Origin of the sequence: Parabacteroides sp. PF5-6 (genome assembly GCF_029504695.1) — a bacterium.
Classification (GTDB): Bacteria; Bacteroidota; Bacteroidia; order Bacteroidales; family Tannerellaceae; genus QVMG01.
In genome coordinates, this window is record NZ_JAQFIN010000013.1 from 57672 (window position 1) to 100129 (window position 42458).

36 protein-coding genes and 1 tRNA gene (1 of these 37 only partly in view) are annotated in these 42458 nt (G+C 49.6%); 15 read left to right on the forward strand and 22 right to left on the reverse strand.

Annotation, left to right across the window (positions count from 1 at the left end; translation table 11 throughout):
* Together M2133_RS13235 and M2133_RS13240 are read right to left on the reverse strand one after the other, a co-directional pair.
* On the reverse strand, window positions 1-284 hold the 5' end (the start) of the coding sequence (locus tag M2133_RS13235) for a S41 family peptidase (RefSeq protein WP_277466656.1). It extends 1168 nt beyond the left edge of the window; the window shows 284 of its 1452 coding nt (coding positions 1-284); the start codon lies at window positions 282-284; its stop codon lies off the left edge, out of view.
* 3 nt (window positions 285-287) lie between these two features.
* Window positions 288-2093, reverse strand: a complete 1806-nt coding sequence (locus M2133_RS13240; protein ID WP_277466657.1) for a Na/Pi cotransporter family protein — start codon at window positions 2091-2093, stop codon at window positions 288-290.
* An 82-nt stretch (window positions 2094-2175) separates the two neighbouring features.
* Here M2133_RS13240 and M2133_RS13245 point away from each other — a divergent pair, with 82 nt between their 5' ends.
* Together M2133_RS13245 and M2133_RS13250 are read left to right on the forward strand one after the other, a co-directional pair.
* A complete protein-coding gene (locus M2133_RS13245) occupies window positions 2176-3843 on the forward strand; it encodes a nucleoside kinase (protein WP_277466658.1) in 1668 nt (555 codons plus the stop codon).
* Window positions 3844-3853: 10 nt separating this feature from the next.
* On the forward strand, window positions 3854-4735 hold the full coding sequence (locus M2133_RS13250; protein WP_277466659.1) for a DMT family transporter: 882 nt from the start codon (window positions 3854-3856) through the stop codon (window positions 4733-4735).
* Window positions 4736-4748: 13 nt separating this feature from the next.
* Here M2133_RS13250 and M2133_RS13255 read toward each other — a convergent pair whose 3' ends face one another.
* The 3 genes from M2133_RS13255 to M2133_RS13265 form a co-directional block, all read right to left on the reverse strand.
* A complete protein-coding gene (locus M2133_RS13255) occupies window positions 4749-7076 on the reverse strand; it encodes a GH92 family glycosyl hydrolase (RefSeq protein WP_277466692.1) in 2328 nt (775 codons plus the stop codon).
* A 69-nt stretch (window positions 7077-7145) separates the two neighbouring features.
* Window positions 7146-7706, reverse strand: coding sequence for a crossover junction endodeoxyribonuclease RuvC (gene ruvC / locus M2133_RS13260; protein ID WP_277466660.1), 561 nt, complete (start codon window positions 7704-7706; stop codon window positions 7146-7148).
* Entirely contained in the window at window positions 7703-8020 is a 318-nt protein-coding gene (locus M2133_RS13265; RefSeq protein WP_277466661.1) for a DUF4286 family protein, read from the reverse strand. Before M2133_RS13265 ends, ruvC begins: the two co-directional genes overlap by 4 nt.
* Window positions 8021-8101: 81 nt before the next feature.
* On the opposite strand from M2133_RS13265, the gene M2133_RS13270 reads away from it, so the two are divergent.
* From M2133_RS13270 to M2133_RS13280, 3 genes are all read left to right on the forward strand, one after another.
* Window positions 8102-8175, forward strand: a tRNA-Ala gene (locus M2133_RS13270).
* A gap of 353 nt (window positions 8176-8528) precedes the next feature.
* Window positions 8529-8918 carry a hypothetical protein gene (locus M2133_RS13275; protein WP_277466662.1) on the forward strand — a complete coding sequence of 130 codons (390 nt, stop codon included), beginning with the start codon at window positions 8529-8531 and terminating at the stop codon, window positions 8916-8918.
* Between the two features lie 2 nt (window positions 8919-8920).
* On the forward strand, window positions 8921-9289 hold the full coding sequence (locus M2133_RS13280) for a type II toxin-antitoxin system HicA family toxin (protein WP_277466663.1): 369 nt from the start codon (window positions 8921-8923) through the stop codon (window positions 9287-9289).
* Window positions 9290-9806: 517 nt separating this feature from the next.
* Here the strand turns inward: M2133_RS13280 and M2133_RS13285 are convergent.
* Window positions 9807-10508 carry a hypothetical protein gene (locus M2133_RS13285; RefSeq protein ID WP_277466664.1) on the reverse strand — a complete coding sequence of 234 codons (702 nt, stop codon included), beginning with the start codon at window positions 10506-10508 and terminating at the stop codon, window positions 9807-9809.
* Between the two features lie 285 nt (window positions 10509-10793).
* On the opposite strand from M2133_RS13285, the gene M2133_RS13290 reads away from it, so the two are divergent.
* The 3 genes from M2133_RS13290 (at window position 10794) to uvrA (ending at window position 15389) form a co-directional block, all read left to right on the forward strand.
* On the forward strand, window positions 10794-11966 hold the full coding sequence (locus M2133_RS13290; protein WP_277466665.1) for an RtcB family protein: 1173 nt from the start codon (window positions 10794-10796) through the stop codon (window positions 11964-11966).
* 103 nt (window positions 11967-12069) lie between these two features.
* Window positions 12070-12324, forward strand: a complete 255-nt coding sequence (locus M2133_RS13295; RefSeq protein ID WP_277466666.1) for a hypothetical protein — start codon at window positions 12070-12072, stop codon at window positions 12322-12324.
* A 275-nt stretch (window positions 12325-12599) separates the two neighbouring features.
* Window positions 12600-15389 (forward strand): excinuclease ABC subunit UvrA, encoded by a 2790-nt coding sequence (gene uvrA / locus M2133_RS13300; RefSeq protein ID WP_277466667.1) that lies wholly within the window; start codon window positions 12600-12602, stop codon window positions 15387-15389.
* A gap of 75 nt (window positions 15390-15464) precedes the next feature.
* On the opposite strand, the gene M2133_RS13305 is transcribed toward uvrA, so the two are convergent.
* The 10 genes from M2133_RS13305 to M2133_RS13350 form a co-directional block, all read right to left on the reverse strand.
* Window positions 15465-16763 (reverse strand): peptidoglycan DD-metalloendopeptidase family protein, encoded by a 1299-nt coding sequence (locus M2133_RS13305; RefSeq protein ID WP_277466668.1) that lies wholly within the window; start codon window positions 16761-16763, stop codon window positions 15465-15467.
* Window positions 16756-17607, reverse strand: a complete 852-nt coding sequence (locus M2133_RS13310; RefSeq protein ID WP_277466669.1) for a DUF4292 domain-containing protein — start codon at window positions 17605-17607, stop codon at window positions 16756-16758. Before M2133_RS13310 ends, M2133_RS13305 begins: the two co-directional genes overlap by 8 nt.
* Window positions 17608-17646: 39 nt before the next feature.
* Entirely contained in the window at window positions 17647-19392 is a 1746-nt protein-coding gene (locus tag M2133_RS13315; RefSeq protein ID WP_277466670.1) for a tetratricopeptide repeat protein, read from the reverse strand.
* Window positions 19393-19410: 18 nt separating this feature from the next.
* On the reverse strand, window positions 19411-19845 hold the full coding sequence (dut, locus tag M2133_RS13320) for a dUTP diphosphatase (RefSeq protein WP_277466671.1): 435 nt from the start codon (window positions 19843-19845) through the stop codon (window positions 19411-19413).
* A 137-nt stretch (window positions 19846-19982) separates the two neighbouring features.
* Window positions 19983-21818, reverse strand: a complete 1836-nt coding sequence (locus M2133_RS13325; protein WP_277466672.1) for a 4-hydroxy-3-methylbut-2-en-1-yl diphosphate synthase — start codon at window positions 21816-21818, stop codon at window positions 19983-19985.
* A 69-nt stretch (window positions 21819-21887) separates the two neighbouring features.
* Window positions 21888-22394 carry a 5-(carboxyamino)imidazole ribonucleotide mutase gene (gene purE / locus M2133_RS13330; RefSeq protein WP_277466673.1) on the reverse strand — a complete coding sequence of 169 codons (507 nt, stop codon included), beginning with the start codon at window positions 22392-22394 and terminating at the stop codon, window positions 21888-21890.
* Window positions 22395-22449: 55 nt separating this feature from the next.
* On the reverse strand, window positions 22450-22830 hold the full coding sequence (gene gcvH / locus M2133_RS13335; protein WP_277466674.1) for a glycine cleavage system protein GcvH: 381 nt from the start codon (window positions 22828-22830) through the stop codon (window positions 22450-22452).
* Between the two features lie 16 nt (window positions 22831-22846).
* The gene (locus M2133_RS13340) at window positions 22847-23467 is read right to left on the reverse strand and encodes a hypothetical protein (protein WP_277466675.1); all 621 of its coding nucleotides are present in this window, start codon (window positions 23465-23467) and stop codon (window positions 22847-22849) included.
* 12 nt (window positions 23468-23479) lie between these two features.
* Complete coding sequence (gene rpoN / locus M2133_RS13345; RefSeq protein WP_277466676.1) at window positions 23480-24928, reverse strand: RNA polymerase factor sigma-54; 1449 nt, start codon at window positions 24926-24928, stop codon at window positions 23480-23482.
* Window positions 24929-25012: 84 nt separating this feature from the next.
* Window positions 25013-26821 carry a long-chain fatty acid--CoA ligase gene (locus tag M2133_RS13350; protein WP_277466677.1) on the reverse strand — a complete coding sequence of 603 codons (1809 nt, stop codon included), beginning with the start codon at window positions 26819-26821 and terminating at the stop codon, window positions 25013-25015.
* Window positions 26822-27278: 457 nt separating this feature from the next.
* On the opposite strand from M2133_RS13350, the gene M2133_RS13355 reads away from it, so the two are divergent.
* Both M2133_RS13355 and M2133_RS13360 read left to right on the forward strand, forming a co-directional pair.
* A complete protein-coding gene (locus tag M2133_RS13355; protein WP_277466678.1) occupies window positions 27279-27605 on the forward strand; it encodes a PadR family transcriptional regulator in 327 nt (108 codons plus the stop codon).
* Window positions 27606-27617: 12 nt separating this feature from the next.
* Window positions 27618-28754, forward strand: coding sequence for a PspC domain-containing protein (locus M2133_RS13360; RefSeq protein WP_277466679.1), 1137 nt, complete (start codon window positions 27618-27620; stop codon window positions 28752-28754).
* A gap of 217 nt (window positions 28755-28971) precedes the next feature.
* Here M2133_RS13360 and M2133_RS13365 read toward each other — a convergent pair whose 3' ends face one another.
* The 3 genes from M2133_RS13365 to M2133_RS13375 all read right to left on the reverse strand — a co-directional run bounded on the left by M2133_RS13365 (window position 28972) and on the right by M2133_RS13375 (window position 31210).
* The gene (locus M2133_RS13365; protein WP_277466680.1) at window positions 28972-29367 is read right to left on the reverse strand and encodes an HIT family protein; all 396 of its coding nucleotides are present in this window, start codon (window positions 29365-29367) and stop codon (window positions 28972-28974) included.
* A gap of 19 nt (window positions 29368-29386) precedes the next feature.
* Window positions 29387-29857, reverse strand: coding sequence for a transcription elongation factor GreA (greA, locus tag M2133_RS13370; RefSeq protein WP_277466681.1), 471 nt, complete (start codon window positions 29855-29857; stop codon window positions 29387-29389).
* A gap of 195 nt (window positions 29858-30052) precedes the next feature.
* Window positions 30053-31210, reverse strand: coding sequence for a TlpA disulfide reductase family protein (locus M2133_RS13375; RefSeq protein ID WP_277466682.1), 1158 nt, complete (start codon window positions 31208-31210; stop codon window positions 30053-30055).
* A gap of 173 nt (window positions 31211-31383) precedes the next feature.
* Between M2133_RS13375 and pnp the strand changes: the two genes are divergently transcribed.
* Entirely contained in the window at window positions 31384-33630 is a 2247-nt protein-coding gene (gene pnp, locus M2133_RS13380) for a polyribonucleotide nucleotidyltransferase (RefSeq protein WP_277466683.1), read from the forward strand.
* Window positions 33631-33737: 107 nt separating this feature from the next.
* On the opposite strand, the gene M2133_RS13385 is transcribed toward pnp, so the two are convergent.
* The 3 genes from M2133_RS13385 to rnr form a co-directional block, all read right to left on the reverse strand.
* On the reverse strand, window positions 33738-34100 hold the full coding sequence (locus M2133_RS13385; RefSeq protein ID WP_277466684.1) for a helix-turn-helix domain-containing protein: 363 nt from the start codon (window positions 34098-34100) through the stop codon (window positions 33738-33740).
* 29 nt (window positions 34101-34129) lie between these two features.
* Window positions 34130-34429, reverse strand: coding sequence for a type II toxin-antitoxin system HigB family toxin (locus M2133_RS13390; RefSeq protein WP_277466685.1), 300 nt, complete (start codon window positions 34427-34429; stop codon window positions 34130-34132).
* Between the two features lie 88 nt (window positions 34430-34517).
* Window positions 34518-36713 (reverse strand): ribonuclease R, encoded by a 2196-nt coding sequence (gene rnr / locus M2133_RS13395; RefSeq protein ID WP_277466686.1) that lies wholly within the window; start codon window positions 36711-36713, stop codon window positions 34518-34520.
* A gap of 424 nt (window positions 36714-37137) precedes the next feature.
* Between rnr and M2133_RS13400 the strand changes: the two genes are divergently transcribed.
* The 4 genes from M2133_RS13400 (at window position 37138) to M2133_RS13415 (ending at window position 42284) form a co-directional block, all read left to right on the forward strand.
* Window positions 37138-38277, forward strand: coding sequence for a hypothetical protein (locus tag M2133_RS13400; protein ID WP_277466687.1), 1140 nt, complete (start codon window positions 37138-37140; stop codon window positions 38275-38277).
* 77 nt (window positions 38278-38354) lie between these two features.
* Entirely contained in the window at window positions 38355-40217 is a 1863-nt protein-coding gene (locus M2133_RS13405) for a DNA topoisomerase IV subunit B (protein WP_277466688.1), read from the forward strand.
* A complete protein-coding gene (gene coaD, locus M2133_RS13410) occupies window positions 40214-40672 on the forward strand; it encodes a pantetheine-phosphate adenylyltransferase (protein ID WP_277466689.1) in 459 nt (152 codons plus the stop codon). The genes M2133_RS13405 and coaD overlap by 4 nt, the downstream gene beginning before the upstream one ends.
* A gap of 19 nt (window positions 40673-40691) precedes the next feature.
* Window positions 40692-42284, forward strand: coding sequence for a S41 family peptidase (locus M2133_RS13415; RefSeq protein ID WP_277466690.1), 1593 nt, complete (start codon window positions 40692-40694; stop codon window positions 42282-42284).
* The last annotated feature ends 174 nt before the right edge of the window (window positions 42285-42458 follow it).

Sequence of the window (42458 nt, forward strand, 5' to 3'; positions counted from 1 at the left end):
TGATAGAGATGCTTTCCCTTTTCATCGGTCTTCCCATCTTTATCCGACAGCATATTTTCGAAAATATCTTTGGGGTTTAATTCCAGATCCAGGTCTTCTTTATCCGGTATTTCATCATACCACAGATAATGATCTTTCATGGTTTTCTGGATCCAGGTATTGGCCTTTTTGTTTTCCGAATCGGTAGACGGACCATCGGGTCCATCATCCTTGTCGTCACTACAGCCGACAAATAATGCCGTGCCCAAAAGAGCGACGATCAAATAATACGCATAGACTTTCATAATTTATATCTTTTTCTCTATTACCGCCTGCACTACATTCAGGATATAATCGCCCAGTTTCTCAAACTCCGCGATAATATCCATATAATAAACACCATCCTGGTAGTCATACTTCTTTTCATGCACGTCTTCCAGGTTGTTGAGCTTCAACTGATTCCGGTAGTTGTTGATCTCATTCTCCAGGTTGTACGACGGGTTGATCTCGTCGTGTGTCGGCTCTTGCATATTCAGTACCACATTCATCCGGCGCAGGGCTTTCTCCACTAACCGGAGCATGGTCTCGATATTCTTATTCTGTTCGTCGGTGAATGACGACTTGCCTTCGTTGCGCCGCTTGATCGAGCGTGCCAGGTTATAACAGGAGTCCGCGATACTCTCGATCTCCGTCACCGTACGCAGCATCACCCGGATATCTTCTTTCCCTTCCGAGCTCAGGCGGCCTTCCGATACGTAGGTAAGGTATTTGGCAATCTCCACCTCCATCCGGTCGCTTATGCTTTCGTATTTCTCTACCCGGCTGTAGATATTCAGGAATTCGTCTTCACTCTTCTCGCCGATCAGTTCTTTCACCATCTCCAGCATGCGGGCGGTACGTTCGCCATAGACGGCAATTTCTTTATGGGCCTGCATCAGGGAGAGCTCCGAGGTGGACAGCATACCCGAAGAGATATATTTGAGTTGGAACTCTTCTTCTTCACTCTCGCTCTTCGGTTTGATAATCGCCGAGCAGACTTTTACGTAAAGCTTAACAAACCATACCATGATGCAGACATTGGCAATGTTGAACACCGTATGGAAAAGCGAAAGTCCGTAAGAGACGGAGACCTGTAACGACATCAACTGCTTTTGCAGATCGATCAGGTGGGGATCCGTCAAGGTCCCTCCGGAGGTGATGGCCGCGATGGTCTCCTGATCCAATGTATTGAGGAACTTCATCATCGCCTGTGGGTCACCGGGTCCATAATTCGTTACGATCCAGGAGATCGCGTTGGTAAACGGCTGGAAGATCGCCAAGACCCAGAGTACGCCAAAGACATTGAACATCATGTGTGCGATAGCCGCCCTTTTGGCCGAGATATTACCCGAGAGCGCCGCGATATTCGCCGTAACGGTCGTCCCGATATTCTCACCCAGGATCATGGCAGCCGCCATATCGAAAGGGATCCAGCCTTTGGTACACATCACCAGGGTAATGGCAACGGTCGCACTCGACGATTGCAATATAATGGTCAGGATCGTTCCCAATCCCAGGAAAAGCAAGATCGAAAGGTATCCCATCTGGGTATAACCTTGCAGGAACGAGAGGATATCCGGACTACTCTGCAGGTCGGGCACCGATTCTTTCAGGTAGGCCAGCCCCATAAACAGGAACGCGAAACCCAATAGGAATTCACCCAAAGACTTGCGTTTGCTCTTATTGGAAAAGATCAACGGAAGGCAAATCCCGATCAACGGAAGGGCAAACAGGCTGATATCGATCTTAAACCCGAACAGGGAGATCAGCCAGGCGGTAACCGTGGTTCCCACGTTGGCTCCCATAATCACACTGATGGACTGCGCCAGGGAGAGCAAACCGGCATTGACGAAACTGACCACCATCACGGTTGTGGCGGTGGAAGACTGGATTAACGCTGTGATTAAGATACCTGTAAATACACCGGTTACACGGTTGGTAGTCATTACCGAGAGGATCGACCGGAGCTTGTCGCCTGCTAATTTCTGCAACCCCTCGCTCATCACTTTCATCCCATACAGGAACATTCCCAATGCCCCTACCAGGGTCAGAAAGTCAAAAAAAGAGTAGTTCATTAAAAATAGTTTTTCCGGATTGTATATCCGATTAATATTCTTTACTTTGGGGGGCGAAATTACAAATAAAAGGTGATATTATATGTCTGATACAATTACTATTTTCTGTAAAAACAACAACCGATACGCCGAAGTTCCAGTGGGTTCATCTTTAATCGATATTTTTCAATTGGTAGGGGCTCCTCTATCTTATACGCCGATGAACGCACAAGTCAACAACAAGACAGAAGGTCTTACCTACCGCTGCTGGCATTCGAAGGATGTCGAATTTATCGATTACACCAAATCGTCGGGTCTGCGCACCTATGTGCGTTCCCTCTGCCATATCCTCTCCAAAGCGGTATACGAAGTGCTTCCCAATGCAATGATGTATCTGGAACATCCGATATCGAAAGGCTATTATTGCGTGATCCACAACGGAAAGACACTCAATCAAGAGACGATCGACCAAATCAAAGTGAAAATGCAAGAGATCATTGATGCCGATCTGCCTTTTATCCACCGCTCCATACGCACGCCCGACGCCACAGTCTTGTTCCGCGAAAGAGGCTTGGAAGACAAAGCGCGACTGATCGAAACCGCCGGTATGCCTTATACTTCCTACTTCGAACTGGATGGTCATATCAACTATTTCTACGGTTGCCTGACGCCCTCCACCCGCTATGTCAATCTTTTCGACCTGGTGCCCTACGAGAACGGTATCTTATTACGGGTTCCCCAAAGGGATAATCCCCTGGAATTGGAAGAGGTGATCCCACAGCCTAAGATGTTTGAGGCTTACAAAGAACATCTCACCCTCCAGCGCACCGTTGGCATCGACAATGTCGGCGACCTGAACCACGCCATCGAGAACGGCCATACGCGCGAAACGATCATGGTATCCGAAGCCATGCAAGAAAAACAGGTGGCCCATATCGCCGTGAAGATCGCCCGCGGCTACCAGAACGGTGTGCGCATCGTACTGATCTCCGGACCTTCCTCTTCGGGCAAGACGACGTTCAGCAAACGGTTGGGCATCCAACTGATCACCAACCTCATCCACCCGGTCAGCATCTCGCTCGACGATTATTTCCTCGACCGCGAAGATACACCGCGGGATGAGAACGGCGAATACGACTTCGAATCCTTATACGCCCTCGACCTCCCCTATTTCAATAGCGACCTGAAGAAACTACTGAACGGGGAAGAGATCGATCTGCCTTCTTTCAATTTCGAAACGGGTTGCCGCCAATACAAAGGGAAGAAGCTTAGACTGCAGGAGAACTCCATCCTGATCGTCGAAGGCATCCATGCGCTTAATCCGGAACTGACGGCCTTTATCGAAGACAGTTATAAATACCGGGTGTATGTATCCGCCCTGACTTCGATCTCGCTCGACGATCACAACTGGATCCCGACCACCGACAACCGCCTGTTGCGCCGTATCGTGCGCGATTACCGGTTCCGGGGTTACTCGGCACAGGAAACGATCTCGCGCTGGCCCAGTGTGCGCCGGGGCGAAGACAAATGGATCTTCCCCTACCAGGAGAATGCCGATGCGATGTTCAACAGCGCCATGCTTTATGAGTTAGCCGCTTTGCGTAAATTCGCCGAGCCGATCCTGTCGGAAGTCAGACAAACGGATCCGAGCAATGCGGAAGCCTACCGGTTATTGCGTTTCCTGCGTTACTTCAGCTATATCCACGAATCGGATCTGCCGGGCACCTCCCTGCTCCGGGAATTCCTCGGCGGCGGCACATTCAAGTATTAAAGAAAGAGCGATGAGAAGCACCTTCCTGAAGCTTCACCTGTCCATCCTACTGGCGGGGTTTACCGGATTGTTCGGTAAACTCATCGCCTTGAATGAGGGGCTGTTGGTCTGCTACCGGATGCTTTTCGCCGCCCTTATCCTTTTCCTGATCTTATGGATCCGGGGCAAGCTCACGCGCGTATCCCGGAAGGAACTGGCAAAGATCGCCGGGACCGGCTGCCTGTTGGCACTCCACTGGGTGTTCTTCTACGGGAGTATCAAACAAGCCAATATCTCTATCGGTGTGATCTGCTTTTCTTTAGTCAGCTTCTTTACTGCCTGGCTGGAACCGTTGATCTATCGGCGACGCATCTCCGCGATGGAATTGTTCTTCAGCCTGATCACCGTCTGCGGTATCCTGTTGATCTTCCAACTGGATACCCGCTACCGTACCGGCATTCTATTGGGCATCATCTCTTCTGCCCTGGCCGCCCTGTTCACGATCGTCAACAAAAAGGTAGGCGTCCGACATGCTTCCACCACGATGCTTCTGTACGAGATGGCCGGAGGCTGCCTTCTCCTGGTCTGCCTGATGCCTCTTTACCTGCACTTTTTCCCGGTGGAATCGGTATTTCCGGATGCGACCGACTTCTTTTGGCTACTCGCCCTGGCCTTTTTCTGTACGATCGGTTTGTATCTTCTCCAGATCGAAGTGCTCCAGACCATCTCCGCCTTTACCGTCAACCTGAGTTACAACCTGGAACCGGTCTACAGCATCATCCTCGCCATGTTGTTCTTCGGCGAAGCCAAAGAGCTCACCTTTGCCTTTTACGTCGGTTTGGGACTGATCATCCTCTCCGTCCTATTCCAGACATTCTACTCCCTCCGCTCCCAACAATCAGTCAGAAGCTGATGGCTTTTATCTTTCAATGCGCGGCAGTCAGGGAATAGGGTTTATCTTCTTTGCCAAATATTCTTTTCTTATTCGGAGAAGCCGACATTTCGAAGGTCAGGACACCACCGTCTTTGATGTCGTCGTAAGTGATATACGCTTTGTTGTATGGCTTGCCGTTCAGCTGAACCGCTTTCACATAGCGGCGGTTGTCGCTCACCTTGTCGGCCACGATCTCCAGGTATTTGCCTTCGCCCACTTTGACTTTCATATACGGGAAATAGGGGGCGCCGAAGATATACTGATCGGAGCCGGGGCAGACGGGATAGAAGCCCATCGCCGTAAAGATATACCAGGCCGACATCTGTCCGCAGTCGTCATTCCCACAGAGACCGTCGATAGCCGTTTGATACATGCGGTTCATGATCTCGCGTACCCAGTACTGCGTGCGCCAGGGTTGCGAAGTCCAGGCATACAGGTAGGCGATATGGTGGCTGGGTTCATTGCCGTGTACATAGTTACCCATAATGCCTTCGCGCGTCACATCTTCCGTATGCTCAAAGAATTCATCGGGCAGGTGCATGGTGAACAGCGAGTCCAGTCGATTGACAAACACCTTGTCGCCTCCCATCTGTTGGATCAGGCCGTTCACATCGTGCGGCACATAGAACGAATAGTTCCATGAGTTTCCTTCGATAAAGCCTTCGCCATGGGTATTCAACAGGTCGAACGGTGTTTTCCAGCTGCCGTCGCTCCGGCGGGCACGCACAAAGCCCAGGGTGGGATCAAATACGTTCTTGTAGTGGTTCGCCCGTTTTTTGTAGATCTCCGCCTCTTTCGTGCGGTTCATTTTCTTTGCCGTATGGTAGATTGTCCAGTCGTCGTAGGCATATTCGAGCGTGATGGACGAGCCGCTGCCGTTTTTATCGAAAGGCACATAACCCAGTCGCTTGTATTCGGCCGTGCCGTCATAATAATCCACATTCGAGCTGTTGATCATCGCCTCCAGGGCTTTCGACCGGTCGATAGCAATGCCTTTATCGATCGCGTCGGCCAATACGGAGACCGAGTGATAACCGATCATACACCAGTTTTCATTGCCCATGTGCGACCATACCGGCAGCGCCTTGTGTACGCTCTGTTCATAGTGTGCCAGCATGGAGTGCACGATATCCTTACTCCGGTCCCGGTTGATCAGGTTAAACAGCGGATGCAGCGCCCGGTAGGTATCCCATACGGAGAAGACCGTATAATTGGTAAAGCCATCCGCCTGATGAATATTATGGTCGATGCCCCGGTATTGGCCGTCGACATCCATATAGACCGACGGATTGATCAGCGTATGATAAAGCGAAGTATAGAGCATGGTCTTTTTGTCGTCATCGCCTTTTACCTCGAGGACATCCAGCTCGCGATTCCATTTGTCCCAGGCCTGAGCCACCAGCTGGTCGAAGGTTTTTCCGGCTGTCTCCGCCTCCAGATTCCTGACGGCTCCTTCCGTACTGACTGCCGAGAGAGCCACGCGGATCTCTAAGGTATGCTCCGGATCCTTTCCGAAATCGAAATGGGCAACGATCTTTCTGCCACTCATCTCCGGGAAGTTATGATGTTGGTCGAACTTCCGCCAGAAGCCCATATACAGAGGTTTCTCTTTCTCCGTAAAACCGTATTCCTTGATCGGTTTCGACAGCGAGATGGCAAAATAGGTATAGTTCTCACGCGCCCATCCGTTGGTGATGCGGCAGCCGGTCAGCAGCGTATCGTTCTCCACCCGGATATTGGACCATAACACTTTCCCGTCGTAATTGTAGATGCCGTGAGTCAGATCGAGCAGGAACTTCATCTCTTCACCGGCCGGAAAACAATAACGGTGTATGCCCACGCGTTCGGTTGCCGTCAGTTGCGCTTTCACCCCGTAGTCGTCGAGCATGACTTCGTAATAACCTGGCGAAGCTTTCTCCGTCTCATGTGAGAAACGCGAACGGTAGCCGCTATCCGGATCTGTGGCTGTGCCTGGGTTACTTTTGATCGCGCCCGTAACCGGCATGATCAGGATATCTCCCAGGTCGGAATGGCCCGTGCCACTCAGGTGGGTGTGGCTGAAACCGACGATCGTGCGGTCGTCATACTGATACCCGGCGCAATAGCGATAGGCATCCGCCTGATACGCCCCGTTGATATTATGCGGGATCGTGTCCGTGTCCGGACTTAACTGCACAATACCATGCGGCACACAGGCACCGGGGAACACATGCCCCATCTTTTCCGTTCCGATCATCGGATTTACATAGGAAGCTTTCTCACGCGCGAATATAAAAGGCGTGACGAACAGGCATAAGCCTATTACATAATTCTTTTTCATCATAAGGAGTCTAATAGATTTATTTAAACACAATAATAATATACAGTATAAGTAGCCAAAGCAGCTATTCTATTTCTTTGTCCTTCCCGGATTCTTCGCGATATAATCTTTCCATCCGCTGTATTTCTTCTCCGAGACAGGATTGTTGGACTGAAGGAAATGGCAGACCGCAGCCGCCAGCCCATCCGTGGCATCCAACTGCGGCAGCATGGACTCGTTGGGGATGTTCAGGATCCGTTGCAACATACCGGCCACCTGTTCTTTGGCCGCCTGCCCATTCCCCGTGATAGCCATCTTGATCTTCAATGGCGCATATTCAAAGATCGGGATATCACGTTCGAGGGCCGCCGCCATAGCGACTCCCTGTGCCCGCCCCAGCTTGAGCATACTCTGCACGTTCTTGCCGAAGAACGGCGCTTCAATAGCCAATTCATCCGGATGATATTCGTCGATCAGGCCGGACACCCGCTCAAAGATCTTACGCAAGCGCAGGTAGTGATCTTCGTATTTATTCAACTGCAGCACGCCCATAGCCTCCATTCGGGGACGGTTACCATCCACCCGCAGCACCCCATAACCCATCACAATCGTTCCCGGGTCGATACCCAATATGATCCGTTCCTTTTTCATGCCTCCCAGTCGATTTCCTCCAATAAGGTCGAGAAACCAACCACGCGGCTACCGAAGCGTTCGCTCAACGCCTTATGCAATTGGCCGCCTTCACGCTCCATCCAGTAATTCAACGTATCGATATTCTTCACCCGAAACTGGACTGCGTAGCTGCAGCCTTCCTCCTGTTCGGCGGCATGCAACACTTTCCGCAGACAGGGATTGTGCAGAAATCCACTGGAGGCAGCTTGGGGCATATAGGTCTTTTTCAGATATTGCAAGCATTCTTCCAACACCTCATTTGCGATATGAAAGGTAGTATTATAGATAATCATCCGTCCGGCTCTAAAATTTCATAGCAAAGATAGCGCTAATATCAGGAAAACCTCTATATTTGCAGTCGAAAAACCAAGGACGGGGCATTAGCTCATCTGGCTAGAGCGTTAGACTGGCAGTCTAAAGGTGATCGGTTCGAGTCCGATATGCTCCACAAACGAAGCCGAATATTGGCCAGTTACCCCATTTACACCCGGATTTACATGCACAAATGTAGATTCGGGTGTTCTTTTTTACGAAAATCCCCCCGAACCACATAAGCCCCACAATAATATGGGGTGATCCCGGATCTCTTCGAACAACCGCCAAAAGATGTAGTGAATTGTCCGTACTGTGGTGGGAAGATAAAGATAGGGAAGGAGTAGACTATGCCATAGAAATGTTAAAGTTAGTGGTTTCACTTTAGTGATTTAGTCTTATAGTAGAAATAACTTTTATATTTGTAGTCTCAATAGAAAATTTCATAAACTTGACGTACAAAGTTCTTGTTATTTAAATAAAAGCATTATGTCATCAAAGCAAATCTTATCGGGCGAATTTGAGCATAACGAAACTGCGGTTAAAGTTCAATTAGGAGTATATCTGTTTAAAGAGATGGACTCCTATATTGTCTATTGCCCCGCCTTAGACTTGTCGGCTTATGGAGATAGTGAATATGATGCCCAAAAGGCTTTCACGGAAAAACTTGAGATTACGTTTAAGTATTGTATGAATAAGAACACTCTAGTGAAAGATCTTAAGCAGCATGGCTGGGATATTAAAAGTAAGAGTCAAAGCAAGATAAAAGCACCTTCTTTGGAAGAAATGCTCCAAAAAAATGAAGCTTTAAAGGATATTTTAGAGAACAAGGAGTATTCCGTTTATAAACAAAATGTTGACTTCCCTCAATTTGCGTAATCATGTCATCTCGAAAATTGTCAAATGTACCTTTAAGTGATTACAGGGATTTTCTGGCAAAAGCGGGATGTAAGATGGTGCGCATAGAAGGAGGGCATGAGATTTGGACTCGCAAAGACTTATTGAGACCTATTGTTGTTCAAACACACGAAAGCCCTGTTCCTGAATTTATTATAAGGAATGCTCTTCGAAATATGGGATTGACTCGCAAAGATTTCTTTGATATTCTTTTTGATAATGCACAAAAAGGATCATTAGATAAAAAAGAGAATTTAGATCCAATCCAAAACGATGATGATAAATGCTTTTGCGGGAGTGGTAAACCTTATATTTACTGCCATAAGTTAATTGAAAAGTCAAGTAAACCATGACTAAACCGCCAAAATAGCCTCCGAACAAGGTTTTTCGTTTTTTTACTTGCATCATACAGGATTTTCTTTCACACCTGTCTATCAATCATATAACTATTTTAGATAATGAAAAAAACAGTAAAATTTCTGTAAGTAACTTTCTGATACCTGTTGTAGAGCCCAGCCGTGATCCGTTTAACATTGTTGCCTATCCCGGCTGTATGATGCAAGTAAAAAAACGAAAAACTATGTTCGGAATGATCGGTTTACCATTGTTTGCCATTTGCATTTGTTAACATCCACCATCAGGCTACAAAAAGCCGCCTCTTCCACTGAAAAGGCCGGCAGCCTTTTCAAAAAAGCTGCCGGAGTTTGGCAAAAGGCTGCCGGCTTTTTCCCAAAGGCTGCCGGCCTTCACGACCTGAAAGAGATTCCAAATCGTTTCACGCCGAAATAGGTACTTTTGTGACAAAAGGCAGGAGAATATTGTATTTCAAAAGACTTGCAGATCCGAAGTGAGTCGTCAGGGGACGAAAAGCTACTTTCCTAATAATTCACTATTCTTAATGAAATTATTTATTTCAACAATGACACGATCATAGAATTCTATACGCTTTTGGGTATGTGCAAAGCGGGCAGAGGGGTGAATACATAGAACGGACAAATACTGTTGTCCATTAATATTGGCATATTTGATATAAGGCATCAGATGTGTAGGTACACCTTCTACTTCAGAGAATGCGACATCAATCAATGCGTTTTTCCCCTGAAAGAAAATAATATCAGGCTTCAAAACCTCAATCTCCTTGAGCTTTAATGCAGAGCAGTTTTGATAAAACGAATAATGTAATTGATTGGTAGAATCTTTCCAACTGCATTTGCATGCATTCGTCATGGCATAATGCTTTAGGGAATCTGCCGCATTCATTCCTAAGAACGTACTAATTGTTTGCAGCGTTCCTTTCATATGAAGATTAATGGGATGATTCACAACATCTTCTATCGTCTCTGTCCGCGCAGCTATGGTCTGGGCACCACCGCCACAATCCAAAGCAACGACTAAGACTTTCGGACAGTTTTCGCCATAATGGCTTCCCACGTGACACTGCATTCCCGGTGCATGTTTCTCTAAAGTAATGCCACACTTCTCTTGGTTCTTACAGGAGAATTCTCCATAAGGGATAATCCCATTTGATTCATAAAACGCAGCCAACTCTGCCACAAACTTTTCTTTACTCATTTGCTTCTATTTTTTTGTTATTAATGAATATGCAGATAGTTTCCTTGATATTCCTGTTGCATAAAGCTATAAACAAGTATGGCTTATATATGTTCGGATCAGGCAAATATAACTAACGGATATGCAAAAATACGGCACAATGCAAGGAATATGGCCAAAAGGAACAGTCTGTGATCATCTGCGCTTTAGTCTGCGTCATCTGCGTATTCTATTAATAAAACCACACTTATGCCGTTGTTTGGCGCAGCATACGATTACCTTTGCAATATCATAACGTAAAAGATCATGCAACAAGTAATTTCAAGTGAACAAATACCCATTAAGATGTGGCTTGACAATGCCGAAGACGGCTCTATCGTACAAGCCCGAAACCTGGCGAATCTGCCTTTTGCCTTCAAGCATATTTGCTTGATGCCTGATACGTATCAAGGTTATGGAATGCCTATCGGTGGGGTGTTGGCTACCAAAGGGGTGGTTATCCCCAATGCTGTAGGTGTGGATATTGGCTGTGGGATGTGCGCGGTAAAGACCAATATATCGGCAGATACGCTTTCGCCTGAAACGATCAAAAGTATGATGAAAGGCATCCGGGAGCGTATCCCTCTGGGATTTGATCATCGGGAGACGCCGGAGGATGAAGCGTTGATACCCCAAGGGCATAAGCTTGACGAACTCCCTATGGTCAAGGCACAATACCAATCGGCGTTGAAACAACTGGGCACACTCGGTGGAGGGAACCATTTCATTGAACTTCAACGCGATACGGAAGGCTTTCTGTGGATCATGATACATTCCGGCAGTCGAAATCTGGGTTATAAAGTAGCGGAGCATTATAACCATATTGCCAAAAAGGAGAACGCCAGTTGGTATTCCCAAATCGATCCGGCATGGGACTTGGCGTTCTTACCTGTTCATTCCAAAGCTGGCCACCAGTATATCAAAGAGATGCAATACTGTATTGATTTTGCTTTGGCGAATCGGCAACTGATGATGTCTTATGTGCAAGAAGCCGTTTCATCTGTTTTGAACGAAACAGACTACACCCCTATGATTAATATCGCCCACAACTATGCCGCTTTTGAAGAGCACTTCGGCGAGCAGGTCGTTGTCCACCGCAAAGGTGCTACTTCCGCCCGATTGGGAGAAACCGGAATTATTTCCGGTTCACAAGGCACGAAGTCGTATATTGTGGAAGGATTGGGCAATCCGGAAAGCTTTATGTCCTGCTCCCATGGTGCCGGGCGCACGATGAGCCGGACAAAAGCTATTCGGGAGTTGGATCTGGAAGAAGAAAAGAAAAAGCTGGATGATCAGGGTATTATCCATTCTATCCGTGGCAAGAAAGACCTGGAAGAGGCCTCTTCCGCTTATAAAAACATTGCCGAAGTAATGGCTTTACAGGCGGATCTGGTCCGGATCAAAGTTGAACTAAGCCCTTTGGCGGTAATAAAGGGATAGTCTATCGTTCAACCATGAGAATACCGGAAGCACTTAAACCTCGTGTGTTTACAGAGAGGCGCCTTATTAAGTCTTGGCGTGCTAAGTCTATTATAAAGGCATTGTGCTTGAGTTTATTTACATATTCGAGGATGAAGAAGGACCTTATGATATGTATATCGAAACGGCTCCTATCTGCCTGAAAGAGGTTGATGGCGATTGGTATATGGTTGGTTCAGGTAGAGAGCACGGGATAGATATCTATTCGCTCAAGAAGATCAAAGCCATAGGCAGGCATTGGATAACGTTTAGTCTGCCTGAGAATATCGACTATGATCGGTTTGCTGAGAGGTACTTTGAGATAGAGAAGGTATTATGAGGTATTGCACGTTATGCCGTTCGCTTACATTTCCTCTAAGCTATGTCGTCGTTTGGCGTGACTCGGCATAATCCATGCAAGCACGAATTCTGCACTCGCTACTTCAAACGTTCCTTTATTTCACCGCGAAAAAAGGATAAAAGAGGCGGTAGAAAGGCAGGAAGAGACCGATTGCCGGGAGAAAGAGCCAGTTCGGGGCGGAGGACGAACCGGGGGGTATGAATGTAGCCGGAAAATGTTTACCTTTGCAGGTTCCAAAATGTAGAGGATAAGGTATGTCTGAAATGAATTCGATCTTTATAAAAGGTGCGCGGGTCAATAATCTGAAAAATATAGACGTGGAGATTCCACGGGATAAGCTGGTGGTGATCACCGGATTGTCGGGCAGTGGGAAGTCCTCGCTTGCCTTCGATACGCTTTACGCCGAAGGGCAGCGGCGCTACGTAGAAAGTCTCTCTTCCTACGCGCGCCAGTTTCTCGGGCGGATGAGTAAACCGGAAACCGACTATATCAAAGGCATTCCGCCGGCCATTGCGATCGAGCAGAAGGTGAACACGCGCAATCCGCGCTCGACGGTGGGCACTTCGACGGAGATCTACGAATATATGCGCCTGTTGTTTGCCCGGGTGGGGCGGACCGTCTCCCCTGTCTCGGGCGAAGAGGTTAAGAAACATCAGGTGAGTGATATCGTGCGCGAGGTCTTGGCTTATCCGGAGGGCACGCGTTTTGCCGTTTTTGCGCCGATCATCCTGCCCGAAGGGCGCGATATGGCGAAGCAACTGGAGATTTTGCAGAAAGAAGGCTACAGCCGGTTGTCGATTGCCGATGAGGTCTACCGCATCCCGGAGGTCTTGGCCGATAAGAAACTGTTGAAAGCGCCGCATATCGAGATCCTGATCGATCGCTTGGTCGTTTCCGGCGATAAGACCTTGAAGAGCCGCCTGGCCGACTCGGCGGAGACGGCGTTCTTCGAAGGGCATGGTGTTTGCCTGATCCGTATCTACCTGCCGGAGGAGACGGTTGTCAAAGAATACTCTAAAAAATTCGAGGCCGACGGCATCGTGTTCGAAGAACCGTCGGATATGATGTTCAGCTTCAATAATCCGGTCGGCGCCTGTCCCAAATGCGAAGGCTTCGGCAAGGTGATCGGCATCGACGAGCAGTTGGTGATTCCCGACAAGAGCCTTTCGGTCTTCCAGGGGGCGGTGGTCTGCTGGAAAGGCGACGTGATGGGCGAATGGTTGAAGCGGTTTATCGTCGAAAGCGAGTCGTACAACTTCCCGATCCACTGTCCTTATTACGACCTGACCGAAGAGGAGAAAAACCTGCTCTGGCGCGGGGCTACCGGATTGCACGGGATCGACGATTTCTTCAAGTTCGTGGAAGAAAACCTCTACAAGATCCAATACCGGGTGATGCTGGCACGCTACCGGGGCAAGACCGTTTGTCCCGTCTGCCGGGGAAGCCGGCTGAAACCCCAGGCGTTGTATGTGAAGGTGGGCGATAAAAATATCGGGCAGCTGGTTACGCTTCCCATTACCGAACTGAAAACTTTCTTTACGACGTTGACGCTCGACGAGACCGACCAGGTCGTTGCCCAACGCCTGTTGACCGAGATTCACAACCGCCTGCAGTTTCTCCTCGATGTGGGGCTGGGTTACCTGACACTGGATCGTCTTTCTTCCACCCTTTCCGGCGGCGAGAGCCAACGGATCAATCTGGCCACCTCGTTGGGCAGCAGCCTGGTGGGCTCGCTCTATATCCTCGACGAACCGAGCATCGGCCTGCACTCCCGTGACACGGATCTACTGATCAAAGTGCTTCGCCAACTGCAGGAGCTGGGCAATACGGTGATTGTCGTCGAGCACGACGAAGAGATCATCCGTGCCGCCGATTATATCATCGATATCGGTCCGAAAGCCGGCCGGTTGGGTGGTGAAGTGGTCTATCAGGGAGATGTGAATCAGTTGGCCAGCCATTCCGAAAGCTATACCGTTCGTTACCTGACGGGCGAAGACCGGATCGAAGTGCCCGACTTCCGGCGTCCGTGGAACAACTATATCGAAGTGATGGGCGCCCGTAAGAACAACCTGAAAGGCATCGATGTGAAATTCCCTTTGAACGTGATGACGGTCGTCACTGGCGTGAGCGGATCGGGCAAGAGCACATTGGTTCGTGATATCTTCTACGAAGCCGTCAAGCAGCGGTTGGACGATGCCACCCGGATTAATGCCGATTGTACGGCGCTGGATGGGGATGTCTTACTGATCCAGGGCATTGAATTTGTCGATCAAAACTCAATCGGGAAGAGTTCGCGCTCCAACCCGGTCACCTATATCGGCGCGTACGACGAGATCCGCAAACTCTTTGCCGAACAGGCGCTCTCCAAGCAGATGGGATACAGCGCCGCTTTCTTCTCTTTCAACAAAGAGGGCGGGCGATGCGAAGAATGTAAAGGCGACGGGACGATCACGGTCGAGATGCAGTTCATGGCGGATATCACGCTCGAATGCGATGTCTGCCACGGGAAACGTTTTAAGGCGGATATGCTCGAAGTCGAATACAAAGGTGCCAACATCTACGATGTACTGGAGATGACCGTCAACCAGGCGATCGAATTCTTCAGCCAGGGCAAAGGTTCCCAGGAAAAGAAAATCCTGAAAAGGCTCAAACCCTTGCAGGATGTCGGACTGGGGTATATCAAGTTGGGGCAGACCTCGTCCACCCTTTCCGGCGGTGAGAACCAACGCGTCAAACTGGCCTATTACCTGGGGCAGGAGAAGCAGCAAGCCACCTTGTTTGTCTTCGACGAACCGACTACCGGGCTCCACTTCCACGATATCAAAACCCTGATGAAGGCTTTTAACGCCCTGATCGACAAAGGACATACCGTAGTTATCATCGAGCACAATATCGATGTGATCAAATGCGCCGATCACGTGATCGACCTCGGCCCCGAAGGCGGCAATGCCGGCGGGAACCTCGTCTGCACCGGAACACCGGAGGAAGTCGCCGCCTGCAAAGCGTCTTATACGGGCTTTTATCTGAAGGAGAAGCTTAAATAATGTGAGGGCTGTATACAGATAGCCGCTACGCGGCCTTAGGCCATCTTCAACTTTTTTCTAATTGGAATATTCCCTTTACCGATCAAGCCATGGTGCCGGATTGAGCTTTGTTTTTTCTTTCCAGAGCTGGAAGTGGAGGATGGTTTCGTTGCCGTTCTCGGAGTCAGAGAAGATCTTGCCCAACGCCTGGCGGGTCGTCACCTTATCGCCTTTCTTGACGTAGACCTGGCTGAGGTTGCTGTAGACGGTCAGGTAGTTTCCATGCCGCACAATCACGGAGTTGTTGAATCCGGGGATGACGAAGATACTGGTCACCTCCCCACTGAATACCGCGCGGGCATCCGTTCCCGGCGTCGTTTGGATATCGATCCCGCTGTTGTTGGTCCGGACGTATTTGAGCTGCTGATGCTGTTGCTCGCCAAAGTGTCCGACGATGGTGTAGCGCCCTTCCAATGGGAGCGGCAGGCGTCCGCGGTTGCCGGCGAAATCTTGCGAGAGCTTCTTCTCTGCCGGGGTCATGGCATAGCCACCTTTGGTATCGGCCGTGCGTTCGTCTTTGGCCGGTTCGGCTTTCTCGCCGGGTTTCTTGGCTGCCGTGGCACGATCGCGGGCGGCTTTGGCCTCCGCCTCTGCCTTGGCGATCTCTTCGGCGATCAGTTTTTCGATTTGCCGGTTCAACGCATTGGCTTGCTGGCGCTTCTTGCGTAATTGCGCCTGTAGGTCTTTCTGTTTCTTATTGAGTTGCTGTACTTCCTTTTTTTGGTTGGTCTCTTCGCCTTGCAGTTTCTTTCGTTCTTCTTCGCGCGCTTGCATCAGGGCTTGCTTTTCTTCGCGTGTTGCTTTGAGTTCGGTTTGGCGCACACGGATCTCTTCCCGCTTCTTCAGGATATCGTTTGCCTGCTGCTTCTGCCAGTAGGCAAACTCGCGCAGGTAACGCATCCGACGCATCGACTGGGCGAAATTTTCGGCCGAAAGGATAAACAGAAGTTTGTCCTGGGAAGTCTGCCGCCTTTGCATCCGTTGGGCGGAGCGGCTGTAGTTGTCTTGCTTCGTCTTGAGTTCTTTCTCCAGGTTAGCGATCTCTCGTTGCAAAGCGGTGATTTGATTATCGATCGCTTGCGTTTCCTGGTTGAGCAGGTCGATTACTCGCTTCCGGGAGAGGATCTGGCCGGAGAGCAGGTTGAGGCGGTTCAGGGAGCTTTGGGCGGATTGCGTCGTTTCTTTCAATAACTTATCGGTCATCTCGATTTCGGCTAAGGCTTTCTTCCGTTGTTCTTCCAGCTTGCGCACGGCGGCTGAGTTCTGAGCGGAAGCCGTCAGAATGGAACCGGAAACCAACAGGATGACCCATAAGTATATTTTCGCTTTACTCATTCGATGAACCAAACATCTTCATTATCTCTGCAAACGTGACGCGTTTGTATTTCTCCGGTATAGTAACCTCTATTTGCACCGGAATGTTCGTTTGTACCCGCGAAAAGTTCAACCGCAGCCCGCCCTTGGAGGCTTTTTCGGCGAACAGGTTGATATCCATCCGCATGGGAAAAGGTTGCTCTTCCGTTATCCGGAAGTCGGAATAGATCCATTGAAGGGCAAAGTTTTCCGCTTTGTCCGTTACGTAGGTCGAAAGCAGTTTCTCTTCGCCGTCGGCCGTAAAGAGATAGGATAAACCCATCGCGTCTTTGGCGCGTATCTCGGCACTGTTTCCTTCCTGATTCAACAGGAAGCGGTGATAGAGTGCGGGAGCCACCCGGTTCTCGCCGGGATAGAAGAGGTGATTGACGAAAAGGGATTGCAGGTTGTTATAGTTGAACCCGACGGGCATCTGCCCTTTCAGTTTGACGTGGCTTTCCGCCAGGTAACGACGGCTCATGCGGTCGATGATCTTGACACTGTCCTGATCGAAGAATAAACGGAAGATCTCTATGCCCAACGCGGGTTGTACCGATAAGATAAACGCGCTGTCGCGCACCATCTTCAGATCCACCCGCGAACTCATCTCCTTCCCGGGAATAAGGATCTCGGCATTCATCCGGGCACTCAACGTCTCGAACCGGAAAGCTCTTTCCTGCATCGAGTCGAAAAACTCGGCATGCGCCTTCGCTTCCCCCGCCTCTACCGTGGCTACTTTCTGGGAAGACTTACAACCGAACAAGACAAAGAGCATGGCTGTATAGAGCGCCACACAGAAAACGATATATTTGGATACATTTTTCATCAGCTTTCCAATTAACCATTAATCATTAATAATTAACCATTACTCTTCGATGTATTGCCCCTCCGCAATCTTGCGATCGAGCACTTCACTCTCTTTCCCCATCTCTTTCGCTTTCTTCCATTGCTCGAGCGCTTTCTCTTTGTTCCCGTTCATGTAGAGGATATCCCCGTAATGATCAACTAATTCGGAACTGTTGGTCGTGTCACGGTCGATTGCCCGTTCGATATAGATCTTTGCCAGTTTGTAATCTCCTCTGACGAAGAAGATCCAGGCGTAAGTATCCAGGTAGGTGGCGTTGTCGGGCTCCATATCGATGGTCTGGGAACTCATCCGGGCGGCTTTGTCCAGGTCTTTCTTGTCTAACGAAAGGAAATAGGCGTAGTTATTCAGGACAACAACGTTCTTATTGTTGTATTTCAGTGCTTCGTCGTAAGCTTCATAGGCTTTGTCGATCTGTTCGATCTGGTAATAGATATCCCCGATCTGGCCGTAGAAATCGGATTTCATCCGTCCGTTCTCATTCGGGATGATCGCGATGCCGGCAGAGTAGGTATCGAGGGCATCCTGGTACTTCTCTTGCTGGTAGTAGGCGATCCCGAGATAGAAGTAGTACTCGGGAGCATCGGGAAACAACTCCATGCAGGTTTGGCAGATCCGGATAACTTCCGGCAGGTCTTCCAAGCGCAAGGCGAGGTTTAAGAGCTGTTGCCACGCCGCCTGGTTGTCCGGTTCCATCTCGGTAACCAGTTGAAACTGGAACCGGGCTTCTTCGGAATTATCCTGGGCGGAGGAAAGGAAGCTGCCGTACATCAGTTTCAGATCCACATCTTCGGGATGCTGACCGATCAGTTCGTTGAACAATACATTCACATTGTCCATGCCTTGCTTGGATTGTTGCAGGCGGGCGATGTAGCGGGCGAGGATACCCACCTTGGTGTCCACATCCAGCTCTTCGTTCACCAGGGCATTCCGTATCTGTTGCTCGGAGGCGGCTTTGTCGCCTTTGGCTTCATAGTAGTTCGACATGGAGACGATGTAATACGGGTTGGTCGGTTCTATGGCGTAGGCGTTCTGATAGCATGCGTAGGCTTTGTCCAGGTCTTTGTTTTCCAGGTAGAGATCGCCAAGCAGAAGGGGGTAACGGGATACGGTCGGGTACTTCTCGGCCAGCTTCTCGATCTCGGCGAAAGCCTTTTCTTTCTCATGGATATCCATATACAAACGAAACTTCTGAAGCGAGAGCGCCTCATTCATGCCCATTGCCGCTTCCAGTTGGTCGTAGGCGTCGATCGCTTCCGCGATATTCCCGGCCTGGCTTAAGGCTTCGCCGAGATAGAAGTTCAACTCGGTCTTTTCGGGATACTGCCCGGTGAGTTTCTTGTATTCCTCCGCGGCCTCGCCGAATAGTCCGATGTTACGGCTGACGGAAGCGAGCGTCATGCGGTAAGTAAAATTATCCGGTGTATGATCAACGGCTTGCTTCAGCATCTCCACCGCTTTCTCGGGGCGATTCAACTGCATATAGAAAAAGGAAAGTTCGTAGAGCACGGCAGAGGCTGTCGAGTCGATCGCCAGGCAATGGCTGAACGCATCGAAAGCCGCGTCGTATTTCCCGGCCGCCTTCAGGTTCAACCCTTCGTAGAAGAAATAGTCGAACTTCCGCTGCTCCGCCTGCCAATGGATAACGGATAAAACATCCTCACTCCCTTTGTTCTTGTTCTCCGCAAACCCCAAGTTTGTACAGAACCAAACACAAAGAAGCGCATAGTATAGTCTTTTTAGCATAAATCTATTAATTGTCAATTATTTCTTCCCCGTATGTCCGAAACCACCGGCTCCCCTTTCGGTTTCGTCCAGTACTTCGACCGGTTCCCATTGCACCTGGCTGTGGGTGGCGATCACCATCTGGCAGATCCGTTCGCCATCGTTCACGGTAAAAGGTTCGGAGGAGAGATTAACCAGAATCACACCGATCTCGCCGCGGTAATCGGCATCGATCGTTCCCGGCGTATTCAACAGGGAAATGCCGTGTTTAAGCGCCAATCCACTGCGCGGACGCATCTGCGCTTCGTAGCCTTCGGGCAGGGAAATATATAATCCGGTGGGAATCAATCTGCGTTCTAACGGTTTGAGAACTATGGGCTCCGACAGGTTCGCACGGATATCCATTCCTGCCGATAAAGAGGTCGCATACCCGGGTAGCGGATGGTGCGATTTGTTTACAATCCTGACTTTCATCTTAATTTTGTAGTTAGTAGTTGGTAGTTAGTAGTTGGTAGTCGCATGCAGTATTCTCTACCAACTACTAACTACTAACTACACATTCGGCGTATCACGCTGAATGCTTTATTCTAAGCGACGAAGATAATAAATAATTAGGAATGCCAGTCGCCGTTCTCTTTTATTAACTCTACTAAACGTTTTACAGCGTCTTCTTCGGGGATGTTTTTGAGGATACACGTTTTGCCTTTGTACAGGCTGATCCGGCCACGTCCGGCACCGACATAGCCGTAGTCGGCATCCGCCATTTCGCCCGGCCCGTTCACGATACAGCCCATGATCCCGATCTTCAGCCCTTTCAGATGCGAAGTGGCTTCTTTGACACGGGCGATGGTGGCCTGCAGGTTAAACAATGTCCGGCCGCAACTGGGACAGGAGATGTATTCGGTTTTGCTGATCCGGGCTCTTGCCGCCTGCAGGATGCCAAACATGCAACTGTCGGTCAGGGGCGTAGGGACCGCATCGTTATGCAACAGGATCCCGTCGCCGAAACCATCCAACAGCAGGGCGCCAAAATCAGCTCCGGCTTTTACCTGCATCGCTTCGATATCGGGTTCGTGATAATCTCTTTGCAGGATCACCGGTGAGAGGCAGTCGGCAGTGATCAGTTTATGAAGGGCGGCCCGTTGCGAACCGAGTCCGTTGCGGTGGTGGGTGCTCAATACGATCACTGTAGTCCGATCCTGTTTCAAGATCTCGATGATGCGATCGGAGAGATCGGCATACGAGAGGCGTACGAACTTGATCGGTGAGGGATAATTCTTGAGTTCTTCAATCTCCGAAGCGAGAAAGTAGGGATACGTGTTCGGCCGGTCTTTCCAGAAATGTGCATCCACGATCAGATGCAGGTGATCGGGCAGATTATCCGGGTCTTCCTTGCCGATATAGAGATAATCGGGTGGGGTCTGATGATCCATTTCGAAGGAGCCGTTTGTCCGGTCGGAGATGACCACCGGCATTTGCCCATCCCCCATATTCATCAGTTTGCGGGTCAGGTGACGTGACGGGTCGAAAGGATTGTATCCGGGAGCGATGGCCGCTTCGATGGGCAGGTGCCCTTCCCTTTCCCGTATGTAGTCGACCAATTTGCCGGCCACCGGCATTTCCGCTTCAGGTTCTTCACTCAGGGAGACACGGATCGTATCCCCAATGCCGTCGGCCAATAACGTGCCGATACCTACGGCACTCTTTATGCGTCCGTCTTCTCCGTCGCCCGCTTCGGTCACCCCCAGGTGCAACGGGAAGTGCATCTCTTCTTTTCCCATCGTATCGACCAGCAGGCGGACGGTGCGTACCATAACGACCGTATTGGATGCTTTGATCGAGATCACCACGTTTGAGAAGTCTTCATCCCGACAGATCCGGAGGAACTCCATGCAGGAGGCAACCATGCCTTCGGGCGTATCGCCATAACGGCTCATGATACGGTCGGAAAGGGAACCGTGGTTCACCCCGATCCGGACAGCCGTATGGTGTTTCTTGCATAAGTCGAGGAAAGGCACAAAGCGTTCGCGGATTTTCAGTATCTCCAACGCGTACTCTTCGTCGGTATATTCAAGCAGGTCGAAGGTTTTGATCTTATCGACATAATTGCCCGGGTTGATCCGGACCTTCTCTACCTCCCGGGCGGCCACATCGGCGGCTCGGGGATTGAAATGGATATCCGCCACCAGAGGCGTAGTGTATCCCGCGTCGGTCAAGGCTTTCCGGATCACGCCCAGGTTGTGGGCTTCCCGTTCGCCTTGCGCGGTGAAACGGACATACTCGGCTCCGGCTTCAATCATCCGGATCGCCTGCTCGACCGCCGCTTCCGTATCCATCGTCGACACATTGGCCATCGACTGAATACGTATAGGATGATCTCCCCCCATAGGGGTAGTGCCTATGTGAACAATGGAAGAGGGACGACGGTGGTAGTTGAATAGGTCCATAATGTAGTTGAAAGTTGAAAGTTGAAAGTTGGATGATCTCATTTTCAACTTTCAACTTTCAACTAACACTCAGTTTGTTTTGTATTTGTATTTCACCTCGGCCAGTTCAGCATTGGCCTTGACGATCTTTGTTTTCAGTTCTTCTTTGTATCCGGCCAGTTTATCTTGCAGGGCAGGGTCGCCGACGGACAAGATCTGCACGGCCAGGATGCCTGCGTTCAACGCGCCGTTGATGCCTACGGTAGCCACCGGGATGCCCGGAGGCATCTGTACGATTGCCAATAAGGCATCCATGCCATCCAGGGTGGCATTGATCGGAACGCCAATCACCGGAAGGGTAGTCATCGAAGCGATCACCCCACAAAGGTGGGCGGCCATACCGGCGGCGGCGATAATCACTTTTATTCCTCTGTCTTTGGCTCCTTTGGCAAATTGCTCCACTTCAGCCGGCGTGCGGTGAGCGGAAAGGGCATGTATTTCGAAAGGGACCTCCATCTCATCGAGGAATTTGGCCGCTTTCTCCATAACGGGCAGGTCTGAGGTGCTGCCCATGATTATGCTTACTATTGGGGTCATGTTGTTTGAATTTAAAAGAGAGAAGATAGAAGGGAAACTTCTATCTTCTAACTGTTTACTTCGCAATCAGCTTCTGATATTCATCAGCCGACAAGAGGCCTTCTACTTCCGAAGGATTGGAAAGAGCCACTTTGATCAGCCAACCTTTGCCATAAGCGTCTTCGTTGACCAATTCAGGTTGGTCTTCCAGTTCGGCGTTTACTTCCACAACCTCACCGCTAACGGGCATGAAAAGGTCGGATACGGTTTTGACGGCTTCGATTGTTCCGAAGACTTCTTCCTGTGCAACGGTTTCACCTTCTGTAGCGATATCGACAAATACGATTTCACCCAGTTCACTCTGTGCGTAGTCAGTAATACCCACAAAAGCGTGATCACCTTCGATGCGAACCCATTCGTGGTCCTTCGTGTACTTTAAATCTGCAGGAAAATTCATAATTTTAGTGTTTTTATTAATTAAACAAATACATATAACTCATCGATATCGCTCCGAATATGGAGAGAAATCCCAATGCGAAACCGGCGTATGTTTGCATCGGGGTATGGCGTTTCAGATATATCCGCGACATGGCAACCAACCCTCCGACAAGGATAATCAGGATGAAACCCCAGAACGGGTTCATCAGATGAATGTTGGATACGCCCATCACTCCGCCCAGCAGTCCTCCGACTCCCAGTGTATGCGCACTGATTTTCCAGGCAAAGTTAATGAAAAGTGCCGCAACCAGCGCTATGCAACTGCCAATAATAATGGCTAACAGCCAGAAAGGCATTTTCATCTTATAAAAATAATAGAGACAGACGAGCAGGGAGGTGATAATAATCAGGTAAGGTATCGCCCGTTCCCGGCGGTCGGTCAGTTCGACATCGCTGGCTGCCCCTTGCTGGATCAATAAAAGGATGAATAATCCGGGGATGACCGCTGTCGTGATGAAAGTTCCCCCTATGATCGCCATCTTCACCGTGGCCGGATAGATTGCCAGGTAGGTAAAGGTCAACGCGAACAAAATCCCGTAGGTCACCATAAGCAACGGGTGGAACAGGATAGATATTATATTGGAGAATACTTTCATTCGGTCGCAAATTTATATTTCTTTTCTCAGACGAGCAACCGGAATGTTCATTTGTTCGCGGTATTTCGCTACGGTACGCCGGGCGATGATGTATCCTTTCTGTTTCAGGATGCCTGCCAGCTCTTCATCGGTCAGGGGTTTGCGTTTCTCTTCCGCCTCGATATGTTCTTTCATGATCTTCTTGACTTCACGGGTCGAGATCTCTTCGCCGCTATCGGTCTGCATCGATTCGGAGAAAAAGTATTTCAAGGGATAGACGCCGAAATTCGTCTGTACATACTTACTGTTGCTCACGCGGGAGATGGTCGAGATATCATATCCGGTGCGTTCGGCTACGTCTTTGAGAATCATCGGACGCAGATTAGCCTCGTCGCCGGTCAGGAAAAAATCGTGTTGCAAGAGGATAATCACTTCCATCGTGCGTTGCAGGGTCTCCTGCCGCTGGCGGATGGCATCGATAAACCACTGGGCGGAATCGAGCTTTTGCTTAACAAACTGCACGGCGTCGCGCATCTCCGTGGTCTGATTGGCTTTGTTGGCGGTATAATCCTGAAACATCTCCGCGTATTCCCGGTTGATACGCATCTCGGGAACGCCCCGGCTGTTCATATTCAGGGTCAGCTCGCCGTTATGGGCTTCCACGATGAAATCGGGGATCACCAGGTTCATCGCACTCTCCAGCGAGCCGCCCCAGCTGCTTCCGGGTTTCGGATTCAACGAGGTGATTTCCTGGATCGCCTTCTTCAGGGCGCTCTCATCGAGCGAAAGGCCCCGCAGGATCTTATCGTAATGTTTGCGGCTGAAATCGTCGAAGTATTCGGCGAGCACACGGATGGCGTAGGTCACGGTGGGTGTCTTCTCTTTCCGTTCCAACTGGAGCAACAGGCATTCCTGCAGGTCGCGGGCACCTATTCCTGCCGGTTCGAAGTCGTGGATGACATAGAGTATCTGTTCGATCTCTTTTTCGCTCACGTCTTGTCCGGCCTGGAACACCAGATCGTCGGCAATCGCACTCAGGTCGCGGCGCAGATAACCGTCGTCGTCGATATTGCCGATGATATATTCCGCGATCTTACTCTCCGTTTCCGTCAGATCGCGCAGTCCCAACTGTTGCAGTAGGTGTTCGTGAAGCGATTGGCTGACCGAGAAAGGCACATCTTCTTTGCGTTCGGTCCGGTCGCTCATCTCCCGGAGTTTGTAGTCCGGGATATCATCTTCGGTCAGGTAATCGCCCAGTGAGAGGTCTTCTACCGTGTCGCCGGCATTTTCCGGATTCGCCCCCTCTTCGCCTTCAAAGTCTTCGACAGGTTCACGGCCTTCTTCCAATGCGGGATTTTCTTCCAGTTCATGTTTTACCCGTTCTTCCAGCTCGATAGCCGGAAGTTCCAACAGGCGGATCAACTGGATCTGCTGTGGCGAAAGCTTTTGCTGTAATTTCTGTTGTAACTGCTGTCTTAACATCTTTACTTGTACACCTGCGACCCGCAGCAAACGAAAAACCTGCGGATACGGACTGCAAATATAATCGTTTACCTGAAACGAAAGCTATTCCGCATACATCTCTTCGATCCGGTCGGCGTATTTTTCGAGGATCACCGGTCGACGAAGCTTCAGGGTGTCGGTCAGTTCGCGCGTTTCCATGCTGAATGGCCGGGTGAGCAGGATGAAGCGTTTGATCTTCTCGAAGGAGGCCAGGTCTTTCTGGTGCTCTTCCAGGCGGGATTCGTACAGGCGGATCACTTCGGGGCGTTTCACTAACGCTTCGCGGTCGTCAAACGTTATGCCTTTCGCACGGGCAAACGTTTCCAGCGCATCAAAATCGGGCACGATCAAGGCGCCGACGAACTTACGCTTGTCGCCGATCACCGCCACCTGGGCGATGTATTTGTCGCTGCTCACCACCCCTTCGATGGCCTGCGGAGCGATATACTTTCCGTTCGATGTTTTATAGAGGTCTTTTATTCTTTCTTTGAAATACAATACATTACCTTCCAACCGTCCGGCATCGCCTGTGCGGAAATAGCCGTCTTCGGTGAATGATTTCGCGTTCTCTTCCGGTTTCTTGTAGTAACCTTCGGTGATGGTCGCGCCTTTGACCAGGATCTCATCGTTCGCCGGATCGATCCGCACACCGACATCGGGCATCACCTCACCGATCGAGCCGATCACAAAACCTTGCGTCGGGCAAAAAGAGACTGTCGCCGAGGTTTCGCTCAGTCCATACCCATAAACAATGGGGATATTGACCGAATTGAGAAACACATTCACATTGTCGGCCAGGGGCGCACCTGCCGTCGGGAAGAGTATACCGCGCTCGATACCCAATACCTTCTTCAGGACGTAAAAGATGGTTTTATTGTAGAACATAAACTGGATCCGAAGGCCCAGAGGCGGTGTTTTCAGTTTATTCTTGTATTCCAGGTTATGCGCATGACCTACCTGTACGGCACGCATCGCCATCTTACGCAAGAGCGGAGGGAAGTTGGCAATCTTCTCCTGCACGCCCACAAACACTTTCTCCCAGAAACGCGGCACGTTGCACATCATCGTCGGATGTACTTCGGGCAAGGTCTGTTGGATCATCTTCGGATCGCGGTTGATCGCCACAATCACCCCTTTGTGCAGGCAATAATAGGTCCATGCTTTCTCAAAGATATGCGTCAATGGCAAGAAACACATCGACGTGTCTTTGTCGCTTACCATCGGCAGGCGGATATCATGGATGCGCATCACCTCCAGGAAATTGGAATGGCGCAATATGACGCCTTTCGGCTCGCCCGTCGTTCCGGAGGTATAGATAATCGTGGCCATGTCTTCCGGACTGGCTTCGTTGCGACGGATCTTCACGGTCGATTCGGCCAACGCATTGTCGCCCAGTTTCAGGAAGTCATCGAAGAACATAGACGTCTTATCGTCCGGGTTCAATTTCACCTTCGGGTCGAACACAATGATGCGTTGCAATACCTTCGAGTCCTTTTGCACGATAAACGCATTGTTATACTGTAATTGCTCGCCGACGAATAAGGTCCGGATCTCAGCATCGTTAATGATATAGTCGATCTGCGCCGGCGAGTTCGTCGCATACATCGGCACCGAGATCGTACGGTTGGCATATCCGCCGAAGTCCGTATACAAACATTGAGGCATATTCTGGGAATAAATGCCTATCGTATGATGCTCCTCGATGCCAAAGGCAGCCATGGCCTTGGCCGTTTGCATCACCAGATCAGAAAACTCCCGCCAGGAGATCTTTATCCATTTCCCACTTGCATCGTCGCGATACTTCAGGGCTGTACGTGTTCCATATTTCTCTGCCTGACGATGGACTAATTCGGCATAATGATAGTTTGTCATATTTCTCAATTTTTTATATCGGCACCACAAAGGTAAAATAAAGTATCGGAACTGGAGGGGATGAATCCGATTGTTTTACACATTTCCCGACATTTTGTGCAATGCCGACCAGTTTAGGTTCACAGCCGACCGGTTTAGACCCGTAAGTGCTTGTGTATTCTATATATAATATGTAGAAAACCAGGAACCGTAACAAAACGATATGTTAAAATGTGTTTCTATATATAGTACGAGCGCATACTATATATAGTACGGCGCCGTACTATAGGTAGTACGACGAAATACTACCTATAGGGTAACAAAATGTCAAATCGGGCCTCCCCCACTCTTCGGGAAAAGGGAAATCTTTTGATTGGACCGTCAAGGAAAAGATAGTTAATAAAACATAAACCATAGTAGTATGTATTGCATAGTACATAGGCAATACATATATTTGCATTATCAAACACAAAAAGCAATGAATGCGGAGAATGTAAAGTCACAAATGCGGAAAGGAACATTGGAATATTGTATCCTTTTGCTCTTAAAAAAGGAGCCTGCTTACACCTCTGATATTATTCAGAAATTGCAGGAAGCCAAATTGATCGTTGTTGAAGGCACCTTATATCCTCTTTTGACCCGGTTGAAGAATAGCGAATTGCTCAGTTACCAATGGGTGGAGTCGACACAAGGCCCTCCCCGGAAGTACTACAAACTGACGGAAAAAGGAGAATTATTTCTCGGAGAGTTGGAACTTGCCTGGCAAGAGTTGAACAATACTATCAATCACATCAGAAACAACTAAAAAGAAAAGAAGATGAAAAAGACACTGACTGTTAATCTGGGAGGTACAGTTTTCCATATTGACGAAGATGCATACGAATTATTAGATAAATACCTGTCGAATCTGCGTATTCATTTCAAGAAAGAAGAAGGCTCGGACGAGATCATGAACGATTTCGAGATACGGATTTCCGAACTGTTGAACGAGCGCATCCGTATGGGTTATGAGGTGATCACGCTGGAGCAGGTGGAAGATGTGATTAAACGTATGGGGAAACCGGAAGAGATCTTCGGCGAGGAGACGTTTACCGAAGAAGCGAAAGAAGAATATAAGGTAAAGATCGAAACGACGGCGAAAAGACGCCTGTTCCGTAATCCGGACGACCGGATCCTGGGAGGTGTATCCGGTGGATTGGCGGCTTATATGGGCTGGGACCCGACGGCGGTGCGTATCGCATGGATCTTGTTGACTTTCTTCCAGATCACGATTCCTATTTATATTATACTTTGGCTGATCGTTCCCCTGGCAAATACCGCCGCCGAGAAGCTGCAAATGCGCGGTGAAAGCGTAACAATTGAGAATATCGGCAAGACGGTAACCGACGGGTTCGAGAAAGTGTCGGCCGACGTGAACGACTATATCAACTCGGGCAAACCCCGTACGGCTATGCAAAAGTTCGGCGACGGATTTGTGAGTGTGATCGGTTTTATCATTAAAGTATTAGGCGTGTTAATTGCTATTGCTTTATTGCCGCCGGTATTGCTCGTCTTGTTTATCCTGGTGGTTGTGCTTTTCGCGATTATCATTGGCCTGATCGGTGGGGGTATCGGTCTGTTGGGGGGCGGAGTAGGAGCGGCCTTCGGTGGAATTATGCCGTTTATGGACTGGAACACGATCGGTACGTATCCGGAAGGTGCGTTGATTATCGCAACTATCGCAAGTATCCTGGCGATCGGTATTCCGTTGGTTGCTCTGGGTTATCTGATCGGCGTACAAGTATTCAAGTGGAAAGCGATGGCACCTTCGGCCAAATGGGTACTATTGGTGCTCTGGCTGATTGCACTGGCGTTGACCATTGTATTGGGAATTAATTACGGATTGCCGGTGATCGATCATCACGGCTGGCATTGGAACAGCTTCCATCCTTTAAGAAGAATAAGTTTTTGGTGATATTATATGGTTTTAGTATTGTGTGTGTTCAAAAAAGAAGGCCGCTCTGTCTCAGAGGGGCCTTTCTTCTAAGGTTAACAAATTTATGAGTAAAAACCACTAATGAATATCTTTTATCCGATATGCCTGTAAGCCTTGAATCGATTCAATCGCTCGGTGTGGCACGCGTGATAGGCGACAAATATACGGATTGTTTCCGAAAAAAGAGCAATTCTTTTTACTTATAATGTTCCCGTATTTGTGCTGCCAACCCGGCTAATTCCTCCGGATCGGGTTTCGTTTTATCCTTCGTCGGATGAATATCAGCCTCCCGATTGATCGGGATCAGATGGATATGCGCATGAGGCACTTCCAGTCCGATGACTGAAAGAGCGATCTTCCGACTCGGGATCGTGGCCGACAATGCGGCCGCAATGCCTTTGGAGAAGGCCATCATCCGACCCAATTTGTCGTCGGCGATATCAAAGATATAATCCACTTCTTCTTTGGGGATCACCAACGTATGTCCGGGAGCCATCGGGTTAATATCCAAGAACGCGAAGAACTCTTCATTCTCCGCGATCTTATGACAAGGGATCTCTCCGGCTACTATTCGACTGAATAATGTTGCCATATCTTTTTTTATTATCGTTTTACAAAGAAATATCCATCACCTCAAAAGTCATCATCCCGGACGGGACTTTGATATCGACCACCTCGCCTACTTTCTTGCCCAGCAAACCTTTGGCAATCGGGGTGCTGATCGCAATCTTCCCTTCTTTCAGATTCGCTTCCGAATCGGCCACCAAGGTATAGGTCATGATCATATTGTTCTTCGTATTTTTAATCTTTACCTTATTCAATATCTGGACTTCATCCGTCTGAATACGCGATTCGTCGATCAAACGGGCATTCGCAATCAATTCTTTCAATTGCGCCAACTTAGCTTCCATAATACCCTGCGCCTCTTTTGCCGCATCGTATTCTGCATTCTCCGACAAATCCCCTTTGTCGCGCGCTTCTGCGATCTGCGCGGATATCTCGGGACGTTTCACTGTTTCCAGATAGTTTATTTCAGCCAAGAGGTTGTTGTAGCCTTCTGCTGTCATATAACTAATAGCCATTTCTTATTCCTCCTTTATCATTTTATTAATAATAAATGTGTTACCTCCATAAGCAATAAAAAAAGAATCCCGGCTATTTCCTAGCCGGAACTCCTTTTCCTTTAATATGTCAGGTCGGGCAAAAATAGACCTTATTTTCAATAAGACCAAATTTTATGCGCGTGCTTTATAACATATTATGTATTCTTCTGTCATTTAAAGTAATGCCTTGATATCCGCTTCCAACTTCTCGAGATCTTCCACCCTTTTGTTGAGGTCGCCTTTCCGGTCTAAAAGGAAAAGGGCGGGGAGCTGGCGTACATTATATAAACCGGCGATCTGGGAATAAACCGATTCGGGGTCGATCACCGTATACCAGGGCAGATTGACGGCCGCGTTCTGCCACATATGGCGGTCGGCATCCAACGATACCTGGTAGATCTCCAGGCCACGGCTATGGTATTGCGTATAGAGCTCGCCCAGTTCCAGGTTTAACGCCGGCGACCACTCGGTCTGGTAAGCCGTAAAGTTCACCAAAACGACTTTGCCTTCGGCGATATCCGAAAGTTTAACGACTGTACCTTTTACGTCAGGCAGCGTAATATCGAGGTAGTTCACTATCTGCACATTGGCATGATCCAGGTTGATCTCGCGCTGGGCACGGGTGACTTTCAACGATTGAAGCGCCAGGTTATGCAGGTGTTTCGCCCGTGCCGTATTCGGATAATAATGATCGTAGCTGGTTGCTACAGCCCCGAAGGCTTTGGAGTCCGTCCGATCATAAATATTGAAGAACAGCATGCCATCGATTTGCTGGAACAAAGCGAAATAGGCAGCCGTCGACATCGGTGCGGAATAGATATACTCCAGTGCGACTTCTTTGTAAGCCTGGGCTATTTCATTTATCCCGTTGGTATATTCTTCGTCGGTGATTTGTTTGCCTTCATGCTCCTTCCGCAGTTTTGTCATGGCCTGATTGGCATCGAGTTGCGCCAGCGTAACCCGTTTGATGGCTTTGCTGTTTTCAGAGCCGTCAACGGAATAGGAGATCGCGAAAGTCCCGGCATCGGCAACAAGCGACACCGTTTCGGTCGAGTCAACAGCAAAATGAATCAATTGATTATTCAGACGCAACCGGTAGAACTCAGGGGAATCCGGACGGGGTTTGGCGAATTTGAATTTCCCGTTGGCACTCAACCGGACAGAGTCGAGTGTTTCAACAGATGAAACCCCTACATTCTCCAGATACATCATCTGCCCATCGGCACCGGAGACGGTCCCCGTCACTGTGAAATCATTATTTTTGGAACAGCTGGTCGCTATCGATATCATTACTCCGCAGATCGCGAAGAGTAGTAATGCTTTTTGTTTCATTCCTCTTTTTTGTTTTTTCGATGCAAATATACATTAATTTGCATTCAGCAGGGCTTTCCCGGTGAAAAAGTGGGCATTAAATGTTATTTTATTTTCATTTCCATGCAATTAGCCAGAAGTTTATTAACTTTGCCGCCAATTTTACAGAGAAAAAAATAATAAGAAAAAAGATTATGCTTAATCCCATTAACAAGACGATCGATTTAGGTGATGGAAGAACTATCACAATCGAGACCGGGAAATTGGCAAAACAGGCGGACGGTTCGGTAACTGTCCGGATGAACAACACCGTGTTGCTCGCCACTGTAACAGCCGCAAAAGATGCAAATGCCGGAGTGGACTTTATGCCGCTCTCAGTAGAGTACAAAGAAAAATTCGCCGCCTTTGGCCGGTTCCCCGGCGGTTTCCTCAAGAGAGAAGGGAAAGCGTCCGACTACGAAGTACTGACTTCCCGTTTGGTCGACCGCGCTCTTCGTCCGCTCTTCCCTGACACCTATCATGCTGAAGTATTCGTAAATATCATCCTGTTCTCCGCCGACGGCGAAGACATGCCGGATGCATTGGCCGGTCTGGCCGCTTCGGCTGCTTTGGCGGTTTCTGATATTCCTTTCAACGGTCCGATCTCCGAAGTACGTGTCGCACGTGTCAACGGTGAATTCGTGATCAACCCGACTTTTGCCCAACTCGAAAAGGCCGATATCGATATGATGGTGGCCGCTACCCTCGACAATATCATGATGGTAGAAGGCGAGATGGAAGAAGTGCAGGAACATGAAATGCTCGAAGCCATCAAGGTGGCACACGAAGCGATCAAAGTACAATGCCAGGCGCAATTGGAACTGATGGAAGCTGTGGGCAAAACCGTGAAACGCGAATACTGCCACGAAGTGAACGACGAAGAACTGCGTAAAGACGTGCGCGAGAAATGTTACGACAAAGTTTACGCCGTAGCCGTTTCCGGTCAGGACAAACACGCACGTGCCGAAGCGTTCACCGCTATCAAAGACGAATACAAAGCCCAATACACCGAAGAAGAACTGGCTGAAAAGGCTGAGATGATCGGTCGCTACTACCACGATGTAGAGAAAGAAGCGATGCGTCGCGCGATTCTGGACGAAGGCAAACGCCTCGATGGCCGGAAGACTACCGAGATCCGTCCGATCTGGATCGAAACCGATTACCTGCCGGGACCTCACGGTTCAGCCGTATTTACCCGCGGGGAAACCCAATCGTTGACGACTGTCACCTTGGGAACCAAGTCGGACGAGAAGATGATCGACGATGTGTTGAATCATGGCAAGGAACGTTTCCTGTTACATTATAACTTCCCTCCGTTCTCAACCGGTGAGGCTCGCCCGCAACGTGGCGTAGGCCGTCGCGAGATCGGACACGGTAACTTGGCTCATCGTGCGTTGAAACGCATGATCCCGAGCGACTATCCGTATGTATTGCGTGTGGTATCTGAAATTCTCGAATCCAACGGTTCTTCTTCTATGGCAACCGTTTGTGCCGGTACGCTGGCCTTGATGGATGCCGGGGTACAGCTTCGCAAGCCGGTTTCCGGTATCGCGATGGGCTTGATCTCTGAGAACAAAGGTCAAAATTACGCCATTCTATCGGACATTCTGGGTGACGAAGACCACCTGGGTGATATGGACTTTAAGGTAACCGGAACACGCGACGGGATCACGGCTACACAGATGGACATCAAGGTAGACGGTTTGTCGTATGAAATTCTGGAAAACGCATTGGCACAGGCTCGCGAAGGCCGTCTGCATATCCTCGGTAAGATCACTGAAGCGATGCCGGAACCACGTCCGGACCTGAAACCGCATGCTCCGCGTCTGGAAAAGATGACCATTGCCAAAGAATTCATCGGTGCGGTGATTGGCCCGGGTGGAAAGATCATCCAGGGAATCCAGGAAACGACCGGTGCGACCATTACGATCGAAGAAGTGGAAGGCGTGGGAGTTATCGAAATCTCCGGAACGAACAAAGATACGATCGAAGCAGCTATCCGTGCGATCAAAGGCATCGTTGCTGTGCCTGAAATCGGCGAAGTATATAGCGGTAAGATCTCTTCGGTGATGCCTTACGGCGCATTCGTTGAGTTTATGCCGGGCAAAGACGGCCTGTTGCATATCTCTGAGATCGACTGGAAACGCTTGGATACGGTCGAAGAAGCCGGTCTGAAAGAAGGCGACATTGTCGAAGTGAAGCTGGTGGATATCGATCCGAAGACCGGTAAATTCAAACTTTCCCGCAAGGTATTAATGCCGAAACCGGAAGGTTACGAAGAACGTCCGCCGCGTACCGACCGGGGTGATCGGGGTGACCGTGGCGACCGTGGCCCACGCAACGGCGGAGGCCGTGACCGTGGAGGTGATCGCGGAGGTCGCGACCGTGGCCCACGCTATTGATAAATAGAACAAAAAAAACTCCGGCAGCCTTTCACAAAAAGCCGCCGGAGTTATAAAAAAGGCCGCCGGAGTTTTCAAAAACTCCGGCGGCTTTTTTTTAGTTCTTCTTAAACCCCCAATAAAGCAGAAGCCGGAATGCTTAATACCCGGCAAAGAGATCGGGCTACTTTCAAAGTCGGTTCCGATCGGCCGGACATATAATCGCTTATCCGCGAAGGGCTTACCCCTATCTCTTCCGCCAGTTGCTTTTGCGTCATCCCTTTTTCTTCCAGGAACAATTCAATAAGCTCCGAAACAGTCGGTTTCTCTATGGGAAAATGTTCCTTCTCATAACTGATTACAATGTCAGATACAAGCGTAAGCTCAACCGCATTCCTGTCGTTGGCAGGCGTCGCCTCACCGACCAGGGGCAAGAGGTCTTCTATCCTGTTCAACGCAAATTCATATTGATCTTTCGTTATCTTGCGCATACCTTATTCTTTTTATTCATCATTCAAAACTAAATCGAAGCACAGTCTATTTTGTCATACTGCTCATGCGTCCCTACAAAACGGATGAAGATGTAACCCATGGTAAACTTAACGACAACAACCAAACGATAGCGATTACCCCGTATGTCAAAGACATAATGTTGATTTCCAACATAGTCAACCGTTTGAAAGTCTACCTTCATTTCAGATAGATTCCTCCACTGCGCTTTATCGGCTATATCATACCACCGTTCTAACGCAACCCGCGAATCTTCATATCCTTTTGTCTCGTAAAAGTCTTTCAGTCGCTTATGTGAGACTATCCTCATCTGTTTTTCTTTTATACAAATATAGGGATTTGTTTTGAGTTACAAAACAAATCCCTATAAATATTCTGAATTATCGAACGCATTGATTTTACACCAACATGAAATCGAGTTGTTTGCGTTCGAGGTTGGCTTGTACGACTTTGATGGTGATGGGGTCGCCCAGGCGGTATTCGCGGCGGGTGCGGCGGCCGGCCAGGCAGTAGTTTTTGTCGTCGAATTCGTAGTAGTCGTCGTCGAGGTCGCGGATGGGGACCATGCCTTCGCATTTGTTCTCGTTCAGTTCCACGTACAATCCCCACTCGGTCACCCCGGAGATTACGCCGTCGAAGACCATGCCCAGTTTGTCTTTCATAAACTCTACCTGCTTGTACTTCACCGAAGCGCGTTCGGCATTGGCCGCGATCTGCTCCATGTTGGAACTGTGGTCGCAGAGCTCGTCGAGCTTCGCTTTCGGCATGCTACGCCCGCCATCGAGGTAGCGTTCCAACAGGCGGTGCACCATCATATCGGGATAACGACGGATGGGCGAAGTGAAATGGGAATAGAAAGGAAACGCCAGTCCGTAATGCCCGACATTCTCGGTCGCATACCGCGCCTTCTGCATGGCACGGATCGCCAGGGTCTCGATCAGGTTCTCTTCGGGTTTGCCCTGCGCGCTGTCCAATAGGCGGTTGATGCCTTTGGAGATCTCCGTCTGACTGCCTTCGGTCTTCAATTTGTAACCAAAGCGGCGGATAAAGGCGGCGAAGTTCTCCATCTTCTCCGGGTTGGGCTGTTCGTGGATACGGTAGACAAACGATTTCTTGGTCTTGCCCTTGCCGGGATCGCCCACAAAGGCAGCGACGGTCCGGTTGGCCAATAGCATAAATTCTTCGATCAACTTATTGGCGTCTTTGGCCTCTTTGAAGTAAACACTTAAGGGCTTGCCCTTCTCGTCGATCTCGAACTTCACCTCGTAACGGTCGAAGTTGATCGCTCCGTTCTTGAATCGGGCTTCGCGCAGTTTCTTGGCGAGGGTATTGAGGATGATCAGTTCGTCTTTGTGATCGCCTTCGCCGGTCTCGAGGATCTGTTGCGCCTCTTCGTAGGTGAAGCGGCGGTCGCTCTTAATCACTGTGCGCACGATGCGGTATTTCTTGACCTCCGCGTCTTCGTTCATCTCGAAGATGACCGAGAAGCAGAGTTTCTCTTCGTCGGGGCGAAGCGAGCAGATGAGGTTACTCAACCGCTCGGGCAGCATCGGGATGGTGCGGTCGACCAGGTAAACGGAGGTCGCGCGTTCCTGCGCTTCCCGTTCGATAATACTCTCGGGCCGGACGTAATGGGTCACGTCGGCGATATGCACGCCGATCTCCCAGTTGCCGTTCTCCAGGCGACGGACAGAAAGGGCATCGTCGAAGTCTTTCGCATCGCGCGGGTCGATCGTAAAGGTCAATACCTGACGGAAGTCCTCCCGTTTCTCAATCTCTTCCTGTGGAATTTCCTCCGGGATCCGGTTGGCGGCTTTCTCTACGGCCACCGGATATTTATACGGCAAGCCAAACTCGGCCAGGATCGCATGCATCTCGGTCGTGTTGTCGCCCGCTTGTCCCAGGATATCAACGACCTTGCCGATCGGATTTTTCTGCCCCTCGGGCCATTCTTCGATCTGTACGATGGCTTTGTCGCCACTTTTCCCGCCTTTCAGTTTGTCTTTCGGGATAAAAATATCATTGGCCAGCGTTTTATCTTCGGTCACCAGGAAAGCAAATCCTTTGGTCACCTGCAATTTGCCGACATAGGTCGCTTCTTTCCGTTCCAGGATCTCGATCACCTCGCCTTCCGGTTCGGCGCCTTTGCGCTTGGCAAAGAGCTGCACCTTCACCTTATCCCCATCCATCGCATGGCCGGAGTTGCGCTCGGCGATAAAGACCGGTGTGCCGCCATCCTCGGGCACAAACGAGTTCTTCCCGTTGCTGCGGCGGTTGAAGGTGCCCGTCGCCTGGCTTCCCAGGTCATGCAGTTTATATCGTCCCCGGTCGATCTCCGTGATAAATTGATCCGCCGCCAGATCGTAGAGGATATCGGCGACCTGCAATTTCTGCACGGCATTCTCGACACCGATCAATTTACTGATCTGCTTATAGTTGAACGCCTCTTTCGGGGAAGACTGGAACGCATTGACAATGGATACGACCATCAATTCTTTGCGCATCCGTTTTCCACCTTTTTTCTTCTCTTTTTTAGGGGGTAGGCCGGCTTTCGATGCGGGTTTATCTTTTCTTTTTGATTTATTTTTTCTCATTTTTTCTGCATTTATAATTGTATGTATCAGCCACATCCGTCGCGAATACGGCCTTCTATTTTCTTTTCGGGATAAAGATAACACTAAAGATCAGGATTTGTGCTTTAGAATGAACAGAAAAAGAGGCCCGAATGTTCAAATTTACACGCGCCTGTACCAGAGCGGATTATAGGGAGTATTCATTTGTTGATAATTATCAACAAGTTTGTTGACAATTGTCAACAGATCTGTTGATAACTATCAACAAATGTGTTGACGGTTATCAACAAACAAATACCCCCGCCGATCGCACCGATTCCTCCCTCCGGTCGTCGCCTGGAACAGGGGGATAAAAACGGGAGGAAAAATCGTTACGCCTTACTTCTAAGTGCCGAATAATTTATGTAAATTTGCCCGTTAAAATCACCGGATTAATACTGGACAAATGAGTATAGAAGTAAAACAAGTCACTACCCGGAAGGAACTGAAGGAGTATGTCAAATTCAATATTGAATTATACAAAGACTGCCCGTATGCTGTGCCCGAACTGATTTCCGAAGAAATGGAGACGCTGGATAAGGAGAAAAACCCGGCATTTGAGTCCTGCGAGGCCATCAACTTCCTGGCTTACAGGGACGGAAAAATCGTGGGCCGTATTACCGGCATGATCAACCATTCGAGTAATGCCGTGTGGAAAGAGAAATATGCCCGTTTCGGTTTTGTCGATTTTATTGACGATGCCGAGGTGGCAGACGCCTTGTTCGGTGCCGTAGAACAATGGGCGAAAGCGAAAGGCATGGAAGCCTTGCACGGCCCGTTGGGATTTACGGATATGGACAACGAAGGTATGCTGGTGGAAGGCTTCGATCAGCTGGGTACGATGGCGACGCTCTACAACTATCCGTATTATCCCAACCATATCGAGCGCCTGGGCTACCACAAAGACCAGGACTGGCAGGAGTTCAAGATCTATATCCCCGACGCTGTGCCCGACAAACACCTGCGTATCGGCGAACTGGTGAAGAAGAAATACGGATTGAAGGTCTTAAAATTCAAAAACGCCAAAGAGGTCATGCCGTATGCGCAAAAGATCTTCGATACGTTGAACGCGGCATTCGCACCCCTCTATGGCTTTGCGCCGCTCACGCAGAAGCAGATCGATTATTACGTCAAGAAATACATCCCCATGCTGCGTTACGAACTGGTCACGGTGATCATCCGGGAAGAAGACGACGCAGTGGTCGGTTTCGGCATCTCATTGCCCAATATGTCGAAGGCCTTGCAGAAAGCCCAGGGCAAGATGTTCCCCTTCGGCTGGTTTCATCTGTTGAAGACTTTATACTCCAAGCCTAAAGTGGTGGACCTCTACCTGACCGGCGTTTTGCCCGAGTACCAGAACAAAGGCGTCAATGCTTTGTTATTTAATGACCTGATCCCTATTTACAAAGGATTAGGCGTGGAATACGCGGAAACCAACCCGGAACTGGAGACCAACAGCGCCGTACAGGCCCAGTGGGATTATTTCCGGAAAGAACACCATAAGACGAGGAGAGCATACATCAAACAATTGACAATTGATAATTGATAATTGACAATTTGCCGAAGAGGTGATTGTCGATTCTCAACTATCAATTATCAATTATCAATTATTAATTAAAAAACATGAACGAACTGAACGACACTTTACAGCAGGAAACAGCGTATAACGACGACGACATTAAAACCCTCGATTGGATGGAGCATATCCGTCGGCGTCCCGGTATGTATATCGGGAAGCTGGGTGACGGGACGTATGCCGACGACGGGATCTACGTGTTGTTGAAAGAAGTATTAGACAACTCGATCGATGAATACATGATGGGCTATGGCAAGACCATCGAAGTGACCATCGAAGAAGGAACGGTCTGCGTACGCGACTACGGACGTGGTGTGCCGTTGGGCAAGGTGGTCGATGTGTCGAGCAAGATGAACACCGGAGCGAAATACGACAGTAAAGCGTTCAAGAAATCAGTCGGCCTCAACGGGGTTGGGATCAAGGCGGTCAACGCCCTGAGCAGCTTTTTCCAGATCACCAGCCACCGCGACGGCGAGATGAAGCAGGTGGAATACAGCCGCGCCCATATCACGTCGGAGACGGATATCGTCCCGACCGGCGAAGGCAACGGAACCTCGACTTATTTTATCCCCGACCGGGAGATCTTCCGCGAATACGAATACAAAGATGAGTTTATCGAAAGCCTGTTGAAGAATTATGTGTTCCTCAACTCGGGACTGACGATCATTTATAACGGCAAGAGATTCTTCTCGCGCAACGGGTTGCTCGACCTGTTGAACGAAAACATGACCACCGAGCCGCTCTATCCCATCATCCACCTGAAAGGCGATGATATCGAAGTGGTGCTCACCCATAGCAACCAATACGGCGAAGAATACTACTCGTTTGTGAACGGGCAATACACCACCCAGGGTGGTACGCACCTCTCGGCTTTCAAAGAAACGATCGGCCGGGTGATCAAGGAATACTACTCGAAGAACTTCGAATACTCCGATATCCGCAGTGGTATCGTGGCAGCCATCAGCATCAAAGTGGAAGAGCCGGTGTTCGAAAGCCAGACGAAGACGAAACTGGGATCCAAAGACATCGGCCCGGACGGTCCGACCGTCTCCAAGTTTATCGGCGACTTCATCAAAAAAGAACTCGATAACTACCTGCATAAGAACCCCGACACCTCGGAAGCCATGCTCCGCAAGATCATCGACTCCGAGAAAGAACGCAAAGCCATTGCGGGTGTGACCAAACTGGCGCGCGAACGGGCAAAGAAAGCCAACCTGCACAACCGCAAACTGCGCGACTGCCGCATCCACCTGACCGATACGAAAGGCGACAAGCAGGAAGATACCTGTATCTTTATCACCGAGGGCGACTCGGCCAGCGGCTCGATCACCAAAAGCCGCAATCCGAACCTGCAAGCGGTATTCAGCCTGCGCGGTAAGCCGTTGAACAGTTTCGGCTTGACCAAGAAGGTAGTCTACGAAAACGAGGAGTTCAACCTCTTGCAAGCCGCACTCAATATCGAAGACGGGCTGGAAGGCCTGCGCTACAACAAAGTGATCATCGCTACCGATGCCGATGTCGATGGCATGCACATCCGCTTGTTGTTGATGACGTTCTTCCTGCAGTTCTTCCCCGATCTGATCAAACGTAACCATGTCTATATCCTGCAAACGCCGTTGTTCCGCGTGCGCAACAAGCAAAAGACCTGGTATTGCTATACCGAAGAGGAACGACTGAGTGCCATCCAGGCCGCCGGCAAGAACCCGGAGATCACCCGCTTCAAAGGCTTGGGAGAAATCTCGCCCGATGAGTTCAAGAACTTTATCGGTGAAGATATGCGCCTCGATCCGGTGACGATGAAGAAAGAAGACCTGGTCAAGGAGATGTTGGAGTTCTATATGGGCAAAAACACGATGGAACGGCAGGTATTTATTATTGATAATCTGGTAATAGAAGAAGATATCGCATGAAAAGAGTAGCCCTCTTCCCGGGAACGTTCGATCCCTTTACCCTCGGACATCAGTCGCTGGTCAGCCGGGGATTGCTGTTGGTCGATGAGATCGTGATCGCCGTAGGCATCAACGACAAGAAACTGACCTACTTCAGCCTTGAAAAGCGGATGGAGGCCATCGAGAAGCTCTACAAAGACAATCCGGCGGTACGCGTGATGTCGTACGACTCGTTGACCGTCGACTTTGCCAAAGAAGTGAACGCGGGTTTTATCCTGCGCGGCATCCGCACGGCAAACGACTTCGAGTACGAGAAAAGTATCGCCGATGTCAACCGGGTACTGACCGGGATCGAGACATTTATCCTCTTCACTGAACCAAAACACACCCATATCAGTTCTAGTATTGTGCGCGAGCTCTTGCGTTACGGAAAAGATATATCCATGTTCGTCCCGAAAGAGACGGAATTGTATTGACAAATAGTATAAAAACAAAATGAAGAAAGTCCTCTTATCGCTGCTTCTGACGACGACCATCCTGTCTCTCGGAGCGCAGAACACCAACAATAAGGATGCCCGGAAGTTGCAGATGGCGCTCTATGCCATTAGCAACCTGTATGTCGACTCGACAGACCAGAGTAAACTGGTAGAAGATGGAATCATCGGTATGCTCGAGAAACTCGATCCCCACTCGAACTACCTCAATCCGGAAGAGACCAAAGAGATGACCGAACCATTGCAAGGCAACTTCGACGGCATCGGTATCCAGTTTAATATGCTGACCGACACGCTCTACGTGATCCAGGTGATCCCCGGCGGACCGTCGGAACGGGTAGGCCTGCGGGCCGGCGACCGGATCATCCAGGTGAACGATACCCTGATCGCCGGTGTGCAGATGAAGACCAACGACATCATGAAACGCCTGCGGGGCAAGAAAGGCACGGAGGTGACCGTCAAGGTCCTGCGCGATAAGAACCCCGAACTCCTGGCGTTCAAGATCGTGCGCGATAAGATCCCCGTATTCAGTCTCGATGCCGCCTATATGCTCGACAAAGCGACCGGATACATCAAACTCAACCGCTTCGCGGCGTCCACCCTCGACGAATACAAAGAGGAATTCGCTAAACTGCGGAAGAAAGGCATGAAGAACCTGGTGCTCGACCTGCAAGGCAACGGCGGCGGCTTCCTGAATATTGCCATCGACCTGGCGGATGAGTTCCTGGACAAAGGCAAACTGATCGTCTATACCGAAGGCGTGAACCAACCCCGCGAAGAGGCCAATGCCACGGGCAAAGGCGACTTCGAACAGGGACGGCTGGTGATCCTGGTCGACGAAGGCTCGGCCTCGGCAAGCGAGATCGTCTCGGGAGCGATTCAGGACTGGGACCGCGGGGTGATCGTCGGACGACGCACCTTCGGTAAAGGGCTGGTACAGAAACCAATCCCCCTGCCCGACGGCTCGATGATCCGACTGACCGTATCGCGCTATTTCACGCCCAACGGACGCTCGATCCAGAAACCCTACGAGAAAGGCGATGCCGAAGCTTACCAGCACGACCTGATCGACCGCTACAACAAAGGCGAACTGATGAGCGCCGACAGCATTCATTTCCCCGATTCGATGAAGTATAACACCTTGACCACCGGACGCACAGTCTATGGCGGGGGTGGTATCATGCCGGATATCTTTATCCCGCTCGATACGACCCTTTCTTCGCCTTACCACCGCCGCTTGATCGCGACCGGTATCGTCAACCGTGCGGCGATGAACTACCTCGATCAGCAACGCGCCGAGATGACTCGTCAATACAAGAACTTCGACAGCTACAAAGCCGGTTTCACCATCCCCGAAAGCCTCCTGCAACAAGTCGTTGAGATGGCCAACGAGGAAAAGATCGAGTACAACGAAGAGCAGTTCAACCACGCCAAACCGTTATTGATGCTGCAACTCAAGGCATTGATCGCGCGCGATATGTACGAGATGAACGAATACTTCCAGATCATCAACGACATAAACGACAGCCTCAAAGCCGCCCTGCAGATCATCAACGACCCGAAAGCGTATGAATTGACGCTAAAACGTCAATAATTATGAATTATGAGTTATGAATTATGAGAAAAACGCTCACTCATAGTTCACTTCTCATAATTCATAATTCATAATTCACAATTACTACTGATGCGTTAATTTTTTAATTTCAACCGTAACAGGTTGATTATATATAAGATACAAGCGTTCTTTGATTTTTTGATTTGAATTGAC

What these genes read in the sequence shown, in the direction of transcription:
- M2133_RS13275 (WP_277466662.1), top strand. Translation starts at nt 8,529, where the DNA reads ATGTCATCAAAGCAAATCTTATCGGGCGAATTTGAGCATAACGAAACT.
- M2133_RS13325 (WP_277466672.1), bottom strand. Translation starts at nt 21,818, where the DNA reads ATGGACCTATTCAACTACCACCGTCGTCCCTCTTCCATTGTTCACATA.
- M2133_RS13245 (WP_277466658.1), top strand. Translation starts at nt 2,176, where the DNA reads ATGTCTGATACAATTACTATTTTCTGTAAAAACAACAACCGATACGCC.
- M2133_RS13240 (WP_277466657.1), bottom strand. Translation starts at nt 2,093, where the DNA reads ATGAACTACTCTTTTTTTGACTTTCTGACCCTGGTAGGGGCATTGGGA.
- M2133_RS13255 (WP_277466692.1), bottom strand. Translation starts at nt 7,076, where the DNA reads ATGAAAAAGAATTATGTAATAGGCTTATGCCTGTTCGTCACGCCTTTT.
- M2133_RS13405 (WP_277466688.1), top strand. Translation starts at nt 38,355, where the DNA reads ATGAACGAACTGAACGACACTTTACAGCAGGAAACAGCGTATAACGAC.
- M2133_RS13305 (WP_277466668.1), bottom strand. Translation starts at nt 16,763, where the DNA reads ATGAGTAAAGCGAAAATATACTTATGGGTCATCCTGTTGGTTTCCGGT.
- M2133_RS13385 (WP_277466684.1), bottom strand. Translation starts at nt 34,100, where the DNA reads ATGCGCAAGATAACGAAAGATCAATATGAATTTGCGTTGAACAGGATA.
- uvrA (WP_277466667.1), top strand. Translation starts at nt 12,600, where the DNA reads ATGTCTGAAATGAATTCGATCTTTATAAAAGGTGCGCGGGTCAATAAT.
- M2133_RS13415 (WP_277466690.1), top strand. Translation starts at nt 40,692, where the DNA reads ATGAAGAAAGTCCTCTTATCGCTGCTTCTGACGACGACCATCCTGTCT.
- M2133_RS13265 (WP_277466661.1), bottom strand. Translation starts at nt 8,020, where the DNA reads ATGATTATCTATAATACTACCTTTCATATCGCAAATGAGGTGTTGGAA.
- M2133_RS13390 (WP_277466685.1), bottom strand. Translation starts at nt 34,429, where the DNA reads ATGAGGATAGTCTCACATAAGCGACTGAAAGACTTTTACGAGACAAAA.
- M2133_RS13315 (WP_277466670.1), bottom strand. Translation starts at nt 19,392, where the DNA reads ATGCTAAAAAGACTATACTATGCGCTTCTTTGTGTTTGGTTCTGTACA.
- ruvC (WP_277466660.1), bottom strand. Translation starts at nt 7,706, where the DNA reads ATGAAAAAGGAACGGATCATATTGGGTATCGACCCGGGAACGATTGTG.
- gcvH (WP_277466674.1), bottom strand. Translation starts at nt 22,830, where the DNA reads ATGAATTTTCCTGCAGATTTAAAGTACACGAAGGACCACGAATGGGTT.
- M2133_RS13250 (WP_277466659.1), top strand. Translation starts at nt 3,854, where the DNA reads ATGAGAAGCACCTTCCTGAAGCTTCACCTGTCCATCCTACTGGCGGGG.
- M2133_RS13365 (WP_277466680.1), bottom strand. Translation starts at nt 29,367, where the DNA reads ATGGCAACATTATTCAGTCGAATAGTAGCCGGAGAGATCCCTTGTCAT.
- M2133_RS13400 (WP_277466687.1), top strand. Translation starts at nt 37,138, where the DNA reads ATGAGTATAGAAGTAAAACAAGTCACTACCCGGAAGGAACTGAAGGAG.
- rpoN (WP_277466676.1), bottom strand. Translation starts at nt 24,928, where the DNA reads ATGTTAAGACAGCAGTTACAACAGAAATTACAGCAAAAGCTTTCGCCA.
- purE (WP_277466673.1), bottom strand. Translation starts at nt 22,394, where the DNA reads ATGACCCCAATAGTAAGCATAATCATGGGCAGCACCTCAGACCTGCCC.
- pnp (WP_277466683.1), top strand. Translation starts at nt 31,384, where the DNA reads ATGCTTAATCCCATTAACAAGACGATCGATTTAGGTGATGGAAGAACT.
- M2133_RS13350 (WP_277466677.1), bottom strand. Translation starts at nt 26,821, where the DNA reads ATGACAAACTATCATTATGCCGAATTAGTCCATCGTCAGGCAGAGAAA.
- M2133_RS13340 (WP_277466675.1), bottom strand. Translation starts at nt 23,467, where the DNA reads ATGAAAGTATTCTCCAATATAATATCTATCCTGTTCCACCCGTTGCTT.
- dut (WP_277466671.1), bottom strand. Translation starts at nt 19,845, where the DNA reads ATGAAAGTCAGGATTGTAAACAAATCGCACCATCCGCTACCCGGGTAT.
- M2133_RS13285 (WP_277466664.1), bottom strand. Translation starts at nt 10,508, where the DNA reads ATGAGTAAAGAAAAGTTTGTGGCAGAGTTGGCTGCGTTTTATGAATCA.
- M2133_RS13375 (WP_277466682.1), bottom strand. Translation starts at nt 31,210, where the DNA reads ATGAAACAAAAAGCATTACTACTCTTCGCGATCTGCGGAGTAATGATA.
- M2133_RS13290 (WP_277466665.1), top strand. Translation starts at nt 10,794, where the DNA reads ATGCAACAAGTAATTTCAAGTGAACAAATACCCATTAAGATGTGGCTT.
- M2133_RS13355 (WP_277466678.1), top strand. Translation starts at nt 27,279, where the DNA reads ATGAATGCGGAGAATGTAAAGTCACAAATGCGGAAAGGAACATTGGAA.
- greA (WP_277466681.1), bottom strand. Translation starts at nt 29,857, where the DNA reads ATGGCTATTAGTTATATGACAGCAGAAGGCTACAACAACCTCTTGGCT.
- M2133_RS13360 (WP_277466679.1), top strand. Translation starts at nt 27,618, where the DNA reads ATGAAAAAGACACTGACTGTTAATCTGGGAGGTACAGTTTTCCATATT.
- rnr (WP_277466686.1), bottom strand. Translation starts at nt 36,713, where the DNA reads ATGAGAAAAAATAAATCAAAAAGAAAAGATAAACCCGCATCGAAAGCC.
- M2133_RS13310 (WP_277466669.1), bottom strand. Translation starts at nt 17,607, where the DNA reads ATGAAAAATGTATCCAAATATATCGTTTTCTGTGTGGCGCTCTATACA.
- M2133_RS13280 (WP_277466663.1), top strand. Translation starts at nt 8,921, where the DNA reads ATGTCATCTCGAAAATTGTCAAATGTACCTTTAAGTGATTACAGGGAT.
- coaD (WP_277466689.1), top strand. Translation starts at nt 40,214, where the DNA reads ATGAAAAGAGTAGCCCTCTTCCCGGGAACGTTCGATCCCTTTACCCTC.